Source organism: Streptomyces sp. NPDC088730, from assembly GCF_044751215.1.
Taxonomy (GTDB): domain Bacteria; phylum Actinomycetota; class Actinomycetes; order Streptomycetales; family Streptomycetaceae; genus Streptomyces.
The window spans coordinates 115,344-169,804 of the sequence record NZ_JBIVLK010000001.1 but is presented as its reverse complement, the minus strand read 5'-3'; the positions used below and the strand labels follow the sequence as shown (position 1 = coordinate 169,804).

The 54,461-nt window shown below is 70.7% G+C and carries 57 protein-coding genes, 1 tRNA gene, 1 pseudogene and 1 riboswitch (2 of these 60 cut by a window edge); of the genes and pseudogenes, 24 read left to right on the top strand and 35 right to left on the bottom strand.

Annotation, left to right across the window (positions count from 1 at the left end; translation table 11 throughout):
* On the bottom strand, positions 1–345 hold the 5' portion of the coding sequence (locus tag ACIP89_RS00745) for a hypothetical protein (RefSeq protein ID WP_401921903.1). 81 nt of this gene lie to the left of the window's left edge; the window shows 345 of its 426 coding nt (coding positions 1–345); its start codon is at positions 343–345; its stop codon lies beyond the left edge, outside the window.
* A gap of 82 nt (positions 346–427) precedes the next feature.
* Positions 428–797, bottom strand: a pseudogene (locus ACIP89_RS00740) (TetR family transcriptional regulator); the annotation flags it as partial.
* A 439-nt stretch (positions 798–1,236) separates the two neighbouring features.
* On the opposite strand from ACIP89_RS00740, the gene ACIP89_RS00735 reads away from it, so the two are divergent.
* Both ACIP89_RS00735 and ACIP89_RS00730 read left to right on the top strand, forming a co-directional pair.
* Complete coding sequence (locus ACIP89_RS00735; RefSeq protein WP_402112184.1) at positions 1,237–1,983, top strand: DUF1838 family protein; 747 nt, start codon at positions 1,237–1,239, stop codon at positions 1,981–1,983.
* Positions 1,984–2,458: 475 nt separating this feature from the next.
* On the top strand, positions 2,459–4,333 hold the full coding sequence (locus tag ACIP89_RS00730; protein ID WP_402112181.1) for a protein kinase: 1,875 nt from the start codon (positions 2,459–2,461) through the stop codon (positions 4,331–4,333).
* Between the two features lie 61 nt (positions 4,334–4,394).
* On the opposite strand, the gene ACIP89_RS00725 is transcribed toward ACIP89_RS00730, so the two are convergent.
* Positions 4,395–5,330: an acetamidase/formamidase family protein gene (locus ACIP89_RS00725; protein WP_401921911.1), complete on the bottom strand. Its 936-nt coding sequence runs from the start codon at positions 5,328–5,330 to the stop codon at positions 4,395–4,397.
* 337 nt (positions 5,331–5,667) lie between these two features.
* On the opposite strand from ACIP89_RS00725, the gene ACIP89_RS00720 reads away from it, so the two are divergent.
* The 3 genes from ACIP89_RS00720 to ACIP89_RS00710 all read left to right on the top strand — a co-directional run bounded on the left by ACIP89_RS00720 (position 5,668) and on the right by ACIP89_RS00710 (position 7,271).
* Positions 5,668–6,015 carry a hypothetical protein gene (locus tag ACIP89_RS00720; protein WP_401921912.1) on the top strand — a complete coding sequence of 116 codons (348 nt, stop codon included), beginning with the start codon at positions 5,668–5,670 and terminating at the stop codon, positions 6,013–6,015.
* A 77-nt stretch (positions 6,016–6,092) separates the two neighbouring features.
* Positions 6,093–6,587 carry a GNAT family N-acetyltransferase gene (locus tag ACIP89_RS00715; protein ID WP_402112178.1) on the top strand — a complete coding sequence of 165 codons (495 nt, stop codon included), beginning with the start codon at positions 6,093–6,095 and terminating at the stop codon, positions 6,585–6,587.
* An 87-nt stretch (positions 6,588–6,674) separates the two neighbouring features.
* Positions 6,675–7,271 (top strand): NADPH-dependent FMN reductase, encoded by a 597-nt coding sequence (locus ACIP89_RS00710; protein ID WP_402112176.1) that lies wholly within the window; start codon positions 6,675–6,677, stop codon positions 7,269–7,271.
* 11 nt (positions 7,272–7,282) lie between these two features.
* Here ACIP89_RS00710 and ACIP89_RS00705 read toward each other — a convergent pair whose 3' ends face one another.
* On the bottom strand, positions 7,283–7,870 hold the full coding sequence (locus ACIP89_RS00705) for a winged helix-turn-helix domain-containing protein (RefSeq protein WP_402112173.1): 588 nt from the start codon (positions 7,868–7,870) through the stop codon (positions 7,283–7,285).
* Positions 7,871–7,995: 125 nt separating this feature from the next.
* On the opposite strand from ACIP89_RS00705, the gene def reads away from it, so the two are divergent.
* Complete coding sequence (gene def, locus ACIP89_RS00700; RefSeq protein WP_402112170.1) at positions 7,996–8,655, top strand: peptide deformylase; 660 nt, start codon at positions 7,996–7,998, stop codon at positions 8,653–8,655.
* Between the two features lie 646 nt (positions 8,656–9,301).
* Here the strand turns inward: def and ACIP89_RS00695 are convergent.
* Both ACIP89_RS00695 and ACIP89_RS00690 read right to left on the bottom strand, forming a co-directional pair.
* Complete coding sequence (locus ACIP89_RS00695; RefSeq protein WP_401921897.1) at positions 9,302–9,880, bottom strand: TetR family transcriptional regulator; 579 nt, start codon at positions 9,878–9,880, stop codon at positions 9,302–9,304.
* Complete coding sequence (locus ACIP89_RS00690; protein ID WP_401921894.1) at positions 9,877–11,388, bottom strand: MFS transporter; 1,512 nt, start codon at positions 11,386–11,388, stop codon at positions 9,877–9,879. The genes ACIP89_RS00695 and ACIP89_RS00690 overlap by 4 nt, the downstream gene beginning before the upstream one ends.
* A gap of 184 nt (positions 11,389–11,572) precedes the next feature.
* Here ACIP89_RS00690 and ACIP89_RS00685 point away from each other — a divergent pair, with 184 nt between their 5' ends.
* Positions 11,573–11,875, top strand: a complete 303-nt coding sequence (locus ACIP89_RS00685; protein WP_401921892.1) for a hypothetical protein — start codon at positions 11,573–11,575, stop codon at positions 11,873–11,875.
* 177 nt (positions 11,876–12,052) lie between these two features.
* On the opposite strand, the gene ACIP89_RS00680 is transcribed toward ACIP89_RS00685, so the two are convergent.
* A complete protein-coding gene (locus ACIP89_RS00680) occupies positions 12,053–13,435 on the bottom strand; it encodes a DUF445 domain-containing protein (protein ID WP_402112167.1) in 1,383 nt (460 codons plus the stop codon).
* Positions 13,436–13,579: 144 nt separating this feature from the next.
* On the opposite strand from ACIP89_RS00680, the gene ACIP89_RS00675 reads away from it, so the two are divergent.
* Positions 13,580–14,824: an SGNH/GDSL hydrolase family protein gene (locus tag ACIP89_RS00675; protein ID WP_401921887.1), complete on the top strand. Its 1,245-nt coding sequence runs from the start codon at positions 13,580–13,582 to the stop codon at positions 14,822–14,824.
* A 229-nt stretch (positions 14,825–15,053) separates the two neighbouring features.
* Here the strand turns inward: ACIP89_RS00675 and ACIP89_RS00670 are convergent, their stop codons facing one another.
* The 4 genes from ACIP89_RS00670 to ACIP89_RS00655 are packed head-to-tail and all read right to left on the bottom strand — an operon-like array spanning position 15,054 to position 18,567.
* Complete coding sequence (locus ACIP89_RS00670; protein ID WP_401921885.1) at positions 15,054–15,752, bottom strand: DUF1707 domain-containing protein; 699 nt, start codon at positions 15,750–15,752, stop codon at positions 15,054–15,056.
* 40 nt (positions 15,753–15,792) lie between these two features.
* Positions 15,793–16,875 (bottom strand): ATP-binding cassette domain-containing protein, encoded by a 1,083-nt coding sequence (locus ACIP89_RS00665; protein ID WP_402113434.1) that lies wholly within the window; start codon positions 16,873–16,875, stop codon positions 15,793–15,795.
* Between the two features lie 29 nt (positions 16,876–16,904).
* Positions 16,905–17,774 carry an ABC transporter permease gene (locus ACIP89_RS00660; RefSeq protein WP_402112165.1) on the bottom strand — a complete coding sequence of 290 codons (870 nt, stop codon included), beginning with the start codon at positions 17,772–17,774 and terminating at the stop codon, positions 16,905–16,907.
* On the bottom strand, positions 17,767–18,567 hold the full coding sequence (locus tag ACIP89_RS00655; protein ID WP_402112163.1) for an ABC transporter permease: 801 nt from the start codon (positions 18,565–18,567) through the stop codon (positions 17,767–17,769). Before ACIP89_RS00655 ends, ACIP89_RS00660 begins: the two co-directional genes overlap by 8 nt.
* Before the next feature lie 172 nt (positions 18,568–18,739).
* On the opposite strand from ACIP89_RS00655, the gene ACIP89_RS00650 reads away from it, so the two are divergent.
* Positions 18,740–21,238 carry a transglycosylase domain-containing protein gene (locus ACIP89_RS00650; RefSeq protein WP_402112160.1) on the top strand — a complete coding sequence of 833 codons (2,499 nt, stop codon included), beginning with the start codon at positions 18,740–18,742 and terminating at the stop codon, positions 21,236–21,238.
* 54 nt (positions 21,239–21,292) lie between these two features.
* On the opposite strand, the gene ACIP89_RS00645 is transcribed toward ACIP89_RS00650, so the two are convergent.
* From ACIP89_RS00645 to ACIP89_RS00635, 3 genes are all read right to left on the bottom strand, one after another.
* Positions 21,293–21,613 carry a multidrug efflux SMR transporter gene (locus ACIP89_RS00645; protein WP_024491021.1) on the bottom strand — a complete coding sequence of 107 codons (321 nt, stop codon included), beginning with the start codon at positions 21,611–21,613 and terminating at the stop codon, positions 21,293–21,295.
* A 40-nt stretch (positions 21,614–21,653) separates the two neighbouring features.
* Positions 21,654–21,719, bottom strand: a riboswitch (guanidine-III (ykkC-III) riboswitch).
* Positions 21,720–21,772: 53 nt separating this feature from the next.
* Positions 21,773–22,111 (bottom strand): GroES family chaperonin, encoded by a 339-nt coding sequence (locus ACIP89_RS00640; protein WP_401921874.1) that lies wholly within the window; start codon positions 22,109–22,111, stop codon positions 21,773–21,775.
* A gap of 46 nt (positions 22,112–22,157) precedes the next feature.
* Positions 22,158–22,478 (bottom strand): DUF3618 domain-containing protein, encoded by a 321-nt coding sequence (locus ACIP89_RS00635; RefSeq protein WP_401921871.1) that lies wholly within the window; start codon positions 22,476–22,478, stop codon positions 22,158–22,160.
* A 127-nt stretch (positions 22,479–22,605) separates the two neighbouring features.
* Between ACIP89_RS00635 and bcp the strand changes: the two genes are divergently transcribed.
* From bcp to ACIP89_RS00610, 5 genes are all read left to right on the top strand, one after another.
* Complete coding sequence (gene bcp, locus ACIP89_RS00630; protein ID WP_401921869.1) at positions 22,606–23,073, top strand: thioredoxin-dependent thiol peroxidase; 468 nt, start codon at positions 22,606–22,608, stop codon at positions 23,071–23,073.
* 142 nt (positions 23,074–23,215) lie between these two features.
* A complete protein-coding gene (proP, locus tag ACIP89_RS00625; RefSeq protein ID WP_401921866.1) occupies positions 23,216–24,712 on the top strand; it encodes a glycine betaine/L-proline transporter ProP in 1,497 nt (498 codons plus the stop codon).
* Between the two features lie 280 nt (positions 24,713–24,992).
* Entirely contained in the window at positions 24,993–25,490 is a 498-nt protein-coding gene (locus tag ACIP89_RS00620; RefSeq protein WP_402113431.1) for an HNH endonuclease, read from the top strand.
* Positions 25,487–25,966: an HNH endonuclease signature motif containing protein gene (locus tag ACIP89_RS00615; RefSeq protein ID WP_402112157.1), complete on the top strand. Its 480-nt coding sequence runs from the start codon at positions 25,487–25,489 to the stop codon at positions 25,964–25,966. The genes ACIP89_RS00620 and ACIP89_RS00615 overlap by 4 nt, the downstream gene beginning before the upstream one ends.
* 12 nt (positions 25,967–25,978) lie before the next feature.
* A tRNA-Leu gene (locus ACIP89_RS00610) sits at positions 25,979–26,053 on the top strand.
* Positions 26,054–26,105: 52 nt separating this feature from the next.
* Here the strand turns inward: ACIP89_RS00610 and rdgB are convergent.
* From rdgB to ACIP89_RS00590, 4 genes are all read right to left on the bottom strand, one after another.
* A complete protein-coding gene (gene rdgB / locus ACIP89_RS00605; RefSeq protein ID WP_311305482.1) occupies positions 26,106–26,708 on the bottom strand; it encodes an RdgB/HAM1 family non-canonical purine NTP pyrophosphatase in 603 nt (200 codons plus the stop codon).
* A gap of 32 nt (positions 26,709–26,740) precedes the next feature.
* Positions 26,741–27,133, bottom strand: coding sequence for a hypothetical protein (locus ACIP89_RS00600; protein ID WP_402112155.1), 393 nt, complete (start codon positions 27,131–27,133; stop codon positions 26,741–26,743).
* A gap of 125 nt (positions 27,134–27,258) precedes the next feature.
* Positions 27,259–27,996 (bottom strand): ribonuclease PH, encoded by a 738-nt coding sequence (rph, locus tag ACIP89_RS00595; RefSeq protein WP_390092969.1) that lies wholly within the window; start codon positions 27,994–27,996, stop codon positions 27,259–27,261.
* Positions 27,997–28,111: 115 nt separating this feature from the next.
* Entirely contained in the window at positions 28,112–28,345 is a 234-nt protein-coding gene (locus tag ACIP89_RS00590; protein ID WP_019886687.1) for a glucose PTS transporter subunit EIIB, read from the bottom strand.
* Positions 28,346–28,567: 222 nt separating this feature from the next.
* On the opposite strand from ACIP89_RS00590, the gene ACIP89_RS00585 reads away from it, so the two are divergent.
* Both ACIP89_RS00585 and ACIP89_RS00580 read left to right on the top strand, forming a co-directional pair.
* Complete coding sequence (locus tag ACIP89_RS00585; RefSeq protein WP_401921857.1) at positions 28,568–29,878, top strand: PTS transporter subunit EIIC; 1,311 nt, start codon at positions 28,568–28,570, stop codon at positions 29,876–29,878.
* Between the two features lie 261 nt (positions 29,879–30,139).
* Positions 30,140–31,390: a PTS transporter subunit EIIC gene (locus ACIP89_RS00580; RefSeq protein WP_401921855.1), complete on the top strand. Its 1,251-nt coding sequence runs from the start codon at positions 30,140–30,142 to the stop codon at positions 31,388–31,390.
* An 82-nt stretch (positions 31,391–31,472) separates the two neighbouring features.
* Here the strand turns inward: ACIP89_RS00580 and ACIP89_RS00575 are convergent, their stop codons facing one another.
* The 8 genes from ACIP89_RS00575 to clpS all read right to left on the bottom strand — a co-directional run bounded on the left by ACIP89_RS00575 (position 31,473) and on the right by clpS (position 37,566).
* Positions 31,473–32,225, bottom strand: coding sequence for an MBL fold metallo-hydrolase (locus ACIP89_RS00575; protein WP_401921853.1), 753 nt, complete (start codon positions 32,223–32,225; stop codon positions 31,473–31,475).
* Between the two features lie 451 nt (positions 32,226–32,676).
* A complete protein-coding gene (locus ACIP89_RS00570) occupies positions 32,677–33,627 on the bottom strand; it encodes a PLP-dependent cysteine synthase family protein (RefSeq protein ID WP_073738225.1) in 951 nt (316 codons plus the stop codon).
* Positions 33,627–33,905, bottom strand: a complete 279-nt coding sequence (locus ACIP89_RS00565; protein WP_389208465.1) for a MoaD/ThiS family protein — start codon at positions 33,903–33,905, stop codon at positions 33,627–33,629. Before ACIP89_RS00565 ends, ACIP89_RS00570 begins: the two co-directional genes overlap by 1 nt.
* A 171-nt stretch (positions 33,906–34,076) precedes the next feature.
* Positions 34,077–34,202, bottom strand: coding sequence for a putative leader peptide (locus ACIP89_RS00560; protein ID WP_401921851.1), 126 nt, complete (start codon positions 34,200–34,202; stop codon positions 34,077–34,079).
* Between the two features lie 133 nt (positions 34,203–34,335).
* The gene (locus ACIP89_RS00555; protein ID WP_401921848.1) at positions 34,336–34,767 is read right to left on the bottom strand and encodes a Mov34/MPN/PAD-1 family protein; all 432 of its coding nucleotides are present in this window, start codon (positions 34,765–34,767) and stop codon (positions 34,336–34,338) included.
* A 92-nt stretch (positions 34,768–34,859) separates the two neighbouring features.
* On the bottom strand, positions 34,860–36,293 hold the full coding sequence (locus ACIP89_RS00550) for an amino acid permease (RefSeq protein ID WP_401921846.1): 1,434 nt from the start codon (positions 36,291–36,293) through the stop codon (positions 34,860–34,862).
* Positions 36,294–36,621: 328 nt separating this feature from the next.
* Positions 36,622–37,206: a DUF2017 domain-containing protein gene (locus ACIP89_RS00545; protein WP_401921843.1), complete on the bottom strand. Its 585-nt coding sequence runs from the start codon at positions 37,204–37,206 to the stop codon at positions 36,622–36,624.
* A 54-nt stretch (positions 37,207–37,260) separates the two neighbouring features.
* Positions 37,261–37,566 carry an ATP-dependent Clp protease adapter ClpS gene (gene clpS, locus ACIP89_RS00540; protein ID WP_018555894.1) on the bottom strand — a complete coding sequence of 102 codons (306 nt, stop codon included), beginning with the start codon at positions 37,564–37,566 and terminating at the stop codon, positions 37,261–37,263.
* Between the two features lie 111 nt (positions 37,567–37,677).
* Between clpS and ACIP89_RS00535 the strand changes: the two genes are divergently transcribed.
* Positions 37,678–39,006: a nicotinate phosphoribosyltransferase gene (locus ACIP89_RS00535; RefSeq protein WP_401921840.1), complete on the top strand. Its 1,329-nt coding sequence runs from the start codon at positions 37,678–37,680 to the stop codon at positions 39,004–39,006.
* Between the two features lie 133 nt (positions 39,007–39,139).
* Positions 39,140–39,724 (top strand): isochorismatase family protein, encoded by a 585-nt coding sequence (locus ACIP89_RS00530; protein ID WP_401921838.1) that lies wholly within the window; start codon positions 39,140–39,142, stop codon positions 39,722–39,724.
* A 10-nt stretch (positions 39,725–39,734) separates the two neighbouring features.
* On the opposite strand, the gene ACIP89_RS00525 is transcribed toward ACIP89_RS00530, so the two are convergent.
* Together ACIP89_RS00525 and ACIP89_RS00520 are read right to left on the bottom strand one after the other, a co-directional pair.
* Positions 39,735–40,067, bottom strand: a complete 333-nt coding sequence (locus tag ACIP89_RS00525) for a hypothetical protein (RefSeq protein WP_401921835.1) — start codon at positions 40,065–40,067, stop codon at positions 39,735–39,737.
* 124 nt (positions 40,068–40,191) lie between these two features.
* Entirely contained in the window at positions 40,192–42,591 is a 2,400-nt protein-coding gene (locus ACIP89_RS00520) for an immune inhibitor A domain-containing protein (RefSeq protein WP_401921833.1), read from the bottom strand.
* A gap of 369 nt (positions 42,592–42,960) precedes the next feature.
* On the opposite strand from ACIP89_RS00520, the gene ACIP89_RS00515 reads away from it, so the two are divergent.
* A complete protein-coding gene (locus tag ACIP89_RS00515; protein WP_401921831.1) occupies positions 42,961–43,281 on the top strand; it encodes a hypothetical protein in 321 nt (106 codons plus the stop codon).
* Between the two features lie 32 nt (positions 43,282–43,313).
* On the opposite strand, the gene ACIP89_RS00510 is transcribed toward ACIP89_RS00515, so the two are convergent.
* Together ACIP89_RS00510 and ACIP89_RS00505 are read right to left on the bottom strand one after the other, a co-directional pair.
* A complete protein-coding gene (locus ACIP89_RS00510; RefSeq protein ID WP_401921829.1) occupies positions 43,314–43,985 on the bottom strand; it encodes an RDD family protein in 672 nt (223 codons plus the stop codon).
* Positions 43,986–44,096: 111 nt separating this feature from the next.
* On the bottom strand, positions 44,097–45,884 hold the full coding sequence (locus tag ACIP89_RS00505) for an RDD family protein (protein WP_402112152.1): 1,788 nt from the start codon (positions 45,882–45,884) through the stop codon (positions 44,097–44,099).
* 224 nt (positions 45,885–46,108) lie between these two features.
* Between ACIP89_RS00505 and ACIP89_RS00500 the strand changes: the two genes are divergently transcribed.
* Positions 46,109–46,585, top strand: a complete 477-nt coding sequence (locus ACIP89_RS00500; RefSeq protein ID WP_401921823.1) for an SsgA family sporulation/cell division regulator — start codon at positions 46,109–46,111, stop codon at positions 46,583–46,585.
* A 56-nt stretch (positions 46,586–46,641) separates the two neighbouring features.
* Here the strand turns inward: ACIP89_RS00500 and ACIP89_RS00495 are convergent, their stop codons facing one another.
* On the bottom strand, positions 46,642–48,009 hold the full coding sequence (locus ACIP89_RS00495; protein WP_401921821.1) for an FAD-binding oxidoreductase: 1,368 nt from the start codon (positions 48,007–48,009) through the stop codon (positions 46,642–46,644).
* A gap of 97 nt (positions 48,010–48,106) precedes the next feature.
* Between ACIP89_RS00495 and ACIP89_RS00490 the strand changes: the two genes are divergently transcribed.
* Positions 48,107–49,762 (top strand): tetratricopeptide repeat protein, encoded by a 1,656-nt coding sequence (locus ACIP89_RS00490; protein ID WP_402112149.1) that lies wholly within the window; start codon positions 48,107–48,109, stop codon positions 49,760–49,762.
* Between the two features lie 510 nt (positions 49,763–50,272).
* Entirely contained in the window at positions 50,273–51,070 is a 798-nt protein-coding gene (locus tag ACIP89_RS00485) for an SDR family NAD(P)-dependent oxidoreductase (protein WP_402112147.1), read from the top strand.
* Between the two features lie 606 nt (positions 51,071–51,676).
* On the opposite strand, the gene ACIP89_RS00480 is transcribed toward ACIP89_RS00485, so the two are convergent.
* Genes ACIP89_RS00480 through ACIP89_RS00470 form a run of 3 tightly spaced genes read right to left on the bottom strand, consistent with a single transcriptional unit; the run spans position 51,677 to position 52,807 of the window.
* Complete coding sequence (locus ACIP89_RS00480) at positions 51,677–52,108, bottom strand: hypothetical protein (protein WP_402112145.1); 432 nt, start codon at positions 52,106–52,108, stop codon at positions 51,677–51,679.
* A complete protein-coding gene (locus tag ACIP89_RS00475) occupies positions 52,098–52,520 on the bottom strand; it encodes an ATP-binding protein (RefSeq protein ID WP_401921811.1) in 423 nt (140 codons plus the stop codon). The genes ACIP89_RS00480 and ACIP89_RS00475 overlap by 11 nt, the downstream gene beginning before the upstream one ends.
* Positions 52,517–52,807, bottom strand: coding sequence for a hypothetical protein (locus ACIP89_RS00470; protein ID WP_402112142.1), 291 nt, complete (start codon positions 52,805–52,807; stop codon positions 52,517–52,519). Before ACIP89_RS00470 ends, ACIP89_RS00475 begins: the two co-directional genes overlap by 4 nt.
* A 225-nt stretch (positions 52,808–53,032) precedes the next feature.
* Between ACIP89_RS00470 and ACIP89_RS00465 the strand changes: the two genes are divergently transcribed.
* Together ACIP89_RS00465 and ACIP89_RS00460 are read left to right on the top strand one after the other, a co-directional pair.
* On the top strand, positions 53,033–53,884 hold the full coding sequence (locus tag ACIP89_RS00465) for a helix-turn-helix domain-containing protein (RefSeq protein ID WP_402112139.1): 852 nt from the start codon (positions 53,033–53,035) through the stop codon (positions 53,882–53,884).
* A gap of 22 nt (positions 53,885–53,906) precedes the next feature.
* On the top strand, positions 53,907–54,110 hold the full coding sequence (locus ACIP89_RS00460; protein ID WP_402112138.1) for a DUF397 domain-containing protein: 204 nt from the start codon (positions 53,907–53,909) through the stop codon (positions 54,108–54,110).
* 64 nt (positions 54,111–54,174) lie between these two features.
* On the opposite strand, the gene ACIP89_RS00455 is transcribed toward ACIP89_RS00460, so the two are convergent.
* On the bottom strand, positions 54,175–54,461 hold the 3' end of the coding sequence (locus tag ACIP89_RS00455) for a glycosyltransferase family 2 protein (RefSeq protein ID WP_371772916.1). 487 nt of this gene lie beyond the right edge of the window; 287 of the gene's 774 nt are visible here — the last part of the coding sequence; its start codon lies beyond the right edge, outside the window; it ends in the stop codon at positions 54,175–54,177.

Sequence of the window (54,461 nt, the reverse complement as noted above, 5' to 3'; positions counted from 1 at the left end):
GTCGCCGCTGGTGTAGTACCAGACGGTGTTGCCGCCGCTGTGCTTCTCGCCGCGCACGTAGCACTTGAACCAGCTGTACGTGGTGCGCAGCGTGTCCACCTGGGTGATGCGGTTGCCGCAGGTGGCCGAGGGCTCGGTGCACGGGTGGTTGAGCAGGGCGGTCGGAGCGTAGTTGCCGCAGTTCATCCCCGAACTGCCCCCGGAGCAGCTGGCGGCGTGGGCCGCCGGGCTCCCGAGGACGAGTGTGCCGGCGATCAGCGCGGAGCCTGCGGCGAGTCGGCTGAGGTTCTTGAGCGTGAGCATGGTGTCCCCCGTTTTGCTCGGGTCGGTCAGTGACTGCGTCAAGCCTGGGGCCACCGCCTCGCCCTCGGCCCGTGTTTCGACGAGCGTGCAATAAGAGCGGTGGATTCCGGACAGCGAGGGACGTTCAGGACTCCTGCCGTCCTCGCGAGCCGTCCAGCGCCGGGGCGATCACCGTGAAGGCCCGGACGATGGGGTCGGCCGGGTCCTCCACCCCGTCACTCGCGCTCCACCGGTGCGGTCTCCACCGGTCCAGTACGGCGTCAAAGGCGTTCAGTGCCATTCCGGCGGCCGGCCTCGGACAGAGGCCGGATTCCGCCTCCGGACCGGGCGCCGGGCCAGCTCCTCCGCCAGGTCGTCCCACCACTGCGCCTGGCGCTCCAGGAAGCGGGCGAGCAGACCGGGGGTGCGCGGGATCAGCTGGACGACGCACAGCGCCCTGTCCGATTCGGCGTGGCCGGCGCGCAGGCCGCGAGGGGGACGCTGACGGCGTGCAAAGGGCAGGGGCAGGGGCAGGGAGGGACAGGGACAGGGACAGGGAAGATTCGGCAACGGCAGCGGTGGACCTCCGACCGGATCCCGGACCGGACCGGGCGGGTCTTCGTCGTCGCACCCCCTCGCCCGGGCCCCGGACCGGGGCGCGCTGCCGCAGCTGCGCGGTCACGGGCCCGAGCGTGGCGGGCGGTGAGTTCATCGGGCCGGACGGCAAGGCGGAACCACGCGGCAGACCGACGCGGGTGGAGCTGTCCGCCGGGGCCGCCGACGCCGCGACCGGCCCCCGGCTGTGGGAGCGCTCGGAACGGGCGGCGGGCGTGCGGTACGTGTTCCCCACCCCTGCCCGACGCCTCCCCACCGCCGTCGGGTCGATGCCGCCGCTTCGGGCCCGTCCGGGTGTTTCCCGCCCGGTGCGGGCGGCGGCCGCGCAGAGTAGTACGCATGACGACACCCGCAGAGCTGCTCCGGTCCTTCGCCCGCACCCGCGCCTCGCTCGACGGCGAGGAGGTCACGTACTGGTGGTCCGGCGATGTGTACGCCTGGTCCCCCGACGAGCCCTACCAGCGCGTCTTCGGCTTCGAAGGGCTCAATGTCTCCCGCCTGGTCCAGGATGCCGGGGCCGGTCCCGACGCCTACCAACTGCTCACCCGTGAGGCCGCCTTCTACCTGGACCCCACGAGCCGCGAGATCCTGGAGACCTGGCAGGACCTGCCCGTGGTGCACGTCTGGAACGACCCGGCGAACCAGAAGTGGCGCCCCTTCCCGGTCCCCGTGACCGAACTGGGCGAGCAGGTCTGCTTCAGCCTGGAGATCCCGCTCGCCTACCCGTCGCCGCTGCCGGTGGCCGAGTACCCCGTCCACTCGGCCGGTGACACGTACAAGGCCCTGGAGCTCTTCCAGTTCTTCGCCGGCCGCGCGGATCTGGCAGGTCCGGCACCCAGCGTGCCGGCCACCATGTCGTGGACCCGGATGTCCCCGTGGCTCCCGTGGATGGCACGCGGTCAGCGGCCCGGTGGCCTCACCTACCACTGCCGGGGCCGCAAGCTCGGCTCGTATGCCGAGGTCCCCGAGCGGACCCGCGCCTACATCGCCGCCCACCACCCGGAGTTCGCCCACGCCCCGGAGAAGTGGAGCGAGCCGAACGAGACCAGCTGGACGTACTTCCGCAAGCTCAACCCGCCGCAGTAGCAGCCGGACCGGCCCCGGCCCCGCCCCCCATAGGCGCCCACACCCACCGCCTCCGAGAGCACCGGCCATGGCAGCAGGCCGACGGAGCGGCCCGGTAGGCGAGTTCGGCCGAACCACCCTGCACGTGCCGGTGCTGGACCGCCGGGCCCCTGAAGGCCTCCCGTACCGCGTCGGCGTCGGTGAGCAGCCACGGGCGCAGGACGGCCTCGGTGGCGACGGGCAGGGTGGGACGGCCGGTCACGGCCGGCGCACCGACGGGCATCGCGGGAGCAACCAGGCACGGCATGAGGGGAATTGTCACAGCCGGGGACAGCCGGGGACAGCCGGAGCCCGCCGGGGACAGCCGGAGCCCGCCGGGCAACTGCCCGGGCCCGGCTCGGCCCGAAAGCTCCGGAGCTCCACGAGGGCTGTCCCGGCCGGGATTTGGATAAGGTGCCGTTTCGACAGCAGCGCTCTTCGGGGGAGATACGGATTCATGAGCGGTCAGCAACCAGGCGGGGGCAGCGGCTCCCAGGTCTTTCAGCCACTCACAGCCGATGATCCGGCCACCATCGCCGGATACCGGCTGGCCGCCAAGCTCGGTGCGGGCGGCATGGGCAAGGTGTACCTGTCGTACACGCCCGGCGGGCGGCCCGTGGCCATCAAGGTGATCCGGCCGGAGTTCGGTGAGGACGCCGAGTTTCGGCGGCGGTTCACCCAGGAGGTGCAGTCCGCGCAGCGCGTGCAGGGGCTGTTCACCGCGCCGGTCATCGACGCGGACACCAACGGCGCGCAGCCGTGGCTGGCCACCGCCTACGTACCGGGGCCCTCGCTCGCCGACGCGGTCGTCGCGCACGGGGCGCTGCCGGTCGAGGCCGTGCTGCTGCTGATCGCCGGTATGGCCGAGGCGTTGCACGTCATCCACGGCGCGGGCATCGTGCACCGCGACCTCAAGCCGTCCAACGTGCTGCTCGCCGCCGACGGGCCCCGCGTCATCGACTTCGGCATCGCGTACGCGGCCGACGCGACCTCGCTCACGGGCAGCGGTGTCACCATCGGCACCCCGTCGTTCATGGCCCCGGAGCAGGCCGCCGGGCGCCGGGTCACCCCGGCCACCGACATCTTCGCCCTCGGCCAGGTCGCGGCCTTCGCGGCGGCGGGAGCACCCGCCTTCGGAGAGGGGACCTCGCACGGGGTGCTCTACCGGATCGTCCACGAGGAGCCCGACCTCAGCCGCGTCCCGGAACGGCTGATGGAGCTGGTCAGCCGGTGCCTGGCCAAGGACCCGGAGGCGAGGCCCTCGGTCGCCGAGGTCATCGAGCTGTGCCAGACCGCGAACGCGGAGACGGTGCTGCGGCGCCCCGAGGACTGGCTGCCGAAGCCGGTCGCCGCCGACATCACCGTACGGGCGGCGGCCCCGGCCCCCGCCCAGACCCCGCCGCCGCCGGCCACGCCTCCCGGCCGGGCCGCCGGGTACTCACCGACCACTCCGGCGGCGCCGAGCACCCCGCCTCCGGGGTTCGGCCCGGCTCCCACGCCGCCGCCGGGGCAGTACGCCGACACGTCCCAGGGCTCCTATCCCCTCCAGCCGCCGCACGCGCAGCCGACTCAGCCCGCCCACCCCGGCCTGCAGTACCCCACCGGTCCTCAGCCGCAGTCCCAGCACCAGACCCCGGCCCACCTGCCCGGTCCGTACCCCGCGCAGGCGCAGACCCACCCCACACACCAGCCCGCGAAGAACCGGCGCGGCCGGATCGCCGCCATCGCCGTCGCCGCCGCGCTGGTCTTCGCCGTCGCGGGCGCCGGAGCGGCGTACTACGCGCTCAAGGACGACGGCAAGGAGACGCAGAACAACGCCTCCCCGAAGACCAGCGCCTCTCCCGAGGACAACAGCTCCGCGCAGGACAACGCATCGCCGGACGCGACCGGTTCAGCGGCGGGCGGCCAGGGCGGCGAGCCCGGTACCGAGCCGACCCCGCAGGCCGACCCCGAACCCGCCGAGTACAAGTCCATCAACCTCACCGAGGGCTACCACCTGACGCTCGGCGACGAGGGCCTCCGGCCCCAGGAGGGCGAGGACGCGGGATACGAACTGTCCTACGACAGCGGCGGGTACCTCGACGCGGAGAGCGACGAGGGGAAGCTGATCCTGCTCAACCCGGGGCAGGAGGGCTCGCTGGACGTCTGCCGCGCGGACACCCGGTTCGCGAAGAACATCCCCCTGGAGAAGCTCACCAAGGGGCGCCAGGTCTGCATCATCACGGGCACGGGACACATGGGCCTCCTGACGTACCAGGGCCACTCGCCGGAGGACTCGCCCAGTACCTACATGACGGTGGACGTGACCGTCTGGCGCAACGCGGACAGCTGAGCGAGCGGGTGAGGGGCGGCGGGGCGGGCCCTCCCTGCTCGCCCCTCACCCGCGTTGCCGGCTACCTCCGCGCCTGCGCCCCGCCCAGCAGCTCCCGCTCCACGTGGGCCGACACCACCCAGTTCGGCGCGTCCACGATCTCGGAGATCTTCAGGTCCGCCGCCACGCTCGCCAGCAGGTAGGCGTCCTCCGGCACGAGGCCCGTCCGGGCCGAGATCTCGTCGATCAGCGCGCGGACCGCGTCCTTCGCCGCCGCCATCAGATCCGGCCCAATGCCCGTCGTGGCCAGGGCCGCGCCGGTCCTGGCGCTCACCGGGTCCGTCTCGATCACCGGGGTACGGGGCGCCGCGCCCTTGCGGACGTCCACCCGCAGCCGCACCGTCGCCGCCGTCTCCACACCCGTACCGCAGACCTCGCCGTCGCCCATCGCGGCGTGTGCGTCGCCCGCCGAGAGCAGGGCGCCCGGCACCCCGACGGGCAGGATGAGCCGGGCGCCGGGGCCGATGTGGCGGATGTCCATGTTGCCGCCCCAGCGGCGGGGCGGGATGACCGAGTGCGGTCCCGGCTCGGGCGGCGCGACGCCGATCGTCCCGATCATCGGCACCACCGGGATGCGCAGGCCGGGCAGCAGTTCGGCGTAGCCGCCGGTGATCGTCGAGATGCGCAGGTACGGGTCGGGGAAGTCGTCGGTGAGCAGCCCGAACCCGGGCAGGCAGGCCGTCCAGCCCCACTCCCCGACCTGTACGTCGAGGATGTCGACGACCAGCGCGTCACCGGGCTCGGCCCCGGTCACGTACAGGGGGCCGGTGACGGGGTTGAGGGTGCCGAAGTCCAGCTCGGGGAGGTCTGCGGCGGTCGACGCGGCGGTCAGCTGACCGCCACCCGCGTCCTGGAACTCCAGGACCGCCTCGTCGCCGGGGGCGAGCGTGGCGACGGGCTTGACCGTCCGGTCCCAGGCGTGGTGCACCTGTCCGCGGTGGATGCTGAAATCACTCATGAACGGCGGGGCCTCCGGGTCGGGTTCGGTGCGGCGTGCGCGGTTGCTGCGGCTCCGCCGATCCTGACGCGGCCGTGCGCGTTGCACAACACGGCCGGGCCCACGGGCTGCCCGGTCAGGGAGCGTGACCCAGATGGCGGTCGGCGAACCGATTCGGCGGTTCCCGTTCGGGTGAGCCGTACGGCGAGCGGGTGAACCGGCGGCCCGGTGGGGCCGGTGCCGGGACAGACTCGGGGCGGAACGATCTTGCAGCGTTCCGCCCCGGCCTCGAAACGGCCCGAACAACCCGAGCGGCTCGAACGAACCGCGCGGCGAACCCACAAGGAGTGCCCCCACCATGCGACTTCGTACCACTGCGGCCGCCGCCCTCGGCGCCCTCGCGCTCGTCGTCAGCCTCCCCGGCTCCGCGAGCGCGGCCGACGGCGAGTTCGCCTACACGTACACCACCCCGCTCGGACACCGGCAGGCGGTCGCCCTGCTCGCGCCGCCCAGCCGGGACTGCGTCACCCTGCCCGGAGTCGCGGACCCGAAGACCTCGGACCCCGCCGACAAGCCCTGGAACAACACCGATGCGACCGCGACGGTCTTCACCGGCCCGGACTGCACCGGCGACCACTACACCCTGCGTCCCAACGGCGGCAACGCCTCCAGCCGGCTCAAGCTCCGGTCGGTCGTCTTCAGCTGATCCGGCTCCGGGCGGTACGGGGGCGGTGCGGCCGATATCCGCTGGTGCCCGGCCGGCGCGCGCAGGTAGGTTGCGGGATGCCCTTCTCACCCCGTCTCACCACCGTCACCTCGGACAACGTCGAGGAGGCCTGTGCCCTGCGGGTCCGCCCCGACCAGGACGGGCTCGTGAAGCCGGTCGCCTGGTCGCTCGCCCAGGCCTACGTCTCGCCCGAGACCGCGTGGCCCCGGCTGATCGTGGACGGCGAGCGGATCGTCGGCTTCGTGATGGCCTTCCTCGACGTGCGCTTCAACCCCGGACAGCCCGGCGACCGGCCCCGCTCCGGGCTCTGGCGGCTGAACATCGACGCCGGACAACAGGCCCGGGGCTACGGTCGGTTCGCGGTGGAGGCCGTCAACGACGAGCTGCGGCGGCGCGGGCAGACACGTACGACCGTCTCGTACGTGCCCGGCGCGCACGGGCCCGAGGAGTTCTACCGGAAGCTGGGATTCCGGCCGACCGGCGAACTGAGCGGCGACCAGGTGGTGGCCGAGCTGGAGCTGACAGCCGGGCCCGTGCGGATACGGGACTGAGCGGCCGGGCCCATGCGGAGACGGGGATGAGCGGCGCTTCCGTACAGCTACGGGAATGAGCCGCCGGGTCCGCCCGGTTGTCCGTGCATGCCGACGCCACGCGTGATCCTTCTGCTGTCCGGGAGCCTGCGGTCCGCTTCCTCCAACGAGACAGTGCTGCGCACCGCACGGGCCGTGGCACCCCCTGGGGTGCGGACCGTGCTCCACGAGGGGCCCGGAGTACTGCCGCATTTCAACCCCGATGACGACTCCGAGCCGCTGCCGGAGCCGGTGGCCCGGCTGCGCGCGGCGATCGACGCGGCCGACGCCCTGCTGATCTGCACCCCGGAGTACGCGGGGACCCTGCCGGGGGCGTTCAAGAACCTGCTGGACTGGACGGTCGGCGGGACCGAGATCTGCGACAAGCCGGTCGCCTGGGTCAGCGCCGCCTCCCCGGGGCGCGGCCTTGGCGCAGAGGCGACACTGCGGACCGTGCTCGGATACACGGGCGCCACCGTCGTCGAGGCCGCCTGCGTGCGGATTCCGGTGGACCGGCGGGCGGCCGCTCCGGACGGGGTCTTCACGGAGGCGGGGGCGCGGGAACAGCTCACGAGGGTGCTCGCCGTGCTGGCGCAATCCGCTTCGGCCGCGGACGCGGACGCGGACGCGGATATCTATAGCGATAGCGATAGCGATACGGCTTAATCAGCAGGCCGTCAGGCCGGGTGCGGGCGACCGGGGTTGTCGGCCAGCAGGGGGAAGAGCCTGGTGACCGCCGCCACGGCCACGGCGCCTGCGGGGCGCACCCCCGGGTGTACCTCGCGCTCGCGGTAGACAGCCAGCAAGTCGCGCACGGAGGACGCGAGTTCGGCCATCTCCGCCGGGGTGAGATGAATGACGGCACTGAACGAATCGTCCTGCCGCCACTCGGCCGGCGCCCGGTCGCGGTGGCTCAGCCAGTGCTGGTAGCTCTCGTCCTCCAGTCCGCGTGCGAGCGCGTCGAACTCAGCCGCGCCCTCCCGGCCCGGCTCGCGGGGGGTCTCCCAGCGCAGCCGCCACGGACGCACCCGGCCCCCCTTGTGCGGGGCCTCCTCGATCAGGCCGTGCGCGGCGAGTTGGCGCAGATGGAAGGAGCAGAGGCCGGAGCTGTGGCCGAGGCGGGCGGCGGCCTCGGTGGACGTCACCGTGCCGGCCTCCGCGAGCAGGTCGAGCAGGGCTACCCGGACGGGGTGGTCCGGGAGCGGCTTGCGGGCCCGGTACGGCAGCGGGCCCGTGGACCCGGCCTGACGCTTTTCATCGCTCATTTTGCAAAGGGTGCTACTTTGCAAAGCGTTCAGTCAAACCGGCCGCCCGGCCTTCCCGGCCATCCCCCGGCCGTCGCGGCCGCCCCGGCCGACTCCCCTGTGCGCGGAAGGCGTTGATCATCCCCATGGCCGCTCGGTTCGATGACACCTCGCAGGACCGCCGGGTACGCGTGCAGGGCGTACCCGTCGACTCCTTTCCCCGGTTCGCGCCGGAGACCGAGCGGGGCTCGGTGCGCCGGATCACCGTCGTCGGGGAGGAGATCCTGCGCCGCCCGTGCCGGGAGGTCACCGAGTTCGGCACCCCCGAGCTCGCCCGGCTGGTCGACGACATGTTCGCCACCAACCAGGTCGCGGAGGGTGCCGGACTCGCCGCCAACCAGGTCGGCGTGGACCTCCGGCTGTTCATGTGGGACATCACGGACGACTGGGGGGTGCGCCACGTCGGGCACATCGCCAATCCCGTCCTGGACGAGGTGCCGCCCGAACAGCGCAGGCTGGTCGAGGAGTCCGAGGGGTGTCTGTCCGTCCCGGGCCCCTACCGGATGGTGGCGAGGCTGGACCGTACCGTCGTACGCGGCCGGGACAAGGACGGCAATCCGCTGGTCATCGAGGGCCGGGGCTACTTCGCCCGCTGCCTCCAGCACGAGACGGACCACCTGCGCGGCCACCTCTATCTGGACCGGCTCGCCCAGCGCGACCGGAAGACGGCCCTGCGCGAGATGGACGCCGCGAGGGAGGAGACGTTCGCCCGGCGCGCCGCGCTGGCGGCGAAGCTGGGCAAGTGACCCCGGGCCGTCAGCGGTAGTCCTCCGGGTGGCCCCGCATCCAGGAGTTGACGCGGTCGCGGATGCCGACCAGGTCCTTGAAGTGCTCCTCCAGCTGGCCGCGGAGGTGTCACCGGCGAGCGTGGTGCGCAGCTTCGCCGTCCATTCCAGGGGCTCCTTGAAGTGGCCGGGGCCCTGCGGGTCCGCCTTCATCGAGGCTTCCATGCCGGTGAGTTCGTCGTTCACCCGGCCCAGGAAGTAGGCGCAGTCCCCGGCGCCGGGGGTGCAGGTGTCGTAGAGGGTGGCCCGGAGGCCGGCGAAGGCGTCCCGCACCTTCTCGGGTCCGGGGGTCGTGTACCCCGCCGCCTCACCGCCCGCCTCCGCGTCCCCCGCCTCGTCGCCGACCGGCTCCGCGGCGGCCTCCGCCGACTCGTACACCGACGCGGCCACCCGCGGGACACCGGCTCCGGGTCCCTGCGGCGTGGTCGCCTCGGAGCAGCCCGCCAGCGCGGCCACCAGGGCGGCCGCCAGGGCTGCCGCCACGACCAGTGCCGCCGCATGTCCGCGGGCATGGTTGTGGATACGTTCAGTCACAGGAGGCCCCCTCGGCGGAGGGCCCCGACCATACCGCCGGCTCCGGGGACGGCAGGTGGAGATCCCGGACCGCTCAGCCCGTGATCAGCTTCTGGAGCGCGGGTGCGTAGAGGTCCGCGATGTGTTCCGGGGTGGCCAGGGCGCCGGCTCCCTCGCGGTGCAGGCTGAGGGTGGCGCCGAGGCCGAGCAGATGGCCGGCCAGCAGCTCGGCGCGCAGCACCCGGTCGGGGCCGGAGAGCCGGGCGGTCAGGGCGTCGGTCACCTGTTCGTGGAACCGGTCGCGCAGCAGCGAGCGTTCGTCCTGGTTGCCGAGGGAGAACACCACGCGCAGGAGCGGGTCCGAGTTGAGCTCGCGGCGCCGGGTCACCAGGGTGACGACCAGGTGGCGGCCCAGCCGGGCGAGCGGGGCGTCGAACAGTTCCGCGGCGGCCGGGCCGAAGTCGGCCACGGTGTTGAACAGCTCCTCCTTGCGGCCGAAGTGCTTGACCACCAGGGCCGGGCTCACCCCGGCGTCCGCGGCGATCTGGCGGATCGTCACCTCCGCGTACGGGCGCTGCGTGAACGCCCGCCGCGCCGCGCGCAGGATCGCGCTCCGTCCGGTGCCCGCGTCCGCGGACCCGGTGGCCGGTGCGGTGGCCTGGCCGCCGGTCATGCGCCCTCCTGGATCTGTGCTGGCCGTACACCGCCCTCGCGGATGCCCGACGCCTTGCGGCTCTCCCCGACCGTACCCGCCCCGGCCCGCCTGTGGCCCGGCAGGAACAGCGTGACGACCAGCGCGGCGAGCGCCGCCCCCGCCGCGATCACGAAGACCAACTGGTACGCGTGGAGGGTCGGAGCCGTACGGCCCCCGGCCCGGAAGGTGATGTTGGCCAGGACCGCGGCCACCGTCGCACTGCAGAAGGCCTGCCCGATCGACCGCATGAGGGTGTTCAGACCGTTGGCCGCCCCGGTCTCACTGACCGGGACCCCGCGCATCACCAGGGCGGGCAGCGCCGAATAGGCGATGGCCGTGCCCGACGCGACGACCGTGGCGCCCGCGATGATCAGCCACAGGCTGTGGCTGGTGAAGTAGCGCACCCCGTAACCGACGGCGATGATCCCGGCCGCCAGTGCCAGGCTGACCTTCGGGCCTCGCCTGGCGGAGATCCGCGCCGAGACGGGCGAGAGCGCCACCATCGCCACACCGCCGGGCAGCAGGCACAGGCCACTGACGACGAGCGAGGCGCCGAGCCCGTAACCGGTGGCCTTCGGCTCCTGCACCATCTGGGCGGTCACCAGCGAGTTCGCGTAGAACGCGAAGCCGATCAGCAGGGCGGCGATGTTGGTGAGCAGTACGGCCGGGCGGGCGGAGACCCGCAGGTCGACCATGGGCGTCGCGACGCGGAGCTCGTACGCGCCCCAGAGCAGCGCCACCACCACGGCCGTGACGAGCAGGCCCACCGTCCGGACCGAACCCCAGCCCCAGTCGGCGCCCTGGGTGACCGCGAGCAGCAGGCAGACCAGCGCGGCGGACAGGCCCAGCGCACCGACGGCGTCGAAGCGGCCCCGGCTGCGCAGCGGGGATTCCGGCACCCAGCGCAGGACCAGCGCGATGTCGATGAGTCCGATCACGCCGGAGACCCAGAACATCGTGTGCCAGTCGAAGTTCTCCACGACGACCGCGGCGATCGGCAGGCCGACGGCCGCGCCGATCCCGAGTGTGGAGCTCATCAGCGCGACGGCGGACAGCACGCGCTCGGGCGGCAGCTCGTCGCGCAGGATGCTGATGCCCAGCGGTACGACGGCGATCGCCGCACCCTGGAGGGCGCGGCCGGTGATCAGGACGCCGATGTGCGAGCTGACCGCGCAGAGCACGGAGCCCACCACCAGCACCGCCAACGAGGCGACGAGCACCCGCCGCTTGCCGTACATGTCTCCGACCCGGCCCAGGACCGGGGTGAAGACCGCGCCGGTGAGGAGCGTGACGGTGACCAGCCAGCTCGCGGCGGCGGGGGTGGCGCCGGTCAGCTCGGGGATGTGCGGCAGCAGCGGGACGACGATCGTCTGCATGACCGCGACCACGACACCGCAGAACGCCAGCACGCCGACGGCGAAGCGGGGGTGCGGGGCCTGGACGGCGGGGGCGGCGGAATCGGCTGGGGCAGGTATGTCCGCGGGCATGGCTCTCCGTACGGTGCTCGGCGGCGAGGCAGGGGTGTACGTGCGTTCACCCTCCGGAGTACCAGGGTAAACGCACGTACACCCCCTCGGCGACGGGACGCAGGAATGCCGCGTTAGCCTCGGATCCGGGACCGGGCCCGAGAAGCGGCACCGGACGACGGACGCGAAGGTGAAGGTGGCGGCGATGGCGAGGATTCCGGCAACGGCAGTGGCGGCGAGCGGGCTGGTCGGCGGCTACGCGGTCGCACGGTGGACCAGGAAGCGGCCGCTGGGCGGCGTCGCCCTCGCCGCGGCGGGCACCGCGGCGGCCTACGAGTGGAACCGGCGGTCCGGGAAGCGTGCCGCCGTCGGGCTGACCACCGCGTACGTCGCCGCCTTCGCCGGGTCGCACCCGCTCGCCAAGCGGATCGGCGCCTGGCCCGCGGTCTTCACCGTGGCGGGCACGGTGGCCGCCGCGTCCTGGGCGGTTACGCGGCGCGGGGCCTGAGCGGCGCGTTCCGGGGGGCGCGGACGAGCCCGGGGCAGGTGCGGGCCGGGCCCCGGGGCGGACGGGGCGAGGCGCGGGTGGGCCCCCGGGTGCGTCCGGGGAGCCGGTTGTCCTCAATCGCCGGACGGGCTTGATTGACCCGCCGGACGGGCCCGAGCCGCCCCCCGGCGGGTCGGCTCAGCCTCCCAGCGCTCGGGACACCGAATAGATCGCCAGGCCGGCCAGTGCGCCCACGACCGTGCCGTTGATGCGGATGAACTGCAGGTCGCGGCCGATGTGCGCCTCGATCTTCTTCGATGTCTGGTCCGCGTCCCAGCCGGCCACCGTGTCGCTGATCAGCGACGTGATCTCCGTCCGGTACGTCGTCACGACGTACACCGCCGCGTCCTCCAGCCAGCCCTCCAGCTTCGCCTGGAGGCGGCCGTCCGTCGCCAGGCGGGCGCCCAGGGACATCAGGGAGGCACGGGCGCGCAGCCGCAGTTCGCTCTGCTCGTCCTCGGCCGCCGCGATGACCATCGTGCGGACCGAGGACCAGGCGGACGCGATGACGTCCTGTACCTCGCCGCGCCCCAGCACCTCCGACTTCAGCCGTTCCACGCGGGCCCGGGTCTCCGAGTCCGTCTGGAGGTCCGCCGCGAAGTCCGTCAGGAACGTGTCGATCGAGCCGCGCGCCGGGTGCCCCGGCATGTCGCGCATCTCCGTCAGGAAGCGCAGCAACTCCTTGTAGACCCGCTCCCCCACCCGCTTGTCCACGAACCGGGGGGTCCAGCCCGGCGCGCCGCCCTGCACCGCGTCCATCACCGAGTCGCCGTGCAGCACCAGCCAGTCGTGAGCCCGGACACACAGCAGGTCCACCACCTTGCGGTGGCCGCCGTCCGTGACGACCTTCTCCAGCATCTTGCCGAGGCCCGGACCGATCTCCGCCGCGTTCGCCCGCCGGGTGATCGCCTCACCCACCACGGCCTGCACATCCGAGTCGCGCAGCACCGTCAGCGCCCCGCGCAGCGCGGTCGACAGCTCGGCCGTGACCCGGTCCGCGTGCTCCGGTTCCGCGAGCCACGCACCGACCCTGCCGCCGATGCCGAGGGAGTGGATCCGGTCCCGTACGACGTCACCCGAAAGAAAGTTCTCGCCCACGAAGGAACCGAGTGAGGCCCCGAGCTGGTCCTTCTTCGTGGGGATGATGGCGGTGTGCGGAATCGGCAGGCCGAGCGGACGCTTGAAGAGCGCCGTGACGGCGAACCAGTCGGCCAGCGCACCCACCATGCCCGCCTCGGCGGCCGCGGCGACGTAGCCCGGCCAGCCGCCCACCCCCTCGTTCTTCGCCCAGGTGGCGAGGACGTACACCAGCGCGACCAGCAGAAGGAGGCCCGTGGCCGTGGTCTTCATCCGCCGTACGCCGCGCCGCTTCTCCTCGTCCGCGGCGGTGTACGAGAACGAGGCCAGGGAGGCCGGGCGGCGGTTGCCCGCACCCCTGCCCCCCGCGCCCACGCCCGCGCTCCCGTCCGCCTGTGCCGCGGCCTCCCGCTCGCCGGGTCCGGTGCCTTCGATCCGTTCCATCCACTCCACCCGTCCGCGTACGCATCGTCCCCCGACGCACCGTACGCATTGTCCTTACCCGACCTACTCCCGGGCCGCACGTTGAGTTCCCCGCGCCCTGCCGCATCATGGAACCGGCCCACGAACAGAGGAGAAACACCGCCCATGCCCAGGCGCCAGGGGTACGCCCTGCTCATAGCTCTCGTGACCGGCACCGCCGTGCTCGCCGCCGTCGTGGCGTTCACCGGCTCGTTGCTGTTCTCCGGGCCCCGGGCGAAGGCCTCCGCGTCCGCGGCGCCGCAGAGCACGGGCCGGCCGCCCGCGGCCCCGGCCCGCTCCGCCGGCCTCTGGCTCGCCACCTGGACGGCCGCGCCCGTCCTCGGCGCTCCCGACCCGAACCACGACCAGAATCTGCCCCACCGCACCATCCGCAACGTCGTTCACACCAGCATCGGCGGCAACGCGGCCCGCGTCACCCTCTCCAACCTCTTCGGTACGCACCCGCTGCTGATCGACAACGTCACCGTGAACACCCGCCCGGTGACGTTCCGCGGTGCCCCGGCCACCACCGTCGCGCCGGGCGCGAAGATCGTCAGCGACCCCGTCGTCGTCCCGGTCGCCGCCGACGCCGACCTCGTCGTCACCCTGCGCACGCCCACCGCGAGCGGCCCGGTCACCGCGCACCCCAACAGCCACCAGACCTCCTACGTGGAGACCGAGCGGGGCACCTGGCGCAGCACCTCCTGGCGCTACCTCACCGCCGTGGACGTGCGCAGCACGACCGCCACCGGCACCGTCGTCGCGCTCGGTGACTCCCTCACCGCGGGCACCGGCTCCACCACCGACGCGAACAGCCGCTGGCCCGACATCCTCTCCGACCGGCTGAACGGCCGCTACGCGGTGGTGAACCAGGGCATCGGCGGCAACCGCATCCTGCGCGACGGCATCGGGCCGCGCGCCCTGGACCGCTTCCAGCGCGATGTGCTGGACATCAGCGGCGCGAAGACCGTCATCATCGCCCTCGGCGTCAACGACGTGCAGGGCTTCCCCCAGCAGACGGACCCGCGGCGGATCACGGACGCCCTGCGCGGCATGACGCAGCGGGCCCACGCGCATGGAATGCGGGTCGTCGGCGCGACCCTGATGCCCTACGACGGCTACCGCAGCTGGACCCCCGCCCAGGACGCCGTACGCAACCGGGTCAACGAGACGATCCGGGCCGGCGGGGTCTTCGACCAGGTCCTGGACTTCGACCGCGACATGCGCGACCCGGGCCACCCGTACCGGCTGCACCCCGCCTACGACTCCGGTGACCACCTCCACCTGAACGACGCGGGCTACCGGCGACTGGGCTCCCTGGTGAACCTGGCCGACCTGGTGAGCGTCCGGCCGTCGTCCGACGCGCTGTGAGGGACGGCTGGACGGAGACGGCATAGCGAGACGGGGACGGACGCCGGCGCCGGGCGGACCCGGCGCTGACGGGCCTGGGCCTGACGGGCCTGGGCCTGGCGGGCCTGGGCCTGGCGGGCCTGGAACGGGCGTCAGGGCCGGACGGACAGAGGCGGACAGGCAGGGCCGGACGGGCGAGGGCGGACGCCGGGGCTGATGGGGCTGATGGGGCTGATGGGGCTGATGGGGGCTACCTGCCCCTTCCCCTGCCCCCGTCGCCCTTCTCCAGCCGCCCTCGCGAGCGCTCCGCCTCCCGCAGCCGCTGCTTCTCCGCCTTGCTCCGCTTGCGCTCCACACCGACGCCGCCCATCAGTGCGAAGCCGGTGATCCGCACCCGGGGCGAGTCGGGGGCCGGGATGCCCTCGTCCTTCGTGTTCTCACCGAAGCCGCCCATCACGCCGATGCCCCGGACCTCGACGTTCAGGTCCGGCGGGACCGTCACCTGCATACCGCCCATGATCGCGAAGCAGCGGATGACCACCTCACGGTCCTCGAAGTTCGCCTCGCGCAGATCGATCTCACCGCCGCCCCACATCGCGAACGCGGTGAACTTCCGGCCGACCGTCCAGTTGCCCCGGCGGCGGAACCCGCCCCAGAACGCGAAGGCGCCGCCCGATGTCGCGGGGGTGCCCACCCGGTCCGACCAGCGGGCCGTCGAACCGGTTCCGGCCTGCCCCGCGGCCACCGGCGCCGCCGCCGCGCCGACGGCCGGAAGGTCGCGGACGATCGGTTCCAGCTCCCCGTGCGTACGGGCCTTGTAGGCGGCGTCGAGGCGCTGCTCGAACTCCTCCATCTCCAGCCGGCCCTCGGCCACCGCCTCGCGCAGAATCTCGGCGATGCGTTCACGCTCGGCGTCGGAGGCGCGCATGTCCGGAAGTTCGCTACTCATAGCGCGCAGCCTATTGAACGCCCGAGCTTCCGTCACCGGCCTATCGGCCGGGAGCAGGCGCCTTTGTGACCGGGTCCTCGGCCGGGTCCTCGGCCGGACCCTCGGCCGGCGCCTTGGCCGAGGCGTACATCTTCGCGATCACGGCCTCGATATCGGGCTCCCGCACCGAGAGGTCCACCATCGGGTACTCCGCGGCGATCCGTGCCACCAGGGGTGCCGCCGAGGCGGACGCCGGGAACGCCAGCCACTGCCGCGGCCCCTCCACCTTCACGGTACGCACCGCGGGCTCCGACTCCAGCCGGATGGGCGGGAGTTCGCGTTCCAGGTCGACCACCAGCGTCCGCTCGCTCTCCCCCACCTCGTGCAGGCCGGACAGCGCCCCGTCGTACATCAGACGGCCGTGGTCGATCACCATCACCCGCTTGCACAACTGCTCGATGTCCGTCAGATCATGGGTGGTGAGCAGCACCGTCGTACCGCGCTCCGCGTTCAAGTCCCGCAGGAATCCACGCACCTTGGCCTTCGACACCACATCGAGGCCGATCGTCGGCTCGTCCAGGTACAGCACCTCGGGATCGTGCAGCAGGGCCGCCGCGATGTCGCCGCGCATCCGCTGCCCCAGCGAGAGCTGCCGCACCGGAACCTCCAACAGCTGCTCCAGGTCCAGGAGTTCGACGCAGCGCTCCAGGTTGTCCCGGAAGCGGGCGTCCGGGACCCGGTACATCCGGTGGACCAGCCGGTACGAGTCGCGCAGCGGCAGGTCCCACCAGAGCGTGGTGCGCTGCCCGAAGACCACGCCGATCCGGTGCGCTAGCCTCGTACGCTCCCGCGAGGGGTCGATGCCCGCCACCCGCAGCGAGCCGCCGCTCGGGGTGAGGATGCCCGTCAGCATCTTGATCGTCGTGGACTTCCCCGCCCCGTTCGGGCCGATGTAGCCGACCATCTCACCGCGCTGCACCCGGAAGCTGATGCCGTCGACGGCCCGCACCTCGCGGCGTTCGCTGCGCAGGAAGCCCGTCCGGCGGCGGACGTCGAACACCTTCTCCAGGCCGTCCAGCTCGATGAAGCCGCCGCCGGTATCACCTCCGGTGCCAGTGCCAGTGCCAGTGCCGCTGCCGCCCATGTCCGATGCCCCGCCCCGCTCGATGATCGTCAACTTCCCGTACTCCGGTACGCCCGCAGCCCCGCCCGCCAGGCCAGCCCCGCGACCACCCAGCACAGCGCAGCCACCACCGGCGGCAGGAACGCCACCCGGTCCGGCAGGTCCAGCGGATACGGCCGGCCCAGCACGTACAGCGCCGGCAGCCAGTTCACGAAGGCCAGCGGCACGACGAACGTGACCCCGCGCACCAGGTCCTTCGCGAAGACCGTCGGCGGGTACTGGAGCAGCGTGTTGCCCCCGTACGTGAAGGAGTTCTGCACCTCGGAGGCGTCCTGCGCGAAGAACTGGAACGCCGCCCCCGCCACGAACACCGCCCCGAAGATCGCCGCCCCGCTCAGCAGCATCAGCGGCACCATCAGCACCCTCGCGAACGTCCAGTCGATGTCCAGGGTCACCAGCGCATAGCCCAGCACCAGCACCCCCTGCGTGATCCGCCCCAGCCTGCGCAGCGCGAACCGGTCCGCCGCGACCTGCGCCAGCACCGGAACCGGCCGCACCAGCAGGGTGTCCAGCGTCCCGTCCCGCACCCGCCGGCCCAGCCGGTCCATCGAGCCCATCACCAGATCCGCCAGACCGAACGCCGTGCCCGCGGCCCCGTACAGCAGGGCGGTCTCCGGCAGCGTGTAACCGCCCAGCACGTCCACGTGCGAGAACATCAGCATGATCGCGACGAAGTCGAACGCCGTCGCCGCGAAGTTGCCGAACGCCGTCATCACGAACGACGCCCGGTACGCCATCGTCGAACGCAGCCACATCGCGGCGATCAGCCCGTACGCCCTGACCCCCTCGGCCATCCGCGACCGGGGCTCGAACACCACGACGGGCGGCTCCGCCACTGCCGTCTCCAGCGTCTCAGCCACCTTGGACCACCACCCTCCGCGTCGCCGCCGACTGCATCAGCCGCCCGACGAGCAGCAGCGCCAGCGCCCAGCCCGCCTGGAACCCGTACGCGCGCACCAGGCTCCAGCCCGTGCGCTTGCCGAGGAACACATCGGCCGGCACCTGGAGCAGCGCCGACCACGGCAACGCCCGCGCCACCTCGCCCAGCAGCCCGGGGAACAGGTTCAGCGGCAGCAGCAGCCCGGAGAAGAACATCCCGGCCAGGAACGCGATCTGCGCCACCCCCGCCCCGTCCATCAGCCAGAACGCGGACAGCGCCACCAGATAGCGGATCGCGAAACTCACCACGACCCCCAGCGCCACGGAGACCAGGAACGCCGGCCAGATCCCCGGCGACGTGGGCAGCGCCAGCTCGAAGGCCATGGAGCCCAGCAGCATCGGCACGATGCCGCGCCCCAGCAGGTGGAACGCGGCCCGCCCCAGATCGCCTGCCAGCCACCACAGTTGGAGATCGACCGGCCGGTAGAGATCGACCGCGACATCGCCGGTACGGATCCGCTCCATCAGCTCGTCCTCGAAGCCGCCGCCCATCATCGCGCACGTCATCAGCAGCGCCTGCCCCAGCCATACGTACGTGAGCGCCTGCGGCATGTCGTAGCCGCCGAGCCGCGGACGCTCGTCCCACAGGGCCACATACGTGTACGCCATGATGAAACCGAAGACGGTGTTGGTGAAGACCCCCGCGACCGTCGCGATCCGGTACGTGGCGTAGCGCCGGAACCCGCCCGCCACCACCACCGCATAGAGCCGCACCGCACCCCACCCCCCGCTGCCCGTGACGCCGACCGGCATTCGGCACCAAAGCGCACGAGCCTAGTCCAGTCGGGGCAGCCGCCGCGACCGCTTTTCGGGGCGGATCCAGTGGTTATACCGGAGAAAAGGGCACTATGGGGGAACTGACCGCGGCCGAGGAGTCTGCACCGACATGAGCGACGAGCCACAGCAGCGGAACGGGGACCCCGACCGCAGGGGCTGGACCCCGAGAGACCTGCCTGCCGACGCCGCCGCCCCCGGAGGCCAGGGCGCCCCGGCCGCAGACGCCGCCGGCGAAGAGACCGGGCCGGCCGGCACGAACGGCCCGAGCAGCCCGGACGGTCCGAAGCAGAAGAAGCCCAGACGCCCCAAGCGCAAGGGCTGGCGCCGCGCCGTCCCCACCTGGCGGATGGTGCTCGGTGGCATCCTCCTCATCGCCCTGGTCCTGATCGGCGGCTTCATCGCCGGGTACCAGCTCGTCGACATCCCCTCCGCCAACGCCAGTGCCACCGCCCAGTCCAACGTCTACCTCTACAAGGACGGCAGCGTCATCGCCCGCGACGGCGAGGTCAACCGGGAGAACATCAAGCTCGCCCAGGTCCCCCGCACCGTCCAGCAGGCGGTCCTCGCCGCCGAGGACCGCGACTTCTACTCCGAACGCGCCGTCGACATCAAGGCGATGTTCCGGGCCGGCTGGAACACCCTCACCGGCAAGGGCAAACAGGGCGGCTCGACCATCACGCAGCAGTACGTCAAGAACTACTACCTGGGCCAGGAACAGACCGTCGGCCGCAAGATCAAGGAGTTCTTCATCGCGATCAAGCTCAACCGCGAGGAATCCAAGAACCAGATCTTCGAGGGCTACCTCAACACCAGCTACTTCGGCCGCAACGCCTACGGCATCCAGGCCGCCGCCCAGGCCTACTACAGCAAGGACATCGGCGACGTCACCACCGCGGAGGGCGCCTACCTCGCCTCCCTGCTCAACGCGCCCAGCGCCTACGACGTCATCACCCACCCGGAGAACAAGAGCGCCGCCGTCGACCGCTGGAACTACGTGCTCGACGGCATGGTCAAGGAGGACTGGCTCGGCGCCGGCGAGCGCGCCGCCATGACCTTCCCCCCGCCGGGCCGGGTCAAGCCCGCCAACAGCCTCTCCGGACAGCGCGGCTACATCGTCCAGGCCGTCGAGGACTACCTCGTCCGCAACGACATCCTCGACGAGAAGACCCTCGCCGCCCGCGGCTACCGGATCACCACCACGCTGGAGAGGAAGAAACAGGACGCCCTCGTCGAAGCCGTCGACGACAACGTCATGTCCAAGACCAGCAAACAGAACAAGGCCGACCGCAACGTCCGCGTCGGCGGCGCCTCCATCGACCCCGCGACCGGTCACGTCGTCGCCATGTACGGCGGCATCGACTACACCCGCCAGTACGTCAACAACGCGACCCGCACCGACTACCAGGTCGGCTCCACCTTCAAGCCGTTCGTCTTCACCTCCGCCGTCGCCAACGACTCCACCACCCAGGACGGCCGGCGCATCACCCCCACCACCCTCTACGACGGCACCAACAAACGGATGGTCCAGGGCCCCGACGGACCCACCGGCTACTCCCCCGCCAACGAGGACGACGTCAGCTACGGGCCCATCACCGTCAGCGCCGCCACCGACAAGTCCGTCAACGCCGTCTACGCGCAGATGGCCGAGGACGTCGGCCCCGGCAAGGTCCGCCAGACCGCCGTCGACCTCGGCATCCCCGAGGACACCCCCGACCTCACGGCGTCCCCGTCGATCGCGCTCGGCCCCGCCACCGCCAGCGTCCTGGACATGGCCGACGCCTACGCCACCCTCGCCGGCCACGGCAGGCACGGCGCCCACGTCCTCGTCGACAAGGTCACCAAGGACGGTACGGCGGTCAAGCTCCCCGACCGCAGCACGAAACAGGCCGTCAGCCGCCAGGCGGCCGACACCACCACCTCGATCCTGCGGAGCGTCGTCGACGGCGGTACCGGGACCGCCGCCCAGGGCGCGGGCCGCCCGGCCGCCGGCAAGACCGGCACCGCGGAGGAGGACAAGGCCGCCTGGTTCGCCGGCTACACCCCCGAACTCGCCACCGTCATCGCCGTCATGGGCCAGGACCCCGACACCGGGGTGCAGAAACCGCTCTACGGCGCGCTCGGGCTGCCCCGCATCAACGGGGGCGGCGCCCCCGCGGAGACCTGGGCCCAGTACACCGGAGCCGCCCTGCGCGGCACCCCCGTCAAGAACTTCACGCTCGACCTGGAGGGCGGCACCGACGAAACCGGGCTGCCCAGCGCGCGGAGCAGCGAACCCGGCGACACCGGCCAGCCGTCCCGGACCCCGTCCGGCACCACCTCGAACACCCCGTCCAGCACGCCGCCCACCACCCCGTCCACCCCGGAGAGCCCGCCCACCGGCACCCCCACCGGCGGCACCGACACCGCGGGCGGCACGGACGGCGGCACAGGCGGGGCTGACGGCGGCACGGGCGGTGGGACCGACGGCGGGACAGGCGGTGGCACCGACGGCGGCACAGGCGGTGGCACCGACGGCGGCACGGACAACGGCGGGGCGGACAACGGCGCAGGCACCGCCGGCGGCCTCCTGGAGGGCGCCAGAGGCACCCGCGCCCCCGGACGCCTCTGAGAGGCAGAGGCGCCGACGGGCCGGGACCGGCCCGTCAGTGACCTTCAGCGGCCGTCAGTGACCCGAGGTCGCCTTCAGCCCGACGACGGCCACCAGCAGCAGACACACGAAGAAGATCCGGGCCGCCGTCACCGGCTCATGCAGCACCACCATGCCCAGCACCGCGGCACCGGCCGCACCGATACCCACCCACACGCCGTACGCCGTACCGATGGGCAGCGTCCGCGCCGCATGGGACAGCAACACCATGCTCGCGACGATCCCGAGGCCCGTGAACACACTCGGCCACAACCGGGTGAACCCCTCGGTGTACTTCATCCCGATCGACCAGGCCACTTCCAGCAGACCGGCGATCACCAGCAGAACCCATGCCATGACAGCACCTCCGACGTCACACGACACATGAACAACACGGGGTGCGTCGTCTTTGCGAAGCCCGGTACGGCGCGTCTCGTCGGGGTCCCACCAGCCTAGCAAAGAACAGGCAAAAGGCCTGGTGACAACGGTCACCAGGCCTCGCACCACTATCCGGGGCTACAGATACAGACCGGTCGAATCCACCGAGCCCTCGAACCGGTCCGCCGCCACCGCGTGCAGATCCCGCTCGCGCATCAGCACGTACGCCACGCCCCGCACCTCGACCTCGGCACGGTCCTCGGGGTCGTACAGCACCCGGTCCCCCGGCTCCACCGTCCGCACGTTCTGCCCCACCGCGACCACCACGGCCCAGCCCAGCCGACGGCCGACCGCGGCCGTCGCCGGAATCAGGATGCCGCCGCCGGAACGCCGCTCACCCTCGGGCGAATCGGACCGGACCAGCACACGGTCGTGCAGCATCCGGATGGGCAGCTTGTCGTCGGTGTTGTCGCTCACGCCCCGCAACCTACCTGGCCGCGCCGCCTCCCCGCGCCCTCGGGGCTCAACGCTTCTTCCGCCGCGCGGACACCGTGAGCAGCCCGACCACGCCCACCGCGAGCAGCGCCGCCGGAATCACCCGCTCCAGCCTCGGCGCACCGTCCTCCGTGACGAACTGGGCCTTCACGTCAGAGACCGCCCGGTTCACCGCGACGAACGCCCGCCCGGCCGTCCGGTCCACGGCCTCGGCGGCCTTCGCCTTCGCGTCACCAACGATCGTCTTCGGGTGCACCCGCACCCCGATCTCATCGAGCACCACCGCGAGCTGCTCGCGCCTGGTGATGATGTCCGCCTCGATCTGCGCAGGGCTCCTGGCATCCGACACTGCGCCGCCTCCGTGGTCCTCGTCCGGTAAACCTTCATCGACAGTCTGTCAGCTCGGCCGCCCCCGCACCCGGCGGCACCCCTATTACTCTCGGTCCCGTACACCCCGCGTACCAACGAGGAGAACCATGAGCGAGCGACTCAAGCCCGGCGACACCGCCCCCGCCTTCACCCTCCCCGACGCCGACGGGAACGACGTCTCGCTCGCGGACCACAAGGGCCGCAAGGTCATCGTCTACTTCTACCCGGCGGCTCTTACCCCCGGCTGCACCAAGCAGGCCTGCGACTTCACCGACAACCTCGACCTGCTGGCCGGTGCCGGATACGACGTCATCGGCGTCTCCCCCGACAAGCCCGAGAAGCTCGCCAAGTTCCGCGAGAAGGAGAACCTCAAGGTCACGCTCGTCGGCGACCCGGCCAAGGAGACCCTGGAGGCCTACGGCGCCTTCGGCGAGAAGAAGCTCTACGGCAAAACGGTGACGGGCGTCATCCGCTCCACGATCGTCGTCGACGAAGAGGGCAAGATCGAGCACGCCTTCTACAACGTCAAGGCCACCGGCCACGTCGCGAAGATCATCAGGGACCTCGGGATCTGACGACCGCGTCCGACGGCCGGGGATTGGGCCGAATGGCCGAAAAAATGTGATGGACATCCCAATCCCCCGCCGATTCGGTTTGCGACCGCCATGACCGCGCAGAAGCCTTCCCTGGAAGACCCACCGAGGAAAGGACCCGGCCATGGCGGCCTCCGACCCCCATCAGGCGGCCGACCCCGAAGCGGTCAAACGCCATCCCGCCCTTTTCCGGGCCATCCGCAAGCGGCAGAACCCCAAGCTGCGGCGGACGGACATCACCATCACGGACGACCAGGCGGTCAAGCGCGCCGTGAAGGCGGCCTCGCTGGGCAACGCCATGGAGTGGTTCGACTTCGGCATCTACTCCTACATGGCCGCCACCCTGGGCCACGTCTTCTTCCCCTCGGGGAGCGACACCACCCAGCTCCTCTCCTCCTTCGCGACCTTCGCCGTCGCCTTCCTGGTGCGCCCCCTCGGTGGCATGTTCTTCGGGCCCATGGGTGACAAGGTCGGCCGCAAGAAGATCCTCGCCCTCACCATGATCATGATGGCGATCGGCACCTTCGCGATCGGCCTCATCCCCTCGCACGGCTCCATCGGCGTATGGGCCCCGGTCCTGCTGATCTTCTTCCGGATGCTCCAGGGCTTCTCGACGGGCGGCGAGTACGGCGGCGCCTCCACGTTCATCGCCGAATACGCCCCCGACAAGCGGCGCGGCTATTTCGGCAGCTTCCTCGAATTCGGCACGCTCGCCGGCTACGTGGGCGCCTCGGGCCTGGTCACCCTGCTCTACGCGCTCCTGGACACCGGCCAGATGGAGACCTGGGGCTGGCGCATCCCCTTCCTCGTCGCCGGTCCGCTCGGCCTCGTGGGCCTCTACCTGCGACTGCGCCTCGACGAGACCCCCGCCTTCCAGAAGCTGGAGGGCGGCACGGCACACGCCACGGAGGCCGCGGACGGCGTCGAGGTGACCGCGAAGGGCGATCTCGCCAAGATCTTCCGCGACTACTGGCCGACGCTGATCCTCTGCATCTGCCTGGTCGGCGCGTACAACATCACCGACTACATGCTGCTGTCGTACATGCCGACGTACCTCTCCGACGAGCTCGGCTACAGCGAGACCCACGGTCTGCTCATCCTGCTCGGCGTGATGATCTTCCTGATGCTGATCATCAGCCAGGTCGGCAAGCTCTCCGACCACTTCGGCCGCAAGCCGCTCCTGATGACGGGCATGCTCGGCTTCCTGGTCTTCTCCCTCCCCGCGTTCCTGCTCATCCGGCAGGGCAGCATCCCGGCCGTCGCGCTCGGCATGCTGATGCTGGGCCTCTCCCTGGTCTGCATGCTCGGCACCATGTCCGCCGCCCTCCCGGCCCTGTTCCCGACGCAGGTCCGCTACGGCTCCCTGTCGGTGGGCTACAACCTGTCGGCGTCGATCTTCGGCGGTACCACCCCGTTCGTCATCACGGCCCTGATCAGCGTCTCGGGCACCAACCTGATGCCCGCGTACTACGCGATGGGCGCGGCCGTGGTCGGCGTCATCGCGGTGGCCTGCATGAAGGAAACGGCCAACAAGCCCCTGGACGGCTCGCCCCCCTCGGTGGAGACGAGCGAGGAGATGGAAGAGCTGGTCGCGAACCAGACCCCGGACCCGAAGTTCTGACCCCACGCCTACGGGAATGGCCCGTCCCGCATCGGTTACCGCCGATGCGGGACGGGCCATTCCGCATCTTGTCGGATACCGGACGTGACTCTCCGATAAACGGTTCGTTGATCCGTACGAGGCTGCGAACGTGCGGCCGGATGCGGAGGGGATCGTGCCGGTTCGGTATACGCGCGAGCTGCTCGAAGAGGCGGCGCGCGAGACGACGAACGCGAATGACGCTGTGCGGTGGTGCGGAGGGACGCCTACGCCGGGGAGCCGGAGCTATCTGCGGAAGAAGATGGCCGAGTGGGGCGTGGACATCTCGCATTTCGCGACGGGCAGGATCCGTCACAGCGAGACTCGGCTTCGCGAGGTGGTCAGCCAATCCGTCACACTCAAAGAGGTGCTCCGACGTCTTGACATCAGTCCGGTCGGCGGCAATCAAACCCACATCAGCCGCAGGATCCGTGCGCTGAACATCGACACTACGCACTTCTCAGCGCCACCTCGTCGCCCGAAAGGACAGCCCGGAGGTCTGCTGGTTCTGAGCACTCCAATGGCTGGAAGGACACCCGGCAAGCGGCTCCGTCGAGAGCTCATCCGTATCGGAGTAGAGGAACGATGCGCTGTGTGTGGCACGGGCACTGTCTGGAACGACCTGCCGCTCCGGCTTGAGGTGGACCACCGGAACGGCGACTGGTGGGACAACCGCCCGGACAACCTGCGCTTACTGTGCCCCAACTGTCATGCGATTACGGATACTTACCGCGGTCGCAAGCGATCGTCCACGTCATGACCAAGCCCCCCTTCCCGCGGGAGGAACTCATGCGGGCCGTCGCGACGTCCCACAGCATGGCCGCCGTGATGCGCACGCTCGGGAAGCACCCCTACAACGGCGCGGCAAGGGCGAGGGCCAAGAAGGACATCGCGGTCTACGGCCTCTCGACAGCCCACTTCACCGGACAGGGCCACAACGCCGATCGCGTCTCACCCACCCGTAGAAGAGCGGAGGAGATTCTGCGGCAGTTCCCAGCTGGTTCGTCGCGCATGAAGACGGGGCTCTTGCGACGAGCGCTCGACGAGGCGGGCATCCCCCACACCTGCCGCCTGTGCGGCCTCGGCACTGTATGGCAGGGGCGACGGCTGGTCCTGGAGATCGACCACGTCGACGGAGACCGGCTCAACAACCGCCTGGAGAACCTGCGGTACTTATGCCCGTCCTGCCACAGCCAGACCGAAACCTTCTCGAAGCGCCGCAACACCGCACAGTAGAGTGGTGCGCGCGGGTCCGTACCCCAGCTGGCTAGAGGGCGCCGGTTTAGGTCCGGTGTGTCGTGGGTTCGAATCCCACCGGGCCCACAAGCACAGAGGGAGTACTGCCTTCGTTTCGAAGGCAGTACTCCCTCTTGTGTCACCCCACCAGCTCCCGCACCACCGGCACCAGCGCCCGGAACGCCAGGCCGCGGTGGCTGATCGCGTTCTTCTCCGCCGGGGTCAGTTCCGCGCAGGTGCGGGTCTCGCCGTCCGGCTGGAGGATCGGATCGTAGCCGAAGCCGTGGGTGCCGGACGGGGTGTGGCGCAGGGTGCCGGGCAGGCGGCCCTCGACCACGCGTTCCGTGCCGTCGGGGAGGGCGAGGGCCGCGGCGCAGGCGAAGTGGGCGGCGCGGTGCGGGGCGTCGATGTCGGAGAGCTGGGCCAGGAGCAGGTCCAGGTTGGCCAGGTCGTCGCCGTGGGTGCCGGACCAGCGGGCGGAGAAGATGCCGGGGGCGCCGCCGAGCACGTCGACACAGAGGCCGGAGTCGTCCGCGATCGCGGGGTGGCCGGTGGCCCGGGCGAGGGCGTGGGCCTTCAGGAGGGCGTTCTCGGCGAAGGTGACGCCGGTCTCCTTGACGTCGGGGATCTCGGGGTACGCGTCCGCGCCGACGAGTTCGTGGGTGAGGCCTGCGTCGGCGAGGATCGCGTGGAGTTCGGTGATCTTCCCGGCGTTGCGGGTGGCGAGGATGAGGCGGGTCATGGGTCGATTATCGCCGCCGCCGGCATCCCTGATTACGGGGTGCAGACCTTGCCGATCTCCTTGGCCGCGTCGGTGACCGGGGTGATGTCGGGGGTCTCGTCGCCCTTGTCGATGGAGTCGCGGACGTTGCCGACGCCGTCCCGGAGGTCGTCGACGGCCTTGCTGAGGTCGGCGTTGTCGGTCTTGTCCCCGAGGTTGCCGAGTTCCTTCTCGATGTCGTCGAGGGCTTCGGAGGCCTGGCTGGGGTCGTTCGAGGCGTTGGTGACGGCCTGCTGGAGGTTGTTCACGCTGGTGGCGATGGCGTCGGCGGTCTGTACGCAGTCGATCGCCTTGTCGAGCGCCCCGCAGCCGACTGCGGCGGTGACGGCGAGCAGTGCGGTGGTGATGGCCAGTGCGGTGCGGTGGCGTCGGTGGCGCGCGGCCATGGTGTGGTCCCTCCCCGGGTGCGGATACGCGGACGGGCGCACGGTTCGACCCGTGCGCCCGTACTCGTATCGACGCTGCCGATGGGGACTTGGTTGCTTCTTTACCTGACCGGACGGACGGGCCGTCAGGCGCCGAGGGTGCGGGCCAGGGCGTCGTTCTGGAACGCGGCGAGGTCGACGCAGCCGGCGGTGGCGAGGTCGAGGAGGGCGTTCAGTTCGTCGCGGTCGAAGGGTTCGGCCTCCGCGGTGCCCTGGACCTCGACGAAGCGGCCGTCGCCGGTGCAGACGACGTTCATGTCGGTCTCGGCGCGGACGTCCTCCTCGTAGCAGAGGTCCAGGAGGGGGGTGCCGTCGACGATGCCGACGCTGATGGCGGAGACGGTACCGGTCAGCGGCTTGCGGCCGTGCTTGATGATCTTCTTGCCCTGGGCCCAGGTGATGGCGTCCGCGAGGGCGACGTACGCGCCGGTGATGGCGGCGGTACGGGTGCCGCCGTCGGCCTGGAGGACGTCGCAGTCCAGGACGATGGTGTTCTCGCCGAGGGCCTTGTAGTCGATGACCGCGCGCAGCGAGCGGCCGATGAGGCGGCTGATCTCGTGGGTGCGGCCACCGATCTTGCCGCGGACGGATTCGCGGTCGCCGCGGGTGTTGGTGGAGCGGGGCAGCATGGAGTACTCGGCGGTGACCCAGCCTTCGCCGCTGCCCTTGCGCCAGCGCGGGACGCCTTCGGTGACGGAGGCGGTGCAGAAGACTTTGGTGTCGCCGAAGGAGACGAGTACGGATCCTTCGGCGTGCTTGCTCCATCCGCGTTCGATGGTGACGGGGCGGAGCTGGTCAGGGGTGCGGCCGTCGATACGAGACATGGGCGGAAGCCTATCCGGCGGGCGGAGCGAGGTCGTGCGCACGCCGCAGGCCCCGTCCCGGTGGGGCGGGGCCTGCGGGCGCCGGGCCGGTGGGCCCGGAAGGTTCAGCGGTGGGTCACATCATGTCTTCGATGTCGGCGGCGATGGGGTCGGCGTCGGTGCCGATGACGACCTGGATCGCGGTGCCCATCTTGACGACGCCGTGGGCGCCGGCGGCCTTGAGCGCGGCTTCGTCGACCTTGCTCGGGTCGATGACCTCGGTGCGGAGGCGGGTGATGCAGCCTTCGACCTCTTCGATGTTGTCGATTCCGCCGAGCCCGGCGACGATCTTCTCAGCCTTGCTGGCCATGGCCTTCTCCCTGGTTCTTCACGTACATGTGACGGCCCACCATGGGTCCGTTTCGTCACGGTAACGCACGGTTGGCCCAACTTCGCGGGCGGGCAGCCGAGCCATCACCAATGATGACGATCACCGGTGCCCTGTCTTCCGGGCGGGCTCCGCACCGTACCGCAACTGGTCTACACCAGTGTGCAACAGCCCCCAATCGTGCCTTGTTCCGGGAGGACGCCGATGAGCTCCAGCAGCGCAGCGATCCCACAGAAGCGGTGGTGGAACGGTCTGTTCCAGGGCCTGCAGAAGATGGGGCGCAGCCTTCAGCTCCCGATCGCCGTGCTGCCCGCGGCGGGCATCCTCAACCGGCTCGGCCAGCCGGACGTGTTCGGTGACGACGGTCTGGGCTGGACCAACCTCGCCAAGGTGTTCGCGGCGGCCGGCGGGGCGCTGCTTGATTCGGGGCTCGGCCTTCCGCTGCTGTTCTGCGTGGGTGTGTCGATCGGGATGGCGAAGAAGGCGGACGGTTCGACGGCACTGGCGGCGGTGACGGGCTTCCTCGTCTACTACGCGGTGCTGCACGCGTTCCCGGTGGACTGCGGCAGCGGTTCGACGTTCGTCTCGGGCGGTACCTGGTTCGGTACGTGTGTCACGGACGACGCGCAGGTGACGGCGGCCGAGTACCAGAACCCCGGCGTGTTCGGCGGCATCGTGATGGGTCTGATGTCCGCCTGGTTCTGGCAGCGGTTCCACCGCGTGAAGCTGGTGGACTGGCTGGGCTTCTTCAACGGCCGCCGGCTGGTCCCGATCATCATGGCGTTCGTCGGTCTGCTCTTCGCGGCGTTGTGCGCGTGGCTGTGGCAGCCGGTCGGTGACGGTCTGACCAGCTTCTCCGAGTGGCTGGTGGATCTGAACTGGCTGGGTTCCGGCATCTTCGGTGTGGCCAACCGCGCGCTGCTGGTGTTCGGTCTCCATCAGTTCCTGAACACGTTCGTCTGGTTCCAGTTCGGTGACTACACGAAGCCCGACGGGACGATGGTGCACGGTGACATCAACCGGTTCCTGGCGGGTGACCCGACCGCGGGGCAGTTCACCACGGGATTCTTCCCGATCATGATGTTCGCTCTCCCCGCGGCGGCGCTGGCGATCTACCACTGCGCGAAGCCGCATCGCCGCAAGGCGGTCGGGGGTCTGATGATCTCGGTCGGCCTGACGTCGTTCGTGACGGGAATCACGGAGCCCATCGAGTACTCGTTCCTGTTCGTCGCACCCGTGCTGTACGCGATCCACGCGGTGCTGACGGGTGTGTCGATGGCGCTCTCGTGGGCGCTCGGGGTGAAGGACGGCTTCAGCTTCTCGGCGGGCCTGATCGACTACGTCATCAACTGGAGTCTGGCCACCAAACCATGGCTGATCATCCCGATCGGCCTGGGCTTCGCCGTGGTGTACTACGCGATCTTCCGGTTCGCGATCACCAGGTTCAACCTCCAGACCCCGGGCCGGGAGCCCGAAGAGGTGGAGGAGGAGATCGAGAGCAACCTCACGAAGTAGCCGCCGGAAAGGGCTTGTAGCCCGTACCGCCAAGGCCCCCGGACCACTCGGTCCGGGGGCCTTCGGCATGTCACGTTGCGTGTGCGATGGCTGCTGCGAAGTAGTCGCAAATTGCAGGTTCCTTATCTAACCCTCACCGTGCTAAAACTGGTCTACACCACTGAGTGGTCCAGACCACGTGGCGTTCTGCCGCGTTTCTCGAGTCGTCGCCCACCCAAAACACCCTGTCCCTGGCGGCGCCTTGCCTACTGGAGGAAGTTGATGAGTACGGCCACCGCTACGGCGGCCCCCGCGAAGAAGCGGGGCTCCGGCCTGTTCCAGGGCCTGCAGAAGGTGGGGCGCAGCCTCCAGCTGCCGATCGCCGTGCTGCCTGCCGCGGGCATTCTGCTCCGCCTCGGTCAGCCCGACGTCTTCGGTGACGACGGTCTCGGCTGGCACAAGGTCGCGTCCGTGTTCGCCACGGCGGGCAGCGCGGTCTTCGACAACCTTCCGATGCTGTTCTGCATCGGCGTGGCCATCGGGTTCGCGAAGAAGTCGGACGGTTCCACCGCGCTGGCCGGTCTCGTCGGCTTCCTGGTCTACAGCAACGTCCTCAAGGCCTTCCCGGTCACCGAAGCGGTGATCCAGAAGGGCGCGGACACCCCGGCGACGTACAACAACCCCGGGGTCCTCGGCGGCATCCTGATGGGTCTGGTCACGGCGGTCCTGTGGCAGAAGTTCCACCGCACCAAGCTGGTCGACTGGCTGGGCTTCTTCAACGGCCGCCGTCTCGTCCCGATCATCATGGCCTTCGTCGGCGTGATCTTCGGTGTGTTCTTCGGCCTGGTCTGGGAGCCCATCGGCGACGTCATATCCGACTTCGGCGAGTGGATGACCGGTCTCGGTTCCTTCGGCGCCGGACTCTTCGGCCTGATCAACCGCGCGCTGCTGCCCGTCGGCATGCACCAGTTCGTCAACACGGTCTCGTGGTTCCAGCTGGGTGACTTCACGGACGCCACCGGCGCCGTCGTGCACGGCGACCTGAACCGCTTCTTCGCCGGTGACCCGACCTCGGGCCAGTTCATGTCGGGCTTCTTCCCGATCATGATGTTCGGCCTCCCGGCCGCTGCCATCGCCATCGCCCACGCCGCTCGCCCCGAGCGCCGCAAGGCCGTGATGGGCATGATGATCTCCCTCGCGCTGACCTCGTTCGTCACCGGTGTGACCGAGCCGATCGAGTTCTCGTTCATGTTCATCGCGCCGGTGCTCTACGCGATCCACGCCGTCCTGACGGCCATCTCGATGGCCGTCACCTGGGCGCTCGGCGTGCACGCCGGATTCACCTTCTCCGCGGGCTTCATCGACTACGCGCTGAACTGGAACCTGGCGACCAAGCCGTGGCTGATCATCCCGATCGGTCTCGTCTTCGGAGCCCTCTACTACGTGCTGTTCCGCTTCGCGATCACCAAGTTCAACCTCACCACCCCGGGCCGTGAGCCCGAGGAGGAGGTCGAGGACCTGACCAAGGCGTAAGCCCGGTCGGTACACGACGGAGCCCTCACCTTCCCGGCGGAAGGTGGGGGCTCCGTCGTGCGCGGGGTACGGGCCCGCGCCGTCAGATCTCGTAGACCGCGCCCGGTACCGCCAGCTCGCTCGGGCCGTCGAAGACCTCACGGGCGTCGGAGAGGTTGCGGTTCGCGTCGGTCCACGGCGGGATGTGGGTGAGGACCAGGCGCCCCACTCCGGCGCGGGCGGCGAGCTCGCCTGCCTGGCGGCCGTTGAGGTGGAGGTCCGGGATGTCCTCCTTGCCGTGGACGAACGACGCCTCGCAGAGGAAGAGGTCGGCGCCCTCGGCCAGCTCGTCCAGAGACTCGCAGGTGCCGGTGTCGCCGGAGTACGTGAGCGAGCTGCCGCCGTGCTCGACGCGGATGCCGAACGTCTCGACGGGGTGGCGGAGCTTCTCCGTGCGGACCGAGAAGGGGCCGATCTCGAACGAGCCCGGCTTCAGCGTGTGGAAGTCGAAGACCTCGCCCATCGCGTGGTCGGACGGGGTGTCGGCGTGGGCGGTGGTGAGCCGCTGCTCCGTGCCGTCGGGTCCGTAGACCGGGAGGGGCGCCAGGCGTCTGCCGACGTGCGGGTAGTAGCGGACGACGAAGTACGCGCACATGTCGATGCAGTGATCGGCATGGAGATGGCTGAGGAAGATGGCGTCGAGGTCGTAGAGACCGACGTGGCGCTGCAGCTCGCCGAGGGCGCCGTTGCCCATGTCGAGGAGCAGCCTGAAGCCGTCGGCCTCTACGAGGTAGCTCGAACAGGCTGATCCCGCGGACGGGAACGAGCCGGAGCATCCGACGACGGTGAGCTTCATGGAGCGTGAACCTCCGAGACGTGGGAACGGGGAGGGTTCGTGCGATTCGTGGAGCGGTTTGTTGAGCGTAAGGCGCGAAAGAGCTGGTCGCTCCTTCGCGGCGGGCCGTTGTGGGGGAACTCACCTGTGCTGTCACCGGTTCGATGGAAGCGGGGCGCCCCTGGGGGGGGCGGCTGGGGGTGCGCCTGGGGGGCGCGCCTGCGGCGGGCCTGTTCCCCGCCCCGCCCCACCCCGCAATCGGGGCTCCGCCCCGGCCCCCGCGCCTCAGACGCCGGTGAGGCTGGGTCTTCCGGCCTGCGGCTGCTTCCGCGGCGAAGGGCGAGATCAAGCCCCTCCGGCGGTTGAGGAGCGGGGGCCCGGGGGCGGCGCCCCCGGAAACGGCGGACGCCGGGGGCCCGGACCGATGCGGGTCCTGGCCCCCGGCGTCCGGGGTGGGGCAGAGCGCGGGCGGCTACGCCCAGAGCTGGCCGTGCAGCGTTTCGATCGCCGCCTCCGTCGTGGGCGCGGTGTAGACGCCCGTCGACAGGTACTTCCAGCCGCCGTCGGCGACGACGAAGACGATGTCGGCGCGCTCACCGGCCTTGACCGCCTTGTTGCCCACGCCGATCGCGGCGTGCAGCGCGGCGCCGGTGGAGACGCCCGCGAAGATCCCCTCCTGCTGGAGGAGTTCGCGGGTGCGGGTGACGGCGTCGGCCGAGCCGACGGAGAAGCGGGTGGTGAGGACCGAGGCGTCGTAGAGCTCGGGGACGAAGCCCTCGTCGAGGTTGCGCAGGCCGTAGACCAGGTCGTCGTAGCGCGGCTCCGCGGCGACGATCCTGATGCCCTCGACGTTCTCCCGCAGGTAGCGGCCGACGCCCATGAGCGTTCCCGTGGTGCCGAGGCCCGCCACGAAGTGCGTGATGGAGGGGAGGTCGGTGAGGATCTCCGGGCCGGTGGTGGCGTAGTGGGCGCCCGCGTTGTCGGGGTTGCCGTACTGGTAGAGCATCACCCAGTCCGGGTGCTGGGCCGACAGCTCCTTGGCGACGCGGACGGCGGTGTTGGAGCCGCCCGCCGCCGGGGAGGGGATGATCTCGGCGCCCCACATGGTGAGGAGGTCGCGCCGTTCCTGCGAGGTGTTCTCCGGCATCACGCAGACGATGCGGTAGCCCTTGAGCTTCGCCGCCATGGCGAGCGAGATGCCGGTGTTGCCGCTGGTGGGTTCGAGGATGGTGCAGCCGGGGGTGAGCCGGCCGTCCTTCTCGGCCTGCTCGACCATGTGGAGCGCGGGGCGGTCCTTGATCGAGCCGGTGGGGTTGCGGTCCTCCAGCTTGGCCCAGATGCGGACGTCGTCCGACGGTGACAGCCGCGGCAGGCGGACGAGCGGGGTGTTGCCCACTGCGGCGAGCGGGCTGTCGTAGCGCATCAGTTCATGCCGCCGGCGACGGCCGGGAGGATGGTGACGCTGTCGCCGTCGCTGAGCTTGGTGGAGATGCCGTCGAGGAAGCGGACGTCCTCGTCGTTGAGGTACACGTTCACGAAGCGGCGCAGCTGGTCGCCGTCGACGATGCGCTCACGGATGCCGGTGTGGCGGGCTTCCAGGTCCGTGAAGAGGTCGGCGAGGGTCGCTCCGCTGGCCTCGACGGCCTTGGCGCCGTCGGTGTAGGTGCGGAGGATGGTCGGGATGCGGACCTCGATGGCCATGGCGTGGGCTCCTGTCGAAGCGGAGTGGTGACGGTGGGCGTGGGGCACGCGGCGCTGCCCCCGCGAGGGGGTGGAACGTGTGTGGGGCGGTACGTGTGGGACGGCCGGACGTGTGCGAGGCGGTGCGTGTGCGGTGGCGCCCCGGCCCGGCGGCGCCTTGCCCCGGCCCGGTCAGGCCTCGCGGCCGATGGGGCGGCGGTTCGTACAGATCGCGCTGGAGAGCCGGCACAGATCGACGTGCAGGCGCGCCACGAGCAGCATGCCCGGCGTCTTGTCGCTCACGTCATGGAGAACCATGCGCTCATCGTATCGATTCCCGGTCCGGAATCCGGAATGTGATCTCAGCTGATGGATGGTTGGTGTTCGCCAGGTGGACAGGGCCGGGCGGCGGCCCTGTCCGGCCGGTGCTGCGGGTAGCGGTGGCCCCGGCTCAGGCGGCGTCGTGGGCGTCGACGACCTCGACGTCCTCCTCGGTGATCTCGCCGTCCACGATCCGGTACGAGCGGAACTGGAAGGGCCCGGCCCCGTCGGTGTCGGCGGTCGATACGAGGACGTAGTGGGCGCCGGGTTCGTTGGCGTAGGTGACGTCGGTGCGGGAGGGGTAGGCCTCGGTCGCGGTGTGCGAGTGGTAGACGATCACGGGCTCCTCGTCGCGGTCGTCCATGTCGCGGTAGAGCTTGAGGAGGTCGGCGGAGTCGAATTCGTAGAACGTGGGCGAGCGGGCCGCGTTGAGCATGGGGACGAAGCGTTCGGCGCGGCCGGTTCCGGCCGGCCCGGCGACCACGCCGCACGCCTCGTCGGGGTGGTCGGCGCGGGAGTGCGCGACGATCTGGTCGTACAGCGCCTGGGTGATGGTCAGCATGGCGCCCAGGATAGGACGACGGGCCGCCGCGTACCGAGGGGTGGTACGCGGCGGCCCGCATCGTGGAAGCGCCCGGCGCACGGGCCTACGGCTCAGCGGCCGGTGAAGGCCTTGTTCGCGGGGTTGCGGGCCTTGAGGACCAGGTAGGAGACGCCGAGGATCAGGGCCCACAGGGGGGCGCAGTACAGCGAGATCCGGGCGTCCTTGTCGATGCCCATCATCACGATGACCAGGCCGAGGAAGGCGAGCGCGAAGACGCTGGTGTACGGGGCGCCGGGGGCCCTGAAACCGGACTGCGGGAGGACTCCGCGGTCGGCCAGGCGGCGGTAGCGGAGCTGGCTGATCAGGATCATGATCCAGGCCCACATGCCGGAGATGGTGGCGAAGGAGACGACGTAGGTGAAGGCGTCGCCGGGCCACTGGTAGTTGATCCAGACGCCGACGAGCATGAGGGCGGCCGAGACGGTGGTGCCGACGAGCGGGGTGCCGCTCCTGGTCAGCCGGGTGAAGACCCTCGGGCCCTGGCCGTTGAGCGCGAGGTCGCGCAGCATGCGGCCGGTGGAGTACATGCCGGAGTTGCAGGACGAGAGCGCCGCGGTCAGGACGACGAAGTTGACGATGCCCGCGCCGAGGCCGAGGCCCATCTTCTGGAAGGCCTCGACGAACGGGGAGACGTCCGGGGAGAACTCGGTCCAGGGGACCACCGAGAGGATCATGACGAGGGCGCCGATGTAGAAGACGGCGATGCGCCACGGCACGGTGTTGATGGCCTTGGGCAGCACGGTCTTGGGGTCCTTGGACTCGCCCGCGGTGACGCCGACGAGTTCGACCGCGAGGAAGGCGAACATCACGATCTGCAGGGTCATCAGGGTGCCCTTGATGCCGTGCGGGAAGAAGCCGCCGTCGGCCCAGAGGTGGGTGACGGACGCGGTGTCGCCTGCGTCGGAGAAGCCGAGGGTGAGGATTCCGGCGCAGATGAGGATCATGCCGACGATGGCGGTGACCTTGACCATCGAGAACCAGAATTCGAGTTCGCCGAAGAGCTTCACGGAGATGAGGTTCACGCCGTAGAGAATGACCGTGAAGATCAGTGCGGAGACCCATTGCGGAATGTCGAACCAGAACGTCATGTACTGGGCCGCGGCGGTGACTTCGGTGATTCCGGTGACGACCCAGAACAGCCAGTACGTCCAGCCGGTGACGAAGCCCGCGAAGGGCCCGATGAATTCGCGGGCGTACTCGGAGAAGGAGCCCGCGACCGGTCGGTACATGAGGAGTTCGCCCAGGGCCCGCATGATGAAGAAGATCACCAGCCCCGCGATCGCGTAGGCCAGGACGAGACTGGGGCCGGCCTTGGATATGGCCTTGCCCGCGCCGAGGAAGAGGCCGGTGCCGATGGCCCCGCCGATGGCGATCATCTGGATCTGGCGCGCCCCGAGGGCGCGCTGGTAGCCCTCGGCCGAGGTGGTGTCCGCGGCTGCGGCCGGTGATTCTTCCGGTCCCTTGTCGACCTTCGCCGATGTCATGTGGTGCGCCTTTCTCCATGCTGATCCGCGCCTCGCGACTGCGGATCAGGTCCTGATCCCCCCGGATATGGATGGAGTGCCGCCGGTGGTGACCGGTCGATAGCGCCGTCGGGGACAGGGGTGGCGTCCCCGAGTGGTCGTGAAGATCTATCACGGGCATCACGGGGGCTCGTCGGACATCATGTGGCGCATACCACAAGAAGAAGCGGACATCGGTGTTCAGGCATCGCAAAAAAGGCCGATCAGGTGACGCGATCGTTATTCGGATTTGAGCGTCCGTTGAGCGAACACGATGCGGTGGTCCGCCGGACGGACCCGGGGTGCCGCGTTACGGCATCAGCGTCTCGACGAGCGTTTCCTGGAGGCCGCCCAGCCAGAGGTAGGCCATGACCATGGGCTTGCGCGGGTCGCTGTCGGGGAGCCGGTAGAGCGACCCCTCCTCGCCGCCGTCCTCGTCGGAGACCTCCAGCCGGGCGCCGATGGTGAGGCGCAGGTCGTTGAGGGTCCCCAGCCAGTTGCGGCACTGCCCGGCGTCGAGCCGGAGCACGGCCCCGCCGTCCCCGACGGGCGAGAGCCCGTCCAGGGTGCGTACGACCACGAGGGCGTCGTCGCGCTTGCGGGTGCGCAGGTCGTTCTCGGTGAAGCGACGGAACTCGGCCGAGGCGGCGCGCAGTTCGTCGTCCTTGTCGCCGTAGGCCTCGGGGAAGAGCCGGGCCAGGGCGGGGTCGCTGGGCGGCTCGCTGGGGCCCTCGGCGAAGAGTGCGGCGAGCGGGTCCTCGCCCTCGACGGGTTCGTCGCCGGGGCCGATGAGCTCCAGCAGCTGGACGGCGAGGGAGCGCAGGATCGCGACCTCCACCTCGTCGAGCGCGACGGCCGCGCCGCCGCCGGGGGTGGCCTCGAAGTGGCCGGCCATGGGTTTTCTCCGATGGTGGTCGGGCATGCGGGCGGGGCGGGAGGTGCTTCGGCGCTAGTTGCGGTCCTGGGTGAGTGTGGCCCAGAGCCCGTAGCCGTGCATCGCCTGGACGTCGCGCTCCATCTCCTCGCGGCTTCCGCTGGAGACGACGGCGCGGCCCTTCTGGTGGACGTCGAGCATGAGCTTGTGGGCCTTGTCCTTCGAATAGCCGAAGTAGGCCTGGAAGACATAGGTGACGTAGCTCATGAGGTTGACCGGGTCGTTGTGGACCAGCGTCACCCAGGGGACGTCGGGCTCGGGGACAACGAGGTTCTCCTCGGCCGATTCTGGACGTTCGATCTCTACGGGGGCGACACTCACCTACCCCATGCTGCCACCCGGGAGGGGGCATCGCACAAACGGGCCCGGTACCGCGCCGGGCCCGCCACCCCCATCTCGTCACTCTGACGAAATAGGGGTAGCATCCCCGGCATGAACTCTGCGGACCTTGGGCGACGGGTCGGTGTGCCCTCGACAGCGCTCTTCACCGACCAGTACGAGCTCACGATGGTGCAGGCCGCGCTGAAGGCCGGCACCGCCGACCGGCGCTCGGTCTTCGAGGCGTTCACCCGCCGGCTGCCCGAGGGGCGGCGCTACGGCGTCGTCGCGGGCACCGGGCGGGTCCTGGACGCGGTCGAGAACTTCCACTTCGACGACGAGATGCTCGCCTTCCTGCGCGACCAGAACGTGGTCGACGCCCCGACGCTCGACTTTCTGGCCGATTTCCGCTTCAGCGGGGACATCTGGGGCTACCCGGAGGGCGAGGTGTACTTCCCCGGCTCGCCGATCCTGCGGGCCGAGGGCTCCTTCGCCGAGTGCGTGCTGCTGGAGACGGTGATCCTGTCGATCCTCAACCACGACTCGGCGATCGCCGCCGCGGCCTCGCGGATGTCGTCGGCGGCGGGCGGCCGCGGGCTGATCGAGATGGGCGCGCGGCGCACCCATGAGCTGTCGGCGGTGGCCTCCGCCCGCGCGGCGTACATCGGCGGCTTCGACACCACCTCCGACCTGGCCGCGGGCTTCCGCTACAACATCCCGACCGTCGGGACGAGCGCCCACGCCTTCACCCTGCTGCACGACTCCGAGCGCGACGCGTTCCGGGCCCAGGTCGACTCGCTGGGGCGCGACACGACGCTGCTGGTCGACACGTACGACGTGACGGCGGCGGTCCGTACGGCGGTCGAGGTCGCCGGTACCGAGCTGGGCGCGGTCCGGATCGACTCCGGTGACCTGCTGCTGGTCGCGCACCGGGTGCGCCAGCAGCTGGACGAGCTGGGCGCGACGGACACGAAGATCGTGGTGACCTCGGACCTGGACGAGTACGCCATCGCCTCGCTGGCCGCCGCGCCGGTGGACGCGTACGGGGTGGGCACGCAGCTGGTGACCGGCAGCGGGCAGCCCACCTGCTCGATGGTCTACAAGCTGGTGGCGCGGGCGGCCTCGGCCGATCCGGCGGACCCGCTGCGCCCGGTGGCGAAGAAGTCGCTGGGCGCGAAGACCTCCATCGGCGGCCGCAAGTGGGCGGCGCGCCGGCTGGACGAGGACGGGGTGGCCGAGGCCGAGGTGATCGGGACCGGCCCGGTGCCGCCGGAGCTGGCCGACCGGCAGCTGCTGGTGGAGCTGGTCCGGGGCGGTGAGGTGGTCGCGCGGGAGCCGCTGGACGCGGCCCGGGAGCGGCACATCGCGGCGCGGGCGGGGCTGCCGATGTCCGCGATGCAGCTGTCGCGCGGCGAGCCGGTTCTTCCCACCGAGTACGTATGAGGTGCGGCCGGGCTTGATTGTGGGCCCCGAGTCTCTAGGCTCGGGGCCATCCCCGTAACGCCCCGGATCTCCGGACCCGGGGCCATCCCCGTGACCGCCGCTCTTCCGCCTTCCCCACCTAAGGACACTCGCCATGCACCGCGCCTTGATCGTCGTGGACGTTCAGAACGACTTCTGTGAGGGCGGGAGCCTCGCGGTGGCGGGGGGTGCCGATGTCGCCGCCGCCATCACGGACCTGATCGGTGAGGCCCAGCCCGGCTACCGGCATGTGGTGGCCACCCGTGATCACCACATCGACCCCGGCGGTCACTTCTCCTCGGCGCCGGACTTCGAGCACTCCTGGCCGCCGCACTGCGTGGCCGGTACGGAGGGGGTGGGGTTCCACCCCAATTTCGCGCCCGCGGTCGCCTCCGGGGCGATCGACGCGGTGTTCGACAAGGGAGCGTACGCGGCGGCGTACAGCGGCTTCGAGGGGCTGGACGAGAACGGCGTGGGGCTGGCCGAGTGGCTGCGCGACCGCGGGGTGGAGTCGGTCGACGTGGTCGGTATCGCCACCGACCACTGCGTCCGGGCCACCGCGCTGGACGCCGTCCGGGAGGGCTTCGGCACGCACGTACTGCTCGATCTGACCGCGGGCGTCGCGGAGGCGACCACGGACCGGGCGCTGGCGGAGCTGCGGGAGGCGGGCGTGGTGCTCGCCGGCAAGCCCGTGGTGTAGCGGGAGCCGGTCAGCCCTGCCGGGCCGGCAGGGCGGGCCTCAGGAGCGCCCGGATCGGGTGCCAGAGTTCCTGGGCCCGCTCGGGTCTCGCGCGCCACAGAACTCCGTCGGGGTGGTGCAGGACGGCGGTGATCTCGTCCGGGGTCGGCGGTTCCGCGTTGCCTCGGAGGTAGACGGCGCGCAGGCCCAGATTGCGCAGCCGGGTCAGTGCGCGGGCCCGGTTCGGCGCGTGCACCAGGACGCGGACGGGGGTGTCCGGCCCCACGCTCTGCGCCGGGCTCGACAGCGTGATCGCGATGACCACGCTTCCGTTCGGCAACTTGCTGAATCCTCCGCCGGCCATACTCCGCACTCCCCCGTGAGACATCGTGTCAATAAGAAACAGGACAAGAGGCACCTAAACACGATCGGCCGCCGCCCGCTAGAGGGCGACGGCCGATCATGCTCTGACCTGCGGTGTTACCGGATTACTTGTGCGAGGCACCGACCCGGACGGTCATCGTGGAGCCGCTGAGCGGCTCGCTGATGATCGTGATCCGGGTGTTGGTGTCAGCGACCTGCACGCTTCCGGTCTTGTTCTCCTTGTACCAGTAGGTTCCCCGGTGGTCGTCGAAGACCGGCAGGCCGAGCTGCGGCTTGATCCTCGTGGCCACGTCACCGTTGTGGAGCGTGAACCCGTCGGTGGGGTACCAGCTGAACGGGGCGTCGAAGGGCTGGATCTTGTTGCGGATGACCGTGCCGTCCGCCCACTTCAGCGGCTTGGCGTGCGCGTCGACCGGCAGGATCAGGCCCTTGCCCGGGTGGACCGAGACGTTGTTGTCCTTCTGCGAGGTGTCCCACAGCCAGATGAGCAGACCGTTCTGGTACGGGAAGTGCTCGACCCAGTCCGGACGGGTTTTCGCGAAGCCGAAGTTGTACGGGCCGACCTTGAGGGTCTGGTCGTAGCTGACGTACTGGCGGTTCTCCGCGAGGTAGTACTGCGGGTAGTCCTTGGTGAACGACGCGCCGACCCGCGAGAAGCCCTTGGCGGTCCAGCCGTTGTCGTCGCCCTCGGCGTTGTCCGTGAAGAGCGCGGCACCGTCGGCGTTGACCGCGATGGTGTCGGCCGCGAAGCCCACCCCGCCCGCGCCGCCGTCGGTGGCGTAGCGGAACCGGATGTCGATCTTCTTGCCCGCGTAGGCGTCCAGCGAGTACGAGAGCTTCTGGTACTTGCCGGAGACGTCGGTCAGGGCCGGCTTGTCACTGGCGTCGCGCGGGATCGCCTTGCCGTCGGCGGTGCCGTCGATCGCGGTCCAGCTGGTGCCGCCGTTGTCGGAGACCTCGGTGTAGAGGTAGTCGTAGTCCGCCTCGATGTCCCACCAGCCGGCGAGGTCGAGGGAGGCCTTGGACTTGCCGGTGAGGTCGACCGGGCGCGACAGGGTGTTGTTGAGGTTGTCGCCCATGTCGCTCCACCACTGCTTGGCACCCTCCGCGGGCGCCGTGACATCGGTGGTGACGGCCTTGTCGGGCAGCGTGACGACGAGCGCCTGCTTGTCCTTGGTGTTGTACTCCGAGACGCCCAGCTTGTGGGTGGACTTCGTCGCGGCCTTGGCCTCGGCGTAGTTGAGCCAGCCCAGCTGGAGCTTGTCCCAGGCGGTCATGTCGCCGGGCAGGTCACCGATGCTGTTCTTGCCGGTGCCGAGCCAGGAACCGGCCGACATCAGGGACCAGAAACCGACCGAGTTCTCGGCGGTGTTGGTCGTGTCGTAGAGGTCCGGCAGACCGAGGTCGTGGCCGTACTCGTGGGCGAAGACGCCCAGGCCGCCGTTCTCGGGCTGCGCGGTGTAGTCACCGACCCAGATGCCGGTGTCACCGATCTGGGTGCCGCCGGCCTTGTTCTCGGCCGGGCCGGTCGCGCCGGCGTCCGTGCCGTAGGCGTACCAGCGGTGCGCCCAGATGGCGTTGGTGCCCTCGACGCCGCCGCCCGCGGACTCGTCCTCGCCGGCGTGCACGATCTGGAAGTGGTCGATGTAGCCGTCGGGCTCGTTGAAGTTGCCGTCACCGTCGAAGTCGTAACGGTCCCACTGGTCGTACTGGGCGAGATCCGCCTTGATCTGCTCCGGCGTACGGCCCTTGGCCTTCTGGTCGGCGGCCCAGGCGTTGGTGCCGTCCTTGATCATGTCCCAGGCGTTGGCGCAGTTGGTCGAACCGCACCAGTTCGAGCCGTAGCGGGCCTCGTTGTACGGGACCTTGACCCAGTCGGAGACCTCGCCGTCCACCGAGTAGCGCCCGGAGGACGTCTTCTCGTAGTACGTCTTGAGCGAGTTCTTGCCGGCGCCCGTGCCGAAGTACAGGTCCTGGAAGTGGGCCTGGTTGTAGTCGGCCTGCCAGGCGGTGCTGTTGTCCTTCTTGGGGTCCGGCTTGGCTATCTTGTTGTGCGCCGGTCCGGGCGTGCCGCCGTACTTCGGGACGGCGGGCTTGGGGCCGTCGCCGTCCGGGTCGAACATGGTCGTGTTGTCGACCTTGTCGCCGAACTCCACCAGGATGGTGAAGATCTTGTCGGTCTTCTCGCGGCCGAGCTCGACGTACTTCTTGTCGTCGAGCTTGACGACCTTGGAGCCGCCGCGCGTCGACACCTTCTTGTCGCCGGATATGACCTGCTCAAGGGCGGCCTGACGCTGAGCGTCCTGCTGCTTGCTGAACGGGCCCTCCAGGTTGTGCGCGTTGCCCTCGTTCGACCCCGGGTCCCGGCGGTCTACAGCGGAGGCAGTGGCGCCCGACGCCTTGTCATCAGCCTGAGCGGTGGCGAAGGCGGATGCGGTGGCGGCGGTCGCGGCCATGGCCACGACAACCGCTCCGGTGCGAAGCGCCCGTCTGTTAATGATCACGTGATGCAGTCCTCCCCGGCGCCCGCGACTGCGGCCTGGGAGTGTGAGAGGGCCGCGCGCGGAAACGCGTCACAAGTGACGACATTCGACCGGAGTTGCGAGAGAAAAGACAGACCTTGACTTGGACAGACCAAGTGCACTATGCAGGAGCACATTTCCGCTATCCGGACGATCGCGTCACACTCAACCGGCGCGCCGACGAACGCGATTGGCGCAGAGAATGACTCCGTGCGCCCCCCGTGCACCGGCACTATGGGTTAGGTCATGCTTACTACCCGTTCCGCGAGGGCATCCACCGTCGTAGAGTCGCTTGACAGTGCGACCGTGTTGAGAGACCGCCCATCCGACGTCCCGAGGACGGATAACGCCATGCCGCGTCCTACTGCCGCACAGCTCTCCTACGGTTCGGTCACCGTCGTCTTCTCGACGCTCGCCATGCTGCTGCTGTTCCGGACGAGTTCGGACCTGGGCATCGTCGCGATCGCCGCGGCCGGGCTCGCGCTCGGCCTGCTGGTGGCCGTCACCGTCCCCGCGCGCCGCGGGACATCGCCCACCGGTCCCGCGCCCGCCGCGCACCAGGACACCCGCGCCGCCCACGAGTCCGGGGACCGCGCCGTGGACCAGGTGCAGCGCACGATCCCGGCCGCCCGCACCTCCGCGCGGGTGGGCGAGCACTCGCTGCGGCACTGACGGCGTCCGTCCCGGGCCCGGTTCCGGCTGCCTCATGCCGTGTTGCGGCCGTTGGTGGTCACCACCACCGTCTTGGCCGCCTTGTCCTGCAGGGCCTGCCGGTACGGCTTGTCCGTGAACATCAGCACGATGTTGATCAGCCACCACAGGCACGGGCAGCACAGCAGCGCCGGCAGCCACAGCACCACGGCCCGCAGGAAGGAGCTCCCGGTGTCCGGCACACTGCCGTCGTTGAGCATCGCGACCCGCAGCTTCAGCAGCCGCTTGCCCGGTGTACGGCCGTCCTTGTGCGTGAAGTACGTGTCGTACCCGACGTAGATCACCAGTCCGATGAGCGACCAGATCAGCTGATGGCCGCTGTACGTCTGGGCGAAGATGTCACCGACGCCGTCGTTCCCGTTGTTGTCGTTCGACACCTCCACCGCGCCGCCCCACGGCAGCGAGATCAGGTACAGCGGGATCGAGATGATCAGGAAGTCGATCAGCCGGGCCAGCACGCGCTTTCCGGGCTCGGCGAGCGGCGGCATGCCCGCCAGCGGATCCGCGCCCCCGAACCCGCCTCCGCCGTAGGGGCCGGGGTCGTACGGCGGAGGCGGTGGCGCGCTGTCGTAGGGCGAACCCGACGGCGGCTGGGGCTCGTGCGGCTTCTTGAGGAACGGGTCGTCCTCTGGCGGCTGGCCGGACGTCGGCTGATCGTTGCTCATGGGGGCAGTGCACCCCGCCGCACGGGCGCCCGCAACGGCTGAGGTGCTTTCGGGGGAACGGGAACCGCCCGACGGCCCATCACCCGATGGGCCGTCAGCCGTGCGGGTCCCTCAGCCGGCCACGAAGGTGCGGGCCGCCTTGTCGTGCCAGCACTGCCGCCACGGCCGGTCGATCAGGCACCACAGCACGTTGAACACGCCGACCACCAGGAGCCCCAGCACGCCGTAGACCAGCCAGCGGCGCAGCGCGGCACCGAAGGTGGGCGACGAGCCGGACTCGATGTCCCGTACGCCGAGCCCGCAGAGCTTCTTGCCGAGCGTACGGCCCCACTTCGCGGTCGGCAGCGCCTCCAGGAGGGCTCCCAGCACCAGGAACGCGACGAGGACCCCGGCGGCCAGGCCGGCGGTGGTGGAGTCCAGCAGCCACACGGTGACCGTCTCGCCGGACAGCTTGGCCGCGTCGATCTTCTCGTTGATGTGGTCCGCGGCCCGGGTCGCGAGGGGGAAGGCGACGGCGCCGACGAGCGCGCCCAGCACGACGGTGTCGATGAGCCGGGCGGCGAACCTCTTGCCGAGCGCGGCCGGCCGGGCGGCCGACTGAGCCGCCGCCAGCTGCTGGAAGTGGTCGTTCACCGGAGGCTTCCAGGGCACGACGGGCTGGTCGGGACCCTGAGCCTGGTGGGGTGTCTGAGCCTGGTGGGGCCCCTGAGCCTGGTGGGGCGTCTGGGGCAGCGGGGGCTGCTGAGTCGGCAGGGACTGTTGAGCTTGAGGCTGATGGGCCTGCGGCGGGGGCTGGTGGGTCTGCTGAGGCTGGCGGGCCTGCTGAGGCGCCTGAATCTGTCGGGGTGTCTGAGCCTGCTGAGGTCCCTGAACCTGCTGAGGGAACGCAGGCCCCTGGTGCTGCGCGGGGCCCGGCGCGGTGGTCTGTGGGGCCGCCGGGACGGCAGGGACGGCCGGGCCGATCGCACGGATCGTCATCGTGCCCTCGGCGGGCGGCTCCTGCGCGCCGCGGCTGCCGCCTCCGGAGCCGCCCGAACCACCGGAGCGGCCGGACCGGTCGACCCGGATGGCGACGGTGTTCTCCGCCCGGTCGCCGCCGTCCCGCATACCCGGCAGCGCACCGGCGGCCGGGCCGGGCGCCGGGCCCGAGGACGCGTCCGGGCCCGGCGGCACGGGCAGGCGCGGGTCCACCGGAGTGAGGTCGGCCCTCCGCCGGACGGCGGGCGAGCGGTCACCGGAGGAACGCAGCACCAGCGAGCGGTCTCCGCGGTCTCCGGGCGGGTCGGCTGCCGGGGAACTGCCCTCGCGCGCACGCGGATCGGGACCCGGTGCGGGCTGCACGGGCTGCTCACCCTGCCGCGAAGGCTGCTCACCCTGCTGCACGGACTGCTCACCCTGCCGCGAAGGCTGCTCACCCTGCTGCGGAGGCTGTCGCGAGGGCTGCCCACCCTGCTGCGAGGGCTCCCCACCCGGCTGCGACGGCTGCACGAACTGCGGACCGGGCTGCGGACCAGGCTGACCGGACTGACCGGACTGACCGGGCTGACCGGGCTGACCGCCCCAGGAGACGCGGCGGTCGCGCTCGCCGCCGAAGCCGTTCTGCCGGGAGACGTCGGCCTGCCAGGCGGGCGAGGGTTCCGGCCGGGCCTCGTCCAGCGGCTCCTCGTCGAAGAACATCGGACCGGTCTCGTCCACCGGCGCGGGGGCGGGCCGGTGCGGACCGGCCGGTTCGGGGTCGGGTACCGAGGGCATCGCCTCGCCGCTCTGCGGGGCGGGCCTGCTCGTGCCGGGCACCCAGGAGGCGCCGTTCCAGTACCGGACGTATCCGGGGATGGACGGATCGGGGTAGTACCCCTCGCGGGGGCTTTCGTCACCGGGTGCCGGGGTTGGGGCGCTCATCACCGTGGTCCCGTATCTCTTCGAGTCTCAGTACAAGGGTGTCAGTACAAGGGTCCACATCTACCAGACACCCGCGTACCCCCGTGCCGGTCCGGGTGTTTGGGCCACTTTCCGGTCACGCCAATCTTTTTTCCCCGAAGTCGCGTAATGGATGACGGGGAGGGCGCTCTCTCCCTGTGAAGGCCGGTCGCGGGACCGGCGCACAGGTCTCGAAGGGACGCCTCATGCACACCGTCGTGGAACGCGAACTGGAGCTCAAGCTGGTCCTGTCGCCCGAGCGCAGCATCCCGGTGCCCGCCCGGCTGACGTATCGGACCCAGGACCCGTACGCCGTGCACATCACCTTCCACATCGGCTCGGACGCCCCCGTGTACTGGACGTTCGCCCGCGATCTGCTGGTGGAGGGCGTGTTCCGGCCATGCGGGCACGGGGACGTACGGATCTGGCCGACCAAGGTCGACGGACACGGCGTCATCTGTGTCGCGCTGACCTCACCCGACGGCAACGCCCTGCTGGAGGTGCCGTCCGCCGCGGTGGCCGCCTGGGTGGAGCGGACGCTGCGGGTGGTCCCGCCGGGCACAGAGTCCGAGCGGCTCGGTATCGACGAGGGCCTCGCGGAACTGCTGGCGCCCCTGCCGGCCGACGACCTGTGGATGAGCGATCCCTGGCCGTCGGACGACGCACAGGACGGGGAGAGTTGAGCGGTCGCCGCGGGGGGACGCCGGCCGGAACCCTTGTCCCGGTCGCGAACGCCGGGTCAGAACACCTTGCCCGGGTTGAGGAGTCCCAGCGGGTCGAAGGCCTGCTTGATGCCCCGGTGCAGTTCCACGCTCACCTCGCCGAGTTCCCGGGCGAGCCACTCCTTCTTGAGCACGCCCACGCCGTGCTCGCCGGTGATGGTGCCGCCGAGTTCGAGGCCGAGCGCCATGATCTCGTCGAAGGACTCGCGGGCCCGCCGGGACTCGTCGGCGTCGGTGTGGTCGAAGCAGACGACGGGGTGGGTGTTGCCGTCGCCCGCGTGGGCGCAGACGCCGATGGTGAGGCCGTACTTCTCCGCGACGGCGGCGGTGCCCTCCAGCATGGCGCCGAGCTTGGAGCGCGGTACGCACACGTCGTCGATCATCGTGGCGGACTTGACGGTCTCCAGCGCGGTGAGCGACATCCGCCGGGCCTGGAGCAGCATTTCGGATTCGGCCGCGTCCTCCGCCGGGACCACCTCGGTGGCGCCGGCGGCCGTGCAGAGTTCCGCGACGGCGGCCAGGTCGGCTGCCGGGTCCGGCGTGTCGAAGGCGGCGAGCAGGAGCGCCTCCGTGGAGTCGGGGAGGCCCATGTTCGCCATCTTGTTGACGGCTCGGACTGTCGTACGGTCCATCAGTTCGAGGAGTGACGGAGTGTGACCCCGCTCCATGATCGCGCAGATCGCGTCGCAGGCACTGGTCGCGCTGGGGAACTCGGCGGCCAGCGCGAGCTGCCGGGGCGGCTTCGGCTTGAGCGCGAGCACGGCCTTGACGACGATCCCGAGGCTGCCCTCGGAGCCCACCAGGAGCCGGGTGAGGTCGTATCCGGCGACGCCCTTCGCGGTGCGGCGGCCGGTGCTGAGGAGGCGCCCGTCCGCGAGGACGACGTCGAGGCCGAGGACGTATTCGGCGGTGACCCCGTACTTGACGCAGCACAGGCCGCCGGAGGCGGTCCCGATGTTGCCGCCGATGGTGCACATCTCCCAGCTGGAGGGGTCCGGCGGGTAGTACAGCCCGTGCTCGTCGACCGCGCGGGACAGCACGGCGTTGATGACGCCCGGCTCCACCACGGCGATCCGGTCGACCGGGCTGATCTCCAGGATGCGGTCCATCTTGGTCAGGGAGAGCACGATGCAGCCGTCGGAGGCGTTGGCGGCGCCCGACAGGCCCGTGCGGGCTCCCTGCGGGACGACCGGGACGCGCAGGGCCGTGGCGGTGCGCATGACGTGCTGGACCTGCTCGACGTTGCGTGGGAGCACGACGACGGCCGGGGTGCCCGCCTCGCAGAAGCTCGCCATGTCGTTGGCGTAGGAGGCGGTGACGTCCGGATCGGTGATCAGGGCCTCGGCCGGGAGCCCCGCACGCAGTAGTTCGAGAAGATCGTCCATGATCCAAGACTCGCACCCGGGCCCATTGGTGTGAACCCGTATGCGCCTGCCATCCCAAGACGCGGTGCGATCTTCGTACTGACGCAGAGTGATCGCCATGGACGTCACTCCGCAGCAGCCCCCGGCGGCCCCCCGGCCGGACCACTCCCCCGAGCCCCCGGTGACCCCCGACACCGCCTACGCCCCGCCCTGCGAATCCCCACCGGCCCCGCCGCCGGACCACGTGTCCCTGGCCGAGCCGCCGCCCGCCTCGCTGCGCACGACGCTGCGCCGGGCCGCGTTCGGTGTGGTGGCGGGTGCGGTGCTGGTGACGGGTGCGGTGGTCGCCGTGCCCGAGGAGGACAAGGACGCGGCGCCGCCGGTGTCCGGTCCGGTCTCCCGCGCGCTGACCGCGACGGTGGCCGGCTCCCCCGCCTCGCTCTCCGATCTGACGGCCCTGATCGGGGACCGGCAGGCGTGGGTGGGCACCCATCCCTCGGACGCGCGGTCGTGGGCGGTGCTGGGGTCCGCGTACGTGGAGTGGGGGCGGCGGGCGGCGGACGCGGCGTACTACACCCGGGCCGAGCAGGCGCTGAAGCGGTCGCTGAACGTGCAGCCGGGTGACCGGGGGAACGAGGCGGCCTGGGTCGGGCTCGCCTCGCTCGCCAACGCCCGGCACGACTACGTGACGGCGAAGAAGTGGGGCGAGACGGTACGGCGCAGGCAGCCGAAGCAGTGGACGGTGTACCCGGAGCTGATCGACGCGTACAACGGCCTCGGTGACCTCAAGTCGTCGGCCGCGGCGGTGGAGAAGTACGCCGCGCTGCGGGCGGGCGTCCCGTCGCTGGGCCGGACTGCGGAGATGTACCGCGACCGGGGCTGGCGCGAGGACGCGCTCGCCACCGCCCAGGACGCGGCGAACCGGGCGGAGGCACCCGCGGAGAAGGCCGCCTGCCTCTCCCGGCTGGGCGATCTGGCCTGGGAGCGGGGCGAACCGGAGGAGGCCGTGGCCCAGTACGGGGCTGCGCTGCGCACCGACCGCGCCCACCACGCCTCCCTCGCGGGCCGCGCCCGTGCGCTGGCGGCCCTCGGCCGCACGGAGGAGGCCCAGCGGGACTACCAGGCCGCGCTGGCCAAGTCCCCGCGGCCGGAGTACCTGCTGGAGCTGGGCGAGCTGTACGAGTCGCTGGGCCTGGACGGCGACTCCGTCACCCAGTACACCCGGCTGCGTCAGGCGCTGTCCCGGGCCGGGACCCAGGGTGTGGACGAGGCCCTTCTCCTCGGCCGCTTCGAGGCCGCCCACGGTGACGCGGACGCCGCGGTGGAGCAGCTGCGCGCGGAGTGGGAGCTCGGTCACCGCAGCGCGGCGGTGGCGGACGCGCTGGGCTGGGCGCTGCACCGCTCAGGCGATTCGGACTCGGCTCTGGAGTACGCGCGCAGGGCGGTCGACACGGGCGGCCAGAACGCCTCGTACGCGTACCACCTGGGCATGGTCCAGCGCGCGCTGAACGACTTCGGCCCGGCCCGCCGCAACCTGGAGGACGCGCTGCGCACCAACCCGCAGTTCTCGCCCCTGGACGCCCCGAGCGCACAGGAGGCCCTGGACACCCTGGGCCTGCCCCCGGCGGGCGGCCCCCGGGACATGCAGCCCGCGCCCCCGCCGGCCCCGACGCAGGCCCCGGCGCCGACCCAGGCCCCGGCGCAGGTCCCGGCCCCGTCCCCCGCGCCCCCGAAGCAGGGCGCGGCGGGGGCGCCGGCGGCGGGGGCTGCGTAGGGCCGCTGACGTCCACCGGGGGCACCCGCTCATGGCAGGCGGGTGGACGGTCCGGCCCACCCGTCCGCCCGCCTCGACCGGCCGCTGAGGACCGCGTCGGATGAGTTCGCCGAAGAGGACTGATCCGCTGCTGATCCGCCGCTGATCGGCGTGCGAGAGGAACCGACTCGTACCCGTCACCGTCCCCGGCTTCACCCCCACCTGAACCGACGCGGCCTTCGCCGAACCGGAATCCCAGCCCGTCATATCGATCTTCTTGCCCGGGATCATCACGGTCGTCGCGTCCGTACTGCTTGGCCAAGACGGCCGGGCAGTCCTCCCGCAGCAGCGAACGGAGCTGGTCGGACACCTGCTGACGGTTCCAGAGCGAGTCCTGCTGAGCACGACCGAGGACAGCAACGGTCCGGACGAGGTCACCGTCACTCTTGTTTGTGCACAGTGCACACGATGTGTACCGTGAAATCAGCGTGCATAGTGCACAGCATGGGGAATGCACCAGAGGAAGCGAACATGAACCGTCTGCACGACAAAGTCGCCGTCATCACCGGAGCCGGAAGTGGCATCGGCCGCTCCGCCGCCGAACTCATGAGCAAGGAGGGCGCCCGCGTCGTCGTCGCCGACCACGACACCCGGGCAGCCGAGGAGACGGCCGCCCTCATCAGCGCGGCGGGCGGTCAGGCGCTGCCCCTCACGGTGGACGTCATGGAGGAGGACTCCATCGCGGACATGATCAGCGCCACGGTGAACGAGTACGGCGCCCTGAACGTCCTGTGCAATCACGTCGGCGGCACCAACCCGCGTACCGACCTCGACGTGCTCCGCATGGACATGGACGAATTCGACCGGGCCGTCGCCCTCAACATGCGCAGCACCCTCCTGGGTTCCCGGCACGCGATCCCCCACATGATCCGGGCCGGCGGCGGCTCGATCATCAACACCGCGTCCGTCGCCGCACTCGTCGGCGACGTCCTGCAGACCTCCTACGGCGCGGTCAAGGCCGCGGTGGTCAGCATCACCAAGTCGGTCGCCACCCAGTACGGCCCGCAGAACATCCGCTGCAACGCCATCGCCCCCGGCGCGGTGATGACCCCCGCCCTGGAGAACAACCTCCCCCAGGAAGTGGTCGACAGCCTCAAGCGGGGCAACGCCCTCCCCTACCTCGGCTCCCCCGAGGACATCGGCCACACCATGGTCTTCCTCGCCTCCGACGAGTCCCGCTACCTCACCGGCCAGCTCCTCGTGGTGGACGGCGGGATGACGGCTCAGTCGTCCGCCGCGCCGGGACGCCGCGCCATGCTCCCGGCGTAGCGCCGGCGCAGCGCGAGGACGCGAGGCGCGGCATGACTCACTCCCTTCGAACGCGCGGGGGGACACACGCGCCCGCGACCTGGGAGGGGACAGATGAACAGGATGAAGCGGGCCGCTCTGGCGCCGGCCGTCATAGCTGTCGGAGCCGCGGGCTGCGGCACGGACGACGCCGGCACCGGAGCCCCCGCCCCGTCGCCGGCGGCGCCCCGGTCCAAGGGCACGGGCCCTCTCCCCGAGAAGGTCGTCCGGGCAGACCTCGACTCCTCGGCCGCGAACGCGGGCGTTCCGAACAACGCTCCGGAGTTCGCCCGCTCGGCCGAGGAACGTACGGACAACTCGCTGGCGTCGTGCGGCGTCGCGTTCAAGGGATTCGGCACCAGGACCACGCCCGTTGGCCTCACCCAGTTCGAAAAGGTGGTGAGCGAGCTCCGCGAGCGCGACTGGCGGCCGCCCCGGAAGAACCTCAAAGGCGCGGACGCGGTCGGCGAGACCCGAGTGGTCCTCAAACAGCGCGGCTGGTCCATGGTGGCGTCGCACATGGACCTCCAGGAGGGCGCGGTCACCCTGCTGGCCACCAGCAGCCCTCATGGCCTGGCAAACACCGCGTCAGTGGCGGACCTCGTGCACCGCGACCGCCCTCAGCAGCCCCACGCGCAGGGCCAGGAACCCGGTGTGCCCCGTCCGGGCCGCGTGCTCGGCGCACCACAGGTGCCGTACGGCAACGTCCTGGGACACGGTGGGCTCCGGGCCCTCCCCACACGTGGTGCACTCCGTTTCGTGCACCGCCGGACTGTCGGACGCGTCCTCGACGAACACCCAGCCCGGCGGCCTCGGCGGCTTCGGCAGCGGCACGGTGACCAGGTGATCGGCGGGCACCCGCAGCGGGCGGCCCCCTCCGGCGAAGGTCAGCACCACGGCCGTGCCGCCGGTCGCGTACCGCTCCAGCCGCACGGCACATACCTCATGCCACTCCCCCTGTACGTGTACGAGGTCGCCGCGCCTGATCCGTACCGCGCACCGCAGCTGTTCAGACGGCATCCGGACCGCCTCCGTTCTGTGACGGCAGCCTGCACTCCGCCCAGACCGCTTTCCCCGGGCCGTTGCGGTCAGCGATGCCCCACCGGTCCGCGAGTGCGTCGACGAGGAACAGCCCGCGCCCGTCATCGGCTTCCAGTGCGGGCTCCCGGCCGACCGGGCGGACGGACGAGGCGTCGTGCACCTCGATCCGCACCCCGTCCGGCAGTCGGACGAAGCGGGTCTCGATCTCCCGGCCCGGCGACACCCGGGCGTGCCGCCCGGCGTTGGTGAGTAACTCCGACAGGACGAGCAACGCGGTGTCGGTGACCGGGACCAGGGCCCAACCCGCGAGTGCCGTACGCAGTTCGGCGCGCGCCCGGCCGACCTGCCGGGGATGCCGGCTCCACCGCCGCACCACCTGATCCGGCGTCACCGTCCCACCACCACACCGTGGATGAGGCCCTTCCTCGCACGGGCACCGTGCTCGGCCAGCCACCACACGGTCCGCCGCGCCCGCCGCTCCCGGTTCGCGGCACGCTCCCATCGGGCCCAGGCGGCCGGCGAGTAGGGGCCGGGCGCGGCAGCGAGCCGCGCGTCCGCCAGCGCGATGACGCCGGACCGGGGCCTGACCGGGAAGGGCGGCGGGAGGGGGCGGAGTTGAGGGGGCGGCTTCATGGATCGCCGCAGCGAACCAAACAGCCAGTCGATAACATGCTTCATGTCGACGCTCCTGGAGGGCGTGGGCCACGCCCCCGGACCGGTGCAGGTCGCGGGGGTCTTTCGTATGGCCAGGCAGTCACCTTGCGCGATTGGAAAATCGCGGTGCGTTATGACCCCAGAGTGCCCTGGAACCCGTCCTTATCGCAACCGAATCAGGAAGAAACCGTTCCAAGATCTTTTATGGCTACTACCCTTGGTCTGTCACCATCACAGAGGGGGCTACGCATGGTCGATTCCCGGCCTTCTGTCCGACGGCGAAGGCTCGCCACGACACTCGTCCAACTCCGTGAAGCAGCAGGAAAATCACCGGAGGAGGCCGCCGACCGAATCGGGTGCCACCGATCGAAGATCAGTCGTATCGAGAACGCCCACCTCGGCATCTCTCTCGGTGAACTACGCGACCTTCTGACGTTCTACGGGGTGCAGGACGATGTACTCATCGAGGACCTGGTCACCCTTGCCCGACGCCGCAACGAACGCGGATGGACACGAAACCTGGGCACGACGCTGCCTTCGTACGCGGATCACATCGACTACGAGCAGACGTCGAACTACATCCGGTCGTTTCAACCGCTTCTGGTTTCAGGGCTGTTCCAGACGCCCGACTACGCGAGAGCCTTGTACCGAGCCAACCCTGAAATGCTCAGTTCCAAACGGGTCGAGGAACTCGTCGGCATGAGGATGCAGCGGCAGGACGTGCTCGCGGGCGAGCAGGCACCACGCATCTGCGTCATCGAGGGCGAGGCAGCCTTGCGGAGCGAGGTGGGCGGCGCCTCCGTGATGGGGCCTCAACTCGATCAGCTCCTGGCACTCGGCGAGCGCCCGAACATCGAGATCCAGGTCATGCCCTTCAGCACGGGAGCCCACGCCGGGCTCGTCGGGGCATTCGTCGTGTTCGGTTTCCCCACTCCCACGTTCTCCGACGTCGTTTGCGTTGAGCACGTCACCGGCACGCTGCACATGGAGACCCCCGACGAAACAGCCCGTTATACGCTCGCGTTCGACTCATTGAGATCGGCGGCGCTGAGCCCCGTGGACAGCCGTGACCTCATCCACCGGATCAGGCTCAAGCTGTAACCGCCAGAAAGAGGTACCCACCATGCTCGCTCCTGAACTCGGCACTGTCGTCTGGCGCAAGAGCAGCTACAGCGGCGGCGGATCGTCGGGCGGCGACTGCATAGAGGTCGCGGGCCTCACCGCCCGCACCGCCGTCCGCGACAGCAAGAACCCCACCGGCCCCGCGCTCATCCTCGGCAACCGGGCCTGGGCCGCCTTCGTCGAGGACGCCAAGCAGGCCCGCTGAGCCCGCGACGGGCGGGCCGGAGCTCCGGCCCGCCCGTCTCAGTACCCCGTGCCCGTGCCCCGGGTCAGATCCGCGAGTTCCGCAGCGACTGCCACACCGCGCCGGCCAGCGCCCGCGTCGCCCGGGGGACCGACAGGTGCTCGTGCTCGCGGTACAGGTTCCAGTTGTACGGGACGAGCGACAGCTTGTTGGAGGACAGCGAGCCCGCCTGGTGGGCCCGGTACACCGCGAGGGGCTCGGTGAGGCCCCGGGCGTCGGCGCCGTCGCGCATGATGGACAGCCACAGGGCGTAGTCCTGGCGCTTGCGCATCTCCGGCATCAGCCGCGTGCCCAGGGCGTTGCGGTCGTACA

Coding starts and splice junctions, on each gene's coding strand:
- ACIP89_RS00735 (WP_402112184.1), top strand. CDS start 1,237: ATGACGACACCCGCAGAGCTGCTCCGGTCCTTCGCCCGCACCCGCGCC.
- ACIP89_RS00730 (WP_402112181.1), top strand. CDS start 2,459: ATGAGCGGTCAGCAACCAGGCGGGGGCAGCGGCTCCCAGGTCTTTCAG.
- ACIP89_RS00725 (WP_401921911.1), bottom strand. CDS start 5,330: ATGAGTGATTTCAGCATCCACCGCGGACAGGTGCACCACGCCTGGGAC.
- ACIP89_RS00720 (WP_401921912.1), top strand. CDS start 5,668: ATGCGACTTCGTACCACTGCGGCCGCCGCCCTCGGCGCCCTCGCGCTC.
- ACIP89_RS00715 (WP_402112178.1), top strand. CDS start 6,093: ATGCCCTTCTCACCCCGTCTCACCACCGTCACCTCGGACAACGTCGAG.
- ACIP89_RS00710 (WP_402112176.1), top strand. CDS start 6,675: ATGCCGACGCCACGCGTGATCCTTCTGCTGTCCGGGAGCCTGCGGTCC.
- ACIP89_RS00705 (WP_402112173.1), bottom strand. CDS start 7,870: ATGAGCGATGAAAAGCGTCAGGCCGGGTCCACGGGCCCGCTGCCGTAC.
- def (WP_402112170.1), top strand. CDS start 7,996: ATGGCCGCTCGGTTCGATGACACCTCGCAGGACCGCCGGGTACGCGTG.
- ACIP89_RS00695 (WP_401921897.1), bottom strand. CDS start 9,880: ATGACCGGCGGCCAGGCCACCGCACCGGCCACCGGGTCCGCGGACGCG.
- ACIP89_RS00690 (WP_401921894.1), bottom strand. CDS start 11,388: ATGCCCGCGGACATACCTGCCCCAGCCGATTCCGCCGCCCCCGCCGTC.
- ACIP89_RS00685 (WP_401921892.1), top strand. CDS start 11,573: ATGGCGAGGATTCCGGCAACGGCAGTGGCGGCGAGCGGGCTGGTCGGC.
- ACIP89_RS00680 (WP_402112167.1), bottom strand. CDS start 13,435: ATGGAACGGATCGAAGGCACCGGACCCGGCGAGCGGGAGGCCGCGGCA.
- ACIP89_RS00675 (WP_401921887.1), top strand. CDS start 13,580: ATGCCCAGGCGCCAGGGGTACGCCCTGCTCATAGCTCTCGTGACCGGC.
- ACIP89_RS00670 (WP_401921885.1), bottom strand. CDS start 15,752: ATGAGTAGCGAACTTCCGGACATGCGCGCCTCCGACGCCGAGCGTGAA.
- ACIP89_RS00665 (WP_402113434.1), bottom strand. CDS start 16,875: ATGGGCGGCAGCGGCACTGGCACTGGCACTGGCACCGGAGGTGATACC.
- ACIP89_RS00650 (WP_402112160.1), top strand. CDS start 18,740: ATGAGCGACGAGCCACAGCAGCGGAACGGGGACCCCGACCGCAGGGGC.
- ACIP89_RS00645 (WP_024491021.1), bottom strand. CDS start 21,613: ATGGCATGGGTTCTGCTGGTGATCGCCGGTCTGCTGGAAGTGGCCTGG.
- bcp (WP_401921869.1), top strand. CDS start 22,606: ATGAGCGAGCGACTCAAGCCCGGCGACACCGCCCCCGCCTTCACCCTC.
- proP (WP_401921866.1), top strand. CDS start 23,216: ATGGCGGCCTCCGACCCCCATCAGGCGGCCGACCCCGAAGCGGTCAAA.
- ACIP89_RS00620 (WP_402113431.1), top strand. CDS start 24,993: ATGGCCGAGTGGGGCGTGGACATCTCGCATTTCGCGACGGGCAGGATC.
- ACIP89_RS00615 (WP_402112157.1), top strand. CDS start 25,487: ATGACCAAGCCCCCCTTCCCGCGGGAGGAACTCATGCGGGCCGTCGCG.
- rdgB (WP_311305482.1), bottom strand. CDS start 26,708: ATGACCCGCCTCATCCTCGCCACCCGCAACGCCGGGAAGATCACCGAA.
- ACIP89_RS00600 (WP_402112155.1), bottom strand. CDS start 27,133: ATGGCCGCGCGCCACCGACGCCACCGCACCGCACTGGCCATCACCACC.
- rph (WP_390092969.1), bottom strand. CDS start 27,996: ATGTCTCGTATCGACGGCCGCACCCCTGACCAGCTCCGCCCCGTCACC.
- ACIP89_RS00590 (WP_019886687.1), bottom strand. CDS start 28,345: ATGGCCAGCAAGGCTGAGAAGATCGTCGCCGGGCTCGGCGGAATCGAC.
- ACIP89_RS00585 (WP_401921857.1), top strand. CDS start 28,568: ATGAGCTCCAGCAGCGCAGCGATCCCACAGAAGCGGTGGTGGAACGGT.
- ACIP89_RS00580 (WP_401921855.1), top strand. CDS start 30,140: ATGAGTACGGCCACCGCTACGGCGGCCCCCGCGAAGAAGCGGGGCTCC.
- ACIP89_RS00575 (WP_401921853.1), bottom strand. CDS start 32,225: ATGAAGCTCACCGTCGTCGGATGCTCCGGCTCGTTCCCGTCCGCGGGA.
- ACIP89_RS00570 (WP_073738225.1), bottom strand. CDS start 33,627: ATGCGCTACGACAGCCCGCTCGCCGCAGTGGGCAACACCCCGCTCGTC.
- ACIP89_RS00565 (WP_389208465.1), bottom strand. CDS start 33,905: ATGGCCATCGAGGTCCGCATCCCGACCATCCTCCGCACCTACACCGAC.
- ACIP89_RS00560 (WP_401921851.1), bottom strand. CDS start 34,202: ATGGTTCTCCATGACGTGAGCGACAAGACGCCGGGCATGCTGCTCGTG.
- ACIP89_RS00555 (WP_401921848.1), bottom strand. CDS start 34,767: ATGCTGACCATCACCCAGGCGCTGTACGACCAGATCGTCGCGCACTCC.
- ACIP89_RS00550 (WP_401921846.1), bottom strand. CDS start 36,293: ATGACATCGGCGAAGGTCGACAAGGGACCGGAAGAATCACCGGCCGCA.
- ACIP89_RS00545 (WP_401921843.1), bottom strand. CDS start 37,206: ATGGCCGGCCACTTCGAGGCCACCCCCGGCGGCGGCGCGGCCGTCGCG.
- ACIP89_RS00535 (WP_401921840.1), top strand. CDS start 37,678: ATGAACTCTGCGGACCTTGGGCGACGGGTCGGTGTGCCCTCGACAGCG.
- ACIP89_RS00530 (WP_401921838.1), top strand. CDS start 39,140: ATGCACCGCGCCTTGATCGTCGTGGACGTTCAGAACGACTTCTGTGAG.
- ACIP89_RS00525 (WP_401921835.1), bottom strand. CDS start 40,067: ATGGCCGGCGGAGGATTCAGCAAGTTGCCGAACGGAAGCGTGGTCATC.
- ACIP89_RS00515 (WP_401921831.1), top strand. CDS start 42,961: ATGCCGCGTCCTACTGCCGCACAGCTCTCCTACGGTTCGGTCACCGTC.
- ACIP89_RS00510 (WP_401921829.1), bottom strand. CDS start 43,985: ATGAGCAACGATCAGCCGACGTCCGGCCAGCCGCCAGAGGACGACCCG.
- ACIP89_RS00505 (WP_402112152.1), bottom strand. CDS start 45,884: ATGAGCGCCCCAACCCCGGCACCCGGTGACGAAAGCCCCCGCGAGGGG.
- ACIP89_RS00500 (WP_401921823.1), top strand. CDS start 46,109: ATGCACACCGTCGTGGAACGCGAACTGGAGCTCAAGCTGGTCCTGTCG.
- ACIP89_RS00495 (WP_401921821.1), bottom strand. CDS start 48,009: ATGGACGATCTTCTCGAACTACTGCGTGCGGGGCTCCCGGCCGAGGCC.
- ACIP89_RS00490 (WP_402112149.1), top strand. CDS start 48,107: ATGGACGTCACTCCGCAGCAGCCCCCGGCGGCCCCCCGGCCGGACCAC.
- ACIP89_RS00485 (WP_402112147.1), top strand. CDS start 50,273: ATGAACCGTCTGCACGACAAAGTCGCCGTCATCACCGGAGCCGGAAGT.
- ACIP89_RS00480 (WP_402112145.1), bottom strand. CDS start 52,108: ATGCCGTCTGAACAGCTGCGGTGCGCGGTACGGATCAGGCGCGGCGAC.
- ACIP89_RS00470 (WP_402112142.1), bottom strand. CDS start 52,807: ATGAAGCATGTTATCGACTGGCTGTTTGGTTCGCTGCGGCGATCCATG.
- ACIP89_RS00465 (WP_402112139.1), top strand. CDS start 53,033: ATGGTCGATTCCCGGCCTTCTGTCCGACGGCGAAGGCTCGCCACGACA.
- ACIP89_RS00460 (WP_402112138.1), top strand. CDS start 53,907: ATGCTCGCTCCTGAACTCGGCACTGTCGTCTGGCGCAAGAGCAGCTAC.